The sequence below is a fragment of the Paramixta manurensis genome (assembly GCF_013285385.1).
Taxonomy (GTDB): Bacteria; Pseudomonadota; Gammaproteobacteria; order Enterobacterales; family Enterobacteriaceae; genus Paramixta; species Paramixta manurensis.
Map to the genome: position 1 here is coordinate 173,015 of NZ_CP054212.1, position 56,568 is coordinate 229,582.

Sequence of the window (56,568 nt, forward strand, 5' to 3'; positions counted from 1 at the left end):
CTTCTCCTGCAACTGGTCGAGGATCGTCGCTGCCCGATCCTGTAATCCCGGCACGCGCAAAATGGCCTCCTGCGCCAGATGAAAACGATCCAGTTCATTTAATACCGTCATATCGAACGGGGTGGTGGTGGTGCCCTCTTCAATAAAACCGCGAACGTGGAAGTTGCGATGATTATTGCGCTGGTAAGTTAGACGGTGGATCAAGCTGGGATAACCATGAAAGGCGAAAATCACCGGTCGATTTTGGGTAAATAGCGCATCAAATTGCTGCTCCTCCAGACCATGTGGATGCTGATCGTGAGTTTGCAGCGCCAGTAGATCGACCACATTGACGACCCGGATTTTAAGATTCGGCAAATAGTCGCGTAACAGATCGACTGCCGCCAGCGTTTCCATGGTGGGCACGTCACCGGCGCAGGCCATCACCACATCAGGTTCTTCGCCGGGTTGTTCATTGCCTGCCCACTGCCAGATCCCCATTCCGACTTCGCAATGATGAACCGCCTCATCGAAGGTTAACCATTGTGGCTCCGGCTGCTTCCCGGCGATGATCACATTGATCCGATCCCAGGTATGTAGACAGTGATCGGTGACATACAGCAAGGTATTCGCATCCGGCGGCAGGTAGATCCTGACAATATCCGCTTTCTTATTAGCGACATGATCGATGAACCCCGGATCCTGATGACTGTAACCATTGTGATCCTGACGCCAAACGTGGGAAGAGAGTAAATAATTGAGCGAAGCGATCGGTGCGCGCCATTTAAGTTTACGGCTTACTTTTAACCACTTGGCATGCTGGTTAAACATCGAATCGACGATATGGATAAAGGCTTCGTAGCAGTTAAACAACCCGTGTCGACCGGTTAACAGATAACCTTCCAGCCAGCCCTGACATTGATGCTCGCTTAAGATCTCCATCACCCGACCATCGGGCGCCAACTGTTCATCCCAAGGCTTGGTGGCCTCCATCCAGCTACGATTAGTCGCATCAAACACGCGGTTTAGGCGGTTGGAGGCGGTTTCATCGGGGCCAAAGAGACGGAAATTGGTCAGATTTTGGCGGAAAACATCGCTAAGGTAGGCTCCCAGCACTTCCGTTGATTGCGCCTGTGTTTTTCCCGCTTTCTCAATGTCAATGGCATAACGGCGTATGTCCGGGGTGATCAGCTCGCGTCGCAATCGACCCCCGTTAGCATATGGGGTCGCGCCCATGCGTTTTTCACCGTGTGGCGCCAGCGCACGGAGTTCTGCCTTGAGCTTGCCTTGCTCATCAAACAGGTCGTCTGGGTTATAACTGCGCATCCAGTTTTCCAAAATCTCGCGGTGCGCGGCGTCTTCCCGACAAGCGGCGACCGGCACCTGATGCGCGCGCCAGAAATCTTCGACCTTTTTACCATCGACCTGTTTCGGGCCGGTCCAGCCTTTGGGGCTACGTAAAATAATCATTGGCCAGCGCGGCAGCGTGACTTCATCTGTTTGTTGAGCGGCGCGGGCGCGTTGCTGGTAGTGGTGGATCTTGTCAAAGGCATTATCCAGCGCATCAGCCATTTGCCGATGCATATCGGCGGGCTCGTGGCCGCTAACAAACAGTGGCTCATAACCGAAACCGCTAAACAGGCGCCACAGATCTTCGTCGTTAGCGCGGCCTAACAGAGTGGGGTTGGCAATTTTATACCCGTTAAGATGCAGGATCGGGAGCACCGCGCCATCGCGCTGCGGATTGAGGAATTTATTGCCGTGCCAACTGGCCGCTAGCGGCCCGGTTTCCGCTTCGCCATCGCCGATCACGCAGGGCACAATCAGATCGGGATTGTCGAACACTGCCCCGAAAGCGTGCGACAGCGAGTAACCCAGTTCGCCCCCTTCATTGATGGAGCCGGGCGTTTCCGGCGCCGCGTGGCTGGGAATGCCGCCGGGAAACGAAAACTGTTTAAACAATTTGCGCATACCGTCGACATCCTCGCTGATTGCCGGATAGATTTCGCTATAACTGCCTTCCAGCCACGTATTCGCCACCATTCCCGGCCCGCCGTGACCCGGTCCGCAGAGGTAAACCAAATCAACCTCGCGCTGGCGAATAATGCGGTTTAAATGGGCATAAATAAAATTTAATCCCGGCGTGGTTCCCCAGTGCCCCAACAGGCGTGGTTTGATGTGCCGGGCTTCCAGCGGCTGGCGCAATAATGGATTATCCATCAGGTAGATTTGGCCGACAGAGAGATAATTGGCGGCGCGCCAGTAGCGATCGAGTAACGCCAGTTCGTCGCTGGCGGCCGGATGCGTTGAATGCGTCATACTGCTCCTCCTCTAATGAGATCTCTTTTAACCCTGGCAGAAGAACCCCGAAGCAGCCAAAAAGCCGGGCAGATTGAGCGTTATCCATGGAGAGGACAGGGCGCAGACCGCGCCCTGTGAAGGAAGAAAAGATTAAAAGGCGGTGAGCACGGCGTCGACAACCCGATAATCGTCGTCAACCAATGGGAGATAACGCCATTTATCGAAGGCGGTGCAAGGATGGGAGATGCCGCAGCCGACCCAATCGCCCGGCGCTAACGTCTCGGTTTCCGGCAGGCGTAGGTAAGCGTGTTGGTCGTTAACATCGCTAATCACCCACTGCTCGACGGCGCGTAAACCACTGCCATCGCGCAGGCGGGTGGCATGCGGGATCGGGAAGTCCTGATCGAAAGGTACGTCGCGGCGCCCGAAGTCTAACAGCGCCAGGCCCGGTTCCGGGCGCGACAATACACGTCCCCAAATTTCCAGCGCCGGGCGGAAGTGATACGGCGAGCCGGGTTGAGCGAAAGGCGCAATGCGCGCATAGAGCCCGTCATCATGTGCCATATAGGCGCCGGAACGAATCAGGATGGTGTAGGGGATGGAGAGCGTCGCCTGGCGGAAGCGTTCAGCGACAATATCAAACCACGCGCCGCCGCCAGCGCTGAGGATAATCTCTTCGCCGGCAAAGAGGTTTTGCTGCGCCAACTGCTCCGCGACAGTGACGATAAAATCACAATACCCACGGACAATCGCCAGTGAATGCGCGGTGCGCCCGGCGGCAACCGCGCCTTCGTAGCCTGCTACGCCGACTAACTGGAGTGAACGGCTGGCTGAAATGGCATCGGCAATGGTCAGCGCCTCTTCCAGGCTACGGCAACCGGTACGTCCTCCAGCCACCGAGACCTCCAGCAGCACCGAAATGACGCTTTCACCGAGAGAGTCTTCCAGCAGTTTTACGCCTGCCAGCGAATCCACATAACAGAGAAACGCCTGGTCTGGGTGCTGGCGTTGATAATCGGCAATCCAGCGGATACCCGCCGGATCAACCAGCTCATTAGCCAGAAACACATTACGAATGCCAAAGCTACGTAACGCCCGCACCTGCGCCGGGGTCGCGGCGCTTAGACCCCACGCGCCGCCTTCACTGACCGCCTGACGTAAAATGGCAGGCGACATCGAGGTCTTCCCATGTGCCGCCAGCATAACGCCATTTTCGCGACAAAAGGCCGCTAAGTTGTGCAAGTTATCTAACATTGCCGACTGCTTCATCACCATCACTGGCGAGAAAACCTCCGGTGACGATAATACCGGCGTGCCGTTAGCCAGCGGCTGTCGCCCGTCTCCGGCGACGGATTTGTAGTGCGGCGGCGTGCTGATTGGGTCCAGCTTGCCGTCGGCTTGTAGAGGAAAAGATAAAGACATGACCACCTCCGGATTAGTGCTCCAGCACGCGGGAAAGAAATTGCTGCGTGCGCGGATTTTGCGGATTAACGAAGATTTGTTCCGGGACGCCCTGCTCGGCAATCACCCCTTTATCCATAAACACCACCCGGTCGGCGGTTTTACGCGCAAAGCCCATTTCGTGGGTCACGACAACCATTGTCATCCCATCGCGTGCCAGGCCGCGCATCACCTCGGTCACTTCGCCGACCAGTTCCGGGTCGAGGGCCGAGGTTGCTTCATCAAAGAACATAATTTTGGGCTCTACCGCCAGCGCACGCGCAATGGCGACGCGCTGTTGCTGGCCGCCGGAAAGTTGTGAAGGGTAATGTTGTGCGCGTTCCGCCAGGCCCACCCGCTCCAGCGCAGCCATACCGCGCTTATTGGCTTCAGCGCTGGAAAGGTTTTGCGCTTTAATTAGCGCCAACGTCACGTTACCTAGCGCGGTTTTATGCGGGAACAAATTGAACTGCTGAAACACCATCCCGACATGGCCGCAAATCTCGCGGCTGCGACGCGTGTCGTGCAGGGGCACATCATTGACCCAGATTTCGCCGCCATCGGCGGTTTCCAGCCCGCTCATAATTCGCAAAACGGTACTTTTGCCAGAACCGGAAGCGCCAATTAGCACTAGCACTTCGCCAGGGGTCACTTGCAGACTAATGTCTTTCAGCACTTGGGTACTACCAAAGGATTTGGTGACATTGCTGAGCGCAATTGCGGGTTTACTCATGATAATTGGCTCCTGGTTTGGCTGGCGTGCTGAACCCAGCGTGAAAGAGGGAAGCAGATAACGAAATACAGCAGGGAAACCAGCCCATAGATAACTACCGGCTGACCAACGCGATCGACAATCGCTTGCCCTTGGTGCATCAGTTCTGACATACCGATCATGCTGACGATCGAGGTGTCCTTAATCAGGGAAAGATACTGCCCGACCAGCGGCGGCAGTACGATGCGCCGGGTTTGCGGCAACACCACATTAAAAAAGGTCTGACGTTTATTCAGGCCGAGGATCCAGGAGACTTCCCACTGCCCTTTCGGCACCGCTTCAATACCGGCGCGGAACACCTCGGCGATATAAGCGCCCTGATAGATGCTGAGCCCAAGGATACCGGCGGCGAACAGGTTAATTTCATAACCGAAATAGGCCACGCCGAAGTAGATAAACATCAGCGTAATCAGCACCGGCGTGCCGCGAAATAGCTCGGTATACACTTGCGCGATCTGCTTGCCGACCGGGAGCTGGCTGGTACGTAGCACGGCGGCCAGCAAACCCAGCAGCGTGCTGCCGACGATGGCGGCCAGCGAAAGAATAAGGGTGATCAGTAACCCTTGTAATAGCAGCGGCAGGCTGGAGAAAATTAAATCATTCATACTGGATTCCTCTGTTTCACCGGATTAACCGGGAAAGTTACGCGGCGAAACCAGACGGACTTTTTTACTTTGGTCACCAGCGGCGGATTGAACACCCGGCGTCCGATCAGATTGCCCAGCCAGGAAAACAGGTTACTCAGTACCAGGTAAACGCCTAAAACGACGCTAAAGGTCTGGATATAGAGCAGTGTCCGCGCATTGATGACTGTCGCGGTACCGGTGAGTTCCGGTAAAGCGATAGCCGAAAGTAGCGAGGTACCAAGCAGTAGCTGTATCAGGTTATTGATAATCGCCGGATAGACGGCGCGCGCTGCCTGCGGCATGACAACATGAATAAACATCTGACGTGGGCTGATACCTAAAATATAAGCCGCCTCGCGCTGCCCCTGAGGAACCGACTGAATACCGGCGCGAAAGGTTTCCGCCAGGTAAGCCCCCACATTGATACCCAATGCCAGCACGCCAGCGGTGAATGCACTCATGGTGATGCCCAATGACGGCAGCCCAAAGAAGATGATGAAAATTTGTAGCAAGACCGGAGTGTTGCGGATGAATTCGATATAACAGCCGCTAATCCACCGCACCAGGGTAATGCGTGACTCCTTCGCCAGCGCCGCCAGTAAGCCGAGCGCCATGGCAAGCACGAAAGCCAGCAGTGTGACCTGCAAGGTTAGCCAGGCCGCATCAACAAATGTCCCGGCATAGCGCCACAAGGTTAACCATTGGTAGCTCATGAGAGGGCTCCTGTTTGACCAGCAGTAAGAGAGGCTATCCGTGCGTGAACGGATAGCCTCCCCTCAGCGATTAATATTGCGGATTCAACGGGTAACGCGGCTTAGTACCGAACCATTTTTGGTACAGCGTCGCGTTTTCACCGGAGGCATTAACCTCAAACAAGAATTCGTTGAGATAATTTAGCCAGACTTGGTCACCCTGTTTCACGCCGAACGCGTTGTATTCCAGTGGCACCAGCGCTTCATTGGTTACAGCCAGGGTAGGATCCAGTTTTGCCTGGTAAGCGAGGAAGTTATTATCTTCAATCATCGCGTCAGCCTGACCTTGTTTCACTGCCAGGATGGCGGCTTGCGAAGAGTCATACTCCTGAATTTTGACCTGAATATTCATTGCGCGCACTTCATCGCCATTGGTCGAGCCTTTTACCGTGGCGATAGTTTTGCCCTGCATATCGTGCGCCGACTGAATGCCGCTATTTTTGCGTACCAGCATCGCTTCACTGGCCACCACGTAAGGTTGGGTAAAGCCAATCTCTTTCGCTCGCTCCAAATTACGGGTGAAGTTACAGAACACCACATCCACTTTGTTGGTTTGCAGGTTAGGGATACGGTTGGCGCTGGTGGTGTTCACCATTTCCAGCTTGACGCCCATCTCTTTGGCTAATGCCTTCGCCAGATCAACGTCATAGCCATCCGGGTTGCCCTGCTTATCGTAAAAACCAAACGGGGCAAAACTCAGGCAATCCCCAACCCGTAGCGTGCCGCGCTGCAATACGGTTTGCAGCGTGGAGGCAGGCGCGCCGCTTTTTTCATCCTTGTTTTCAGTTGGAGTACAGCCCATTAGTGAAAATAAACTTAGCGCCCCTAACAGGGCTGCTGCTGGTGTCGTATGCTTAATAAGATTCATTTTTTACTCTCTGATTTAATTGGAGACGTAATAAAAAACCGTTAATGCATGGCAAGGATGAAAGTAAAATTATTATTTTCTGTTGGCGTTAAAACATTTCATGTCAACTTCAACTTTGCAGTCAACCACCAAGTCTTGCACGCTACAAATACGTGCTGGCGGTGAATCTGAAAATATTTCGCTAAACACTTTATTAAATGAACTGAAATAACGCGCATCGGTTAGCACCGCCGTTACATGCACCACGTCTTCTGTCCGAAAACCGGCCTCATGCATAATCGCCAGACAATTTTCAAACGCTAACCGGGTTTGTTCGATAATTCCGCCCTCGACCACTTCGCCATTAACCATCGGCGTTTGGCCGGAGATATACAGCCATCCATCGGCTTCTACGGCACGTGCGAACGGGAGTTTTTGACCACCCGTCCCAATCCCACCTTCGATGCCATAGCGTTTTATTGACATGAAGAACTCTCCTGTGATGCGTCGGCACTGCATGAATGAGATGATAATTGTAATGATTGCTTGTCCGGTATAGCGGACTGATGTCTGCGATACCGGATGTTTTCAGATTTGCATAACTGTATTTATTTTGCAATATAGGGCGGGCGAATTAATTTTTAATCGCCCGGGATTAATCTCAGGCTTGTGATGAAAAAAATGAAATCGATTAAATAAAATGTGACCTGAATCGTTTTTTATATTTCAGTGGTGAGCATTAATCGCCAATATGGGGCCCCAAAGCAGGGCATAAAAAAGGGGAAAATAAAAAATGACGGGTTCCTTAATTCCTTACGGGAAAGCGCGGCGATTCTGTGTATGATAAGCGGTCGGTAATGAGTACCAGCAGCGAATAACGTTAAATAAGAGAGTCTCTGTATGCCTGATGAAAAGCCGTCCCGGGCGCGCGGTGTTGACCGTATTATCGATATTTTCCGTCAGTTGCATATCGCACAACAGCCGTTGGCGATGCGTGAGTTGATTGAGGCGACAGGCGCGCCGCGGTCGAGTATTTATGAGCTGGTTGGCATCCTCAGCGAGGCGGGCTGGCTGGAAACCAGCGCCGAAGGCGCGGTCTTCTTTGGTCGGGAGATGCACTATTACGGTGCGGATTATATGGCGCATAATGACCTGATTCGTCGGGCGCACCAATTGATGGTGGAAATTGTCGCCCGCCATGGTGAAACCGTTCAGCTTTGTATGCTGGAGGGGAATAAATACACCGTGGTGTTATCGGAAAGTAATGCTCATCCCTTCAAAATCACCTCAGATATTGGGGTAAGGGTGCCGATCCCATGGACGGCAACCGGGCGGTTATTGCTGAGTGATTGGTCAGATCAGGCGATTCTCGATCTGATTCCGGAACAGGATTATCGTTTAGCGACCGGAAAAGTGCTGGATAAGCAGGCGTTTCTTAAAGATATTCACCGGGCTGGCGAGCTGGGTTACAGCATGACGGAAGGGTTATCGGATAGTTTCACCTGCTGTATGGCGGCGCCAATCCGTTCGCGCGCAGGGCAGTCGGTAGCCGCCTTTTGTTTCATGGTAAGCCGTGATACGCCGCCAGAGCGCCGACAGATGCTGTTGCAGGAATTGATAGACTCGGCGCAGAAGCTGTCTGATTTCGCCTAAAGGTCGCCCCTCCTCATGCCGGGGAAGGGCGCAGGCAAATTATAGGCGACGTAGTTGTTTTACCTGAACCATACGGCTATTGCCATGCTTGATGAGCGTGCCATTGAGCGTGACCAGATCGTCGGGTTTCACTTCCTGGCCCTGCCAAACCTGGTCATCAATTTGGAGCAACACCGTGCCGGTCGTATCGCGTAATTGGTAATCATCCGAGTTGGTTTGCCTGATGATATTCCCCTTTAGTGACACCCAGGTGCCGGTTGACAAGCCAGGCAGCTTCGCCACCGTCATGGCATTTTGAACATCGGTCACACCGCGATAACCTTTCTGCTGTTCCTTCGCTGGCGGCGGCGTTCCTTGTTGCTTAAAACCGCCTTGATCGTCGGCCAACACCGGCAGAGCAAACAGGGCGAGCGCTAAGGCGAAACCGTGTTTTTTCATCATGTCTTCTCCTGTGTGGTTCAGCACGAATAAATGATGTGGTTACTGTTAGCCTGGCACATCAGGAGAAGGGCGCGCGATAAACTATCGGCTAGCGAGGATCGCTTTGGGCTCCAGGAACGCTTCCAGCCCCCAAACGCCCATTTCACGTCCCAGCCCGGAGTGTTTGAAGCCGCCGAAAGGCGCTTTAGGTTCGTGTGCCAAGGTGTTGACCAATACCCGACCAGATTCAATTTGCTCTGCGACGCGCGTAGCACGCTGCGCATCTCCACCAAGCACCAATGCGCTTAAACCGTAGTCGGTATCGTTGGCAATCGCGATAGCCTCGGCGTCATCGCGGTAGCTGATGATTGAAAGCACTGGCCCAAAAATTTCTTCACGGGCGATGGTCATATCGTTGCTGACATCGGTAAACAGCGTTGGTTTTACGCACCAACCGCGCGCCATATTTTCCGGTCGGCCTTCGCCGCCAGTCAGCAGACGCGCGCCTTCATCAATACCAATACGGATGTAGCGTTGTACTCGTTCCCACTGTTTTTGGCTGACCATCGGCCCAATGGTGGTCTCCGGATGACGGGGATCGCCCGAACGTGCTTCGGCAACCGCATTGGCCAGTACGCTTTCAAATTCCGCTTTGCGTGATTCAGGCACCAGAATTCGGGTTCCGGCAATACAAGCCTGCCCGCTATTCATAAAGCCCGCCGCGATGGCTAACGGTGCTACCTCTTCGATATTGGCATCGTCGAGAATAATGGTGGGAGATTTCCCGCCCAATTCCAGCGTGACGCGCTTGAGGGTTTCCGCCGCGCCGCGCAAAATCGCTTTCCCGGTGACGGTTGAGCCAGTGAATGAGATTTTTGCGATATCGCGGCTGCTGCTAATCTCAGCCCCGACGATTTCTCCGCGACCGGTCACAATGTTGAACACGCCAGCCGGGATAGATGCGGCATGTAACGCCTCGGTCACGATTTGCGTCTGCATGGCGCTCATTTCGCTGGGTTTAATCACTGCGGTACAGCCAGCGGCGATTGCCGTTGCCAGCTTGCCGCAAATAAAGCCCGCGTCGCTGTTCCACGGCGTAATTAAGCCGGCCACGCCGACCGGTGTCATCACCACCCGAGCGCTGCCTGCTTGTTGCTCAAACTCATAGCCCTGTAATTGTTCAATCACCTCGTCAATCACCATTACCGGATAACTGGCCATCCAGTCGGAACGGGAGGCGGGCGCGCCATACTCTTCGATCACGGCCTCCAGCAAATCGGCCTGCCGTGCGGCTACCGCATCACGCATCCGGGTCAGAATAGCGATGCGCTCGGCCTTGCTGGTGAGAGAGAAGGCGGGAAAAGCGGCTTTTGCCGCAGCGATGGCCTGCTGCGCATCCACTTGGTCGGCGAGTCTAACCTGGCCGATAACCTGTTCGGTTGCCGGATTATAGAGACAGAACCACTCTTCTCCATGTGGGGTGACAAATTCACCATTGAGATAGATTTTATCAATGCGTTGCATCACGAGACTCCATGACAGAAAGGAAAAAGGCAGTGTAGCTCTGCTGTATCGTCCCGATAAGTAGGTGTATCCTGCAATAGGAGAACCGATTTTCAGGATAATCAATGCATCGTTCCGGTCTGATTGAATTAGAAGTGGTGATGGCGGTGGTACGACGCGGTAGTTTTCGCGCCGCCGCCCAAGAGATGGGCATGTCGGCTACCGCCGTCAGTAGCGCCGTTGCCGGGTTAGAGACGCGTTTGCAGGCACGCTTATTTAACCGCACCACGCGTAGCGTAGCGTTGACCGAAGCCGGTCAACAGTTTGTGGCGCGGATTGGGCCGGCATTAATCGAGATTCGGCACGCCTCGGAAGAGATAAACAGTAATTCCGCCGAACCGGTTGGCACGCTACGTATTAATGCGCCGCCGGAGAGCGGGGCGCTATTTTTCGAGCGCATTATTGTCCCTTATATGCAGCGCTATCCGCAGATGAAGGTGGAGATCGCCAGCCAGGCGAAGCTGATTGATATTGTTGCTGAGGGGTTTGATGCCGGTATTCGCCTGGCGGAAAACATACCACAGGACATGATTGCGGTACCGCTGACCGGCGATCTGCGGCTGATCGTGGTCGGGTCGCCTGCTTATCTTGCTCGCCATGGCACGCCGAACGCGCCGGAAGATCTTCGGCATCATCAGGGCATTTGTATGCGTTTATCGAACGGGAGTCTCTATCGTTGGGAGCTAGAGCGAAAAGGGGAACTGTTTGAGGCAGACATTCCCCCACGTCTGGTGATCAGTGACGTGCGCGCCGGGCTGGCGGCGGCGCTGGCGGGCCTCGGATTGGCATTTATTACCGAAACCCACGCCCGCGCTGACATCGCCGCCGGGCGACTAGTCGCAGTATTAGATGAGTGGTGCCAACCCTTTGGCGGCCTGTGCCTGTATTATCCGGGCCATCGCCACGTACCGGCAGGCATCAAAGCGCTGGTCGCCATGATCCGTGAAGAGGCCAAATTAACCCTATGACCTCACCCTTTTTTACGCGTGCAAGAGGCTATCCGGTAACTTACGCAGGCTAATCGCCATACGGTTATAGGCGTTCATCAGGCCAATGGCGATATTAAGATCGACAATTTCTTTAGGTGAAAAATGCGCCGAAAGGGAAGCAAAAGCCGGGTCTGGCGCGCCACGTTCGGCAATTAAGGTTAAAGTTTCTGCCCATGCCAGCGCCGCCTTTTCTTTCTCGCTAAACAGTGTTTCTGTCTCAGGCCACACTTGCACCAGCACAATTTTCTCCCAGGCAAGCCCGGCTTTATGTAATGCTTTGGTATGCATATCAATACAATACGCACAGCCATTAATTTGTGAGACGCGCAGAAAAACCAACTCTAGCAGCGCGTTACTCAGATCGGTTTGTGACAGGTAACTGTAAACGCCACCTAACGCTTTCATTCCGGCCGGGGCGGCGTGATAAAAATCAATACGTTCACTCATAGGGATCTCCGCTTTCACTCTTGATAGTCTGGTTAGCATCGGGATAGACCCCATTCTCTTTGCTTCAATGGAACAGTAAAAGTGCCAAGAAATGACCAAAAAAATGGCCCATCAAACGCAGCGGTAAGGTTTGATCTGACGCTTAACCGCGACCGGCGGAGTGGGCTGGGCGAGCAAATCCGCACTGCGATTACACAGGCAATACGAGAAGGGCGGCTGGCGCCGGGCGCGCGGATGCCCTCCTGTCGCGATCTGGCGGCGCAGCTGGGCGTGGCACGCGGCACGGTGCGCAATGTCTATGACATGCTCGCCGATAGCCAATTGCTGGTGGCGAAAGGCGCGGCGGGAACCTTCGTGACCTCTCATCCTCCGACCGTACCGGCTGCTGCGCCGCGCGCCGCCGTCATGCCGCCGCTGTATGACATGGTGTATGACTTTGATACGCCTGCGCAAACCTTCCAGATGGGCGTGCCAGCCAGCGATGCGTTTCCGGAAAAAGTGTGGTCGCGCATTTTACAACGCCATGCGCGAGCGATGATCGGACGCACCGCCAGCTATGCCGATCCGCGTGGAAGCTTGGCGTTACGGCAAGAGCTGGTGGCTTATCTGGCCATGACACGCGGGATTAACTGCCAGCCAGGGCAGATTATCCTGACCAATGGCTATGCCGGCGCGCTGGGATTGATCTGCCTTACGATGGGCTGGCGGGGACAGCAAGCATGGCTGGAGGAGCCGGGCTATTTGTTGGCGCGTAAGGCGCTGGAGCTGATTGAGATAGAGACGGTACCCATTCGTGTCGATGAGCACGGAATGCGCGTTGCAGATGGCCTTATCGCCGCGCCGAACGCCTCGTTTGCGCTGGTGACCGCAGGGCAACAATCGCCGTTGGGCATGACGCTGTCTCTTGAGCGGCGTAGCGAACTACTTCAATGGGCCAGTGCGCAACAACGTTGGATCATTGAGGACGATTATCTTGGCGAACTACAACTTGCAGGGCGCGCAGCACCGGCTCTGGCTTCGCTCGATACCGAAGGGCGTGTGTTTCATATTGGCACCTTTAGTAAAACGCTGAGCCCAACGTTGCGGTTGGGATTTGTTGTGGTGCCATTAACGCTGGCGACGCGCTTCGGCGATATTGCCGCCACGCTGGCGCCCGCCTCTTCCTTTGTCCTGCATAACGCGGTGGCGGAGTTCATGCGTGAGGGGCATTTCCTGCGTCATCTACGCCGCATGAAGCGGGTCTATGCCGAACGGCTGGAGCAGATGATGCAGGCATTACGACCACATTTTCCGCACCTTCAGTTAGCCGGTCTGTGCGTGGTACTTACGTTGCCGGATGGGTTCCCGGACCGCAAGTTAGCGCGTGAAGCGTTAGCGTATGGGTTGGCGCCTTCACCGCTATCAGTATGGTATCAACGTGATGAAACGCGGCGCTATGGATTGTTATTAGGCGTCACTACCTTGCCGCGCGAAGGCTTCGAACGCTGTGCTCAGACGTTAAAGTGGCTGGTAGATAAGTACCGTTGAGCGGCGGTTAGACCTTGATAAAACGGCGATACAGAAAACGCAGCACCAAAAACTCTATCGCGCCTAATACCAAGAACCACAGGCAAAATACCAGCGTATAGAGCTGATTCAAATCCTGAAAATGAAAGGTTGCCATCAGCTTGCGCGACACCTCAAGGCCAAACGAAGGGGCGGGTAGAAGGAGCGCCGAGAAAAATCCCAGCATTAAAATCCCCATTAGGGAAATAAAGGCATCAAGTGAGCTTTTCATGTTGCAGGTCTATCGTGATAAACGTTGCCCGCATTGTCAGGGAATCCGCCTGGTGGTTCAACCATCAATCACCTGGCTTTTTTATGCACGCGGAACGGGAAGCATCTGCGGAAAATGCCTTTAGTTTCATAGTGAAAAGTTGTCGTGGCTCGCCGACGTTCTTCTCCAGACATAGCCAACGTTAAAATGTATAGCCAGAGCTATATTTAAATCCATGATTTTATTGTCTTTTTCTCTTCGCATTCGCATGTTAGTATCAGCGCACTTTTTTGGGGTTGTCCCGATTTTTTTGTCTTACACCGTTTGCGGTAAAAAATAATGAATCTTTACGCCACTCTTATTCTGGCTTTTGGAATGTCTATGGATGCCTTTGCCGCCGCCGTAGGTAAAGGCGCAACGCTGCATCGGCCAGGCCTTAAAGAAGCGTTGCGTACCGGGCTAATTTTTGGCGTGATTGAAGCGATTACGCCCCTGATTGGTTGGGGTATTGGGCTGGTTGCCAGTAAATACATCATGGCATGGGATCACTGGGTTGCCTTTACGCTGTTGCTGGTATTAGGTGGGCGGATGATTATCGAGGGGCTGAGCAAGTCCGGCGCTGAAACGCCGCCGCCCGCCCGCCGCCACGGTTTTTGGTTGCTGGCAACTACGGCGGTCGCCACCAGTCTTGATGCGTTGGCGGTGGGCGTTGGCCTGGCGTTTTTGCAGGTCGATATTGTAATGACGGCGCTGACGATTGGGATGGCGACCACTACTATGGCGGCAGCCGGTATTTTGCTCGGTCGCTTTATCGGGCCGGTGATGGGGCGCTGGGCTGAAATACTGGGTGGCGTGGTGCTGATTGGGATTGGCTGTAGTATTTTGGTTGAACACTTGGGTTTGCTGCACTAATTTCTCACTTCTTCGCCCGGCGCTGTTTTCATCCGGCGCTGGCAATAAACCCCCCAATAACCGCCGTTAGCGCGTGATTGGGGGCCATTGCTATTTCCACATTTTTCCTTCCTGCCCGGCTGAACCGTTTACGATTGGTTTAAAAAGTACTTAACCTAACTAAATATAATAATTATTATCATTAACAGTCTAATAATATCCTTCTGAAATATAAGGTTGTCATGCGTCTCCGCTGGCTGATGGCGTGGGGCGCACAGGCAAGATAAGCAAATAACTTTTTAACCAAGGCAGGAATAAGATTATGGCGTTAAAACAACGTATAGCGATGAGTGTGGCCGGTTTCGCTCTGCTGGCGGCTCCATTACTTGCCAGCGCGGTTAGCTGGCCGCTAACGGTGACCGATCGGGATAACCGCAGCGTAACGATTGAAAAAGAGCCGCAGCATATTATTTTGCAAGATGGCCGGGACATTCTTTCGCTGGCGTTGCTGGATCGCGATAACCCGTTTAAACGGGTGGTGGCATGGAATAACCTGCCGAAGAAACAGGACACGGAAACCTGGAAAGTATTAAAACGCGCCTGGCCTGATTCAGAAAACATTCTTGATATGGGTTTTTCCGACCAGGGTAACGTTAACCTCGAAGCGGTTATCGCTAAACATCCCGACCTGATGATTGCCCAGTTGCGTGCCAAACCGGCGCTGGTGCAAACCGGTGTCATGGCCTCGCTGGAAAAGCTGCACATACCGGTTATTTTTGTCGATTATGAATTGCACCCGGTGCAAAACACCGTGCCCAGTATCACGCTGTTAGGAAAGGTGTTAAATCAAGAAGCGCGCGCCAAAGCCTATACCGACTATTACCAGGCGCACCTGCAGGCCATTCAAGACAAAACCGCGGCGATCACGCCGAAACCGGTGGTATTTATTGAGCCGATTGCAGGTGTCGGAGGGTTAGATGATGCCTGCTGCTTTACCCATGCGCACAACGGTTGGGGAGGCTTAGTCGAAGCGGCTGGTGGGGTGAATATTGGTTCACAGCTATTAGCGGGCGCCACTGGCGATGTGTCGGTCGAGAAAATTATTTCCCTGCATCCTGATTACTATGTCATGACCGGTTCAAAGCGTGGCGGGAAAGATAATGCGGTGGTGCCCTTTGGTTACAACACCGATCCGGCGCAGATTAAAGCCAAATTTAACGCACTGCTGGCGCGTTCTGGTGTGGCGCAGATTCCGGCGGTGAAAGCCGGTCATGTGGCGGCGGTATATCACCATTTTTATAATAATCCGTACAATATTATCGGGTTAGAGGCGTTAAGTAAGACCTTCTATCCACAGACGTTTAGCCAACTGGATCCGACCGCTGATTATCATCAAATTATTCGTCGCTTTACCAAACTGCCAGACGATAGCTTTAATCTGTTTTATCAACCTTAATGTGACCGATAACCGAATGGCGAGGCGGGTCCCGCCATTACCGGATCAGACCCATGGCGTTGTGCACGCGCGGATAAACGCGCTGGGGCATAATACGCTACGCTGTGCGGTTTCCGCGCTCTGTGCCGGGAACCAGCGCTTCTGTTAACTATCGGGAACTATCATGCCCCCATCGGCTGCCGCCCGCGCGGATTCGTTATTACAACATCGTTCTTTTGTAGCGTTTTGGCTGGCGCGAACCGGCTCCAGCTTTGGCTTTCAGATGCTGTCGATTGTGGTCGGATGGCAAATTTACGCCGTTACCGGTCGGGCGTTTTATCTTGGCCTGATTGGGCTGGTCCAGTTTATTCCCTCTATTGCGCTAGCGATTCCGGCGGGGCATCTCGCCGATCAATACGACCGTCGTCGTATCGTACTACTTGGTCAGTTGATTGAGTGGCTGGCCATTCTGGCGCTGGCGCTATTGACGTTTTTACATCGGGCCGATGTGCTGATCATTCTGGCGCTGGTGTTTATTATTTCGGTGGCAAAAGTGATTGAAGGCCCGGCGCTGCAATCCATGCTACCGGCGTTAGTGCCGCCGCGTTTACTGGCGCGCGCAACGGCGGCCAGCGCGGTTTCCGGGCAGGCGGCAATGATCGCCGGGCCGGCGCTGGGCGGTTTCCTGTATACTACCGGGGCGGATATTGTCTATCTGGCAACCGGGCTACTGTATCTGGTTTCGGTCGCGATGGTCAGTAGTTTGCGTTATGAACAGGCGCCGCCGGTACGGGTGCCAGCAACGCTTTCCACTCTGTTTGCCGGGGTGCGCTTTATTCGTGAGCGACCGGATGTATTGGGCGTGATTTCGCTCGATCTGTTTGCCGTATTACTGGGTGGTGCAACCGCGTTATTACCCATCTTTGCGAGCGATATTCTGCATACCGGGCCGCTTGGATTGGGGTTGCTACGCGCCGCACCCGCGGTGGGCGCACTATTGGTCGGGTTCTGGCTGAGCCGTCACTCGCTTGAACGCCGCGTGGGGATGATTATGTTCGTCTCGGTTGCCTGTTTTGGTGTGGCAACGTTGGTGTTTGCGCTGTCGGCCTCGCTGTGGATCTCGCTGCTGGCGCTGTTCGCAACCGGCGCATTTGATATGGTGAGTATGGTGATTCGCGGCGCGCTGGTACAGCTTGATACGCCCGATGATATGCGCGGGCGTGTGAATGCGGTGAATTCTATTTTTGTAAATACTTCCAATCAGTTGGGCGAGTTTGAATCCGGGATGCTGGCGGCATGGTTAGGCGCGGTACCGGCAGCGGTGCTGGGCGGCATCGGCACTCTGGCGGTAGTAGGAATATGGATGTGGTTATTCCCCGGTTTGCGCCAACGTCAGCGGTTGGATAATGGCGATGTTGAGCAACAAGAAGCGGCAAAAGTGGCCTAAAGGGGACGCGTCCACAGAGCATTGTCAAATGCCCGGCTAAGCCGGGCACTTCTTTCATGCGCTTGCGAGTGCAGAGAACTGAAAACCTGTCGCATGAACGACGCTGCGCAGAGTTTTCAGGGTGGGGTTGCCTGTAGGGGATAGCGTGCGATACAGAGATTCACGCGACACCCCCGCTTTTTGGGCGATTGTAGCCATTCCACCTCGTGCTTCTACAACATGGCGTAAGGCAAGTAAAAAAGCTTCCTGACCTCCCTCTTCATCCATGTCAAGGAATGCCTGATGCAGATAGGCCTGAGCAAAAGCAGGGTCCTCTCTGAGAGCATCCACCATTACGTCATCATATGAACGTTCTTTAGGCATACATCACCTCTTTAAATAATCTTTGAGGCAATCAATAGCCTCATCTATGTCAGCATCCTGAGTTCGTTTATCACCAGCGAGTAGCAGTAAAACTATCTCCCCTGCAACCAGACTGTAGTAAACGCGGTACCCACCTCCCTGATCTATCCTAAGCTCCCAGACACCTTCCCGGCATGGCTTATGGTCCCCAAAATTTCCAGATGCCATCCGGTTAATGCGGGAGGCAATCTTTGCCTTAGCAATTGGGTCGCGTAAGTTTTTGAAAAAATTAGCATAAAGGTCACGACCGTCTGCGGTTATGTAGGTCTTTATCGTCTTCATGAATGCCATTGTAGCTTAAAAGATACTTTTATGGCGAGTTTTTTAGTTTAAAAGCGACATTTTTATGGCTCAGGGTAACTGTCTCTTTGGACATAAAAAGTTCCCCGGAAAATCGTATGGGGATGTTTTAGCATTGTTCAAAGCGGAGATGGCAGCTTGGTGTTCAAGCATCCGTAGAGCATTGTCTCGTCCAGCGCGCCAGGCTATCATGTAGCGCATAGGGTGATGGCGTTCCACCTTAACCAACCGCCAGTCCGCGTTCCGGACGGCTGATGACGCCTGACATAGATAATCCTCGTGTGGGAGTAAGGGCTATGTCAGGGCGTTTTCTTATCCAACCTGCATACCTTCCCTGCGCGGAGCCGTTTTAAACACTTAGGGAACAATAATTGATGGTCAAATCTTTGCTTGCGGTAATGATCGGTGGTGCAGTGGGCTGTATTCTGCGTTGGTTAATTGCGCTGCGTTTTAATGCGCTATTTCCTAATCTGCCGCCCGGCACCTTGATTGTTAACTTGGTGGGTGGTTTCGTTATTGGCGGCGCGTTAGCGTACTTCCTGAAAAATCCGCATCTTGATATCGCCTGGAAATTATTGATCACCACCGGCTTATGCGGCGGCCTGACTACCTTTTCGACCTTCTCAGCCGAAATTATGGTGCTGTTGCAAAGCGGCAAATATCTGTGGGCGATGGGCAGTGTGCTGGCGCATGTATTGGGTTCGTTATTGATGACGTTTGCCGGTTTTGCGCTAATAAATGCATTAGGTTAACCCGTCGTATTTGAGCCAATTTTGTGCGATCTAGCGCACATTAAGCAGAAGATAGCGTGATGTTGCACTAAACTCGGTCTCTTAATGGAAAGAGAGTGAGTTTGTGTATGCTATTCCGCCGTTTTGAGCAGTTCATCAACATCTTTCAGGATGCGCCTGCTGGCGCGCCGCCCGATCGAGTGTGGGCGTTTTATGTCTACTATCTGCGCCAAGTCTGGCGCAGTTTCGCCGCCTTACTGGCGGTTGGGCTGGTCGCTTCATTGATTGAGGTGGCGCTATTTAGCTACCTCAGCCGCATTATCGACTTAGCGAATGCCTCAACGCCTTCCTCTTTTTTTCAGGATAACTGGGGCATCCTGCTATGGATGGCTGCGGTCGCGCTGATCCTACGGCCTATCTTTATCGGGCTGCATGACCTACTGGTACATCAAAGCATTAACCCCGGTATGACCAGTATGATCCGCTGGCAAAATCATAATTACGTGCTGCGTCAGAGCCTGAACTTTTTTCAAAACGATTTCGCCGGACGTATTGCACAGCGCATTATGCAAACCGGTAATGCGTTACGTGATTCGGCGGTGCAGGTGGTGGATGCGTTGTGGCATGTGCTGATTTACGCGGTGACCGCTCTGGTGCTATTTGCTGAAGCTGACTGGCGTTTAATGGTACCGCTCATTCTGTGGATGCTGGGTTACAGCAGCGCGTTACGCTTTTTTGTACCGCGCGTGAAGGCCCGTTCCGTCGTCTCTTCTGAAGCGCGTTCAAAGCTGATGGGGTGCATTGTTGATGGTTACACCAATATCACCACGCTAAAACTGTTTGCCCATACCGATCTGGAGCAGCGTTATGCGAAAGAGGCGATTGCGGAACAAACCGCGAAAACTCAACTGGCAAGCCGCATGGTCACCAGTATGGATGTGACGCTCTCCACCCTGAACGGCTTGCTGATTGTTGCTACCAGCGGTTTAGCGCTATGGCTATGGACACAATCGCTGATTAGCGTTGGCGCCATTGCGCTGGCGACCGGGCTGGTTATTCGTATCGTCAACATGTCCGGTTGGATCATGTGGGTGGTCAATGGCATTTTTGAAAATATCGGAATGGTGCAGGATGGGTTAAAAACCATTGCCCAGCCGCTGACGGTGACCGATGAGCCGCAGGCAACCACGCTGAAAGTTGAGCGCGGCGGATTGCATTTTGATGATGTGAGTTTCGATTATGGCGGCAGCCGTCAGGTTATCCGGCATTTGAATTTAGACATTAAGCCCGGCGAAAAAATTGGGTTAATCGGCCCCTCCGGCGCCGGTAAATCAACGTTGGTCAACTTATTGTTGCGCCTGTACGACATTAATCATGGGCGGATTATGATTGACGGGCAAAATATCGCTCAGGTCAGCCAGGAGAGTTTGCGGGCGCAAATTGGCATGATTACGCAGGATACCTCGCTGCTGCATCGTTCTATTCGCGACAACTTGCTGTATGGGCGTCCCGATGCCAGCGAAGCGGAGTTGAACACTGCGATTCAACGCGCCCGTGCCGATGAGTTTATTCCGCTGCTTTCCGATCCAGAGGGGCGCACTGGCCTTGACGCACACGTCGGCGAACGTGGCGTAAAACTGTCGGGCGGCCAGCGCCAGCGGATCGCGATTGCGCGCGTGTTGCTAAAAGATGCCCCGATTCTGATTATGGATGAAGCGACCTCGGCGCTGGATTCTGAAGTGGAAGCGGCAATTCAGGAGAGCCTGGAAAGCCTGATGCAAGGGAAAACGGTGATTGCGATTGCCCACCGTTTATCCACCATTGCACGCCTTGACCGGCTGGTGGTGTTGGACCAAGGGCAGATTGCCGAAGTCGGCACCCATCAGGAGTTATTGGCGAAAGGCGGAATCTACGCGCGCTTGTGGCGGCATCAAACCGGTGGTTTTGTCGGCGCCGATTAATCTCCTCGCCGATACGGTAAGGCGTCGCGCGCATCTTCAGCCCAGGCGCGCACGCCAGCCCGCTCCTCACGCAGAAAGTCCTCAACCGCTGCGCGCAATCCCGGATGGCGTAAATAGTGCCAAGAGTGGGTTATCACCGGTTCAAAGCCGCGCAGTAACTTATGCTCGCCCTGGGCGCCAGCGTCAAAATGCGTCAGGCCCTGTTCAATGGCATATTCCATGCCCTGATAAAAACAGGTTTCAAAATGCAAACCATCAAATTCCGCCAGACAGCCCCAGTAGCGCCCATACAAGGTGGTGCCGCTCAGCAGGCTAAAGGCCATCGCCACGGGTTTGCTCTGCCAGCAAGCGATAGTCACGCGAATACTCTCCGGCATTCGCTCCGCCAGTAAACTAAAAAAGGCACGACTTAGATAGGGATGCCTGCCGCGTACCCGATAAGTATTGGCATAACAGGCATAGACAAAATCCCACTGGCTCTCGCTGAGTTGTGCACCGCTAAACCATTGGAACGCAATACCGTCCGCGGCAACCTGCTCGCGTTCTTTACGCAACTGCTTGCGTTTACGCGACATTAGCGTATCGAGAAAGTCCTGAAAATCGCGATATCCACGGTTATGCCAGTGATACTGGCAGCCCAGACGCGGTAACCAATTGGCCTGCCCACGCAACCGGGCATTCTCTTCAGGACGCGTAAAGTTGAGATGAGCGCCAGAAAGATGCTGGTCTTGCAGGTAATCCGGCAATGCCGTCAGCAATTGATCCACCGCCGATGTTTCACCCAGCAGGCGCGCACCGGTTACCGGGCTGAACGGAATGGCGCCGAGCCATTTTGGATAATAGCGGATACCGGCACGCTGACAGGCCTCCGCCCAACCCTGATCGAAGACATATTCTCCCCATGAATGGGTTTTACGATAGCCCGGTATCGCGGCGCGGATCTGACCGTCTTCGCGCCACACCAGATGTTCTGGCTGCCAGCCGTTCTCCACACTTACGCTGCCGCTCTGTTCAACGGCAGACAAAAACGCGTGGCAAAGGAAGGGATTGTCGTCAGGCAGCAACGCATCCCATTCGGCGGCGGAAAGTTCAGATAAGGAAGCGAGGCTGGATAATGACATGAATAGATTCCTGGACGAGGGTGCTTAATTTCAGCCGTCTGATACACAACATAACATATTCAGCTCACAGCGGTGGCGCGCGCGGGAAGGCGTAGCACAAAGCGCTTATCGTTATTCTGTGGAAGGCAAAAAATCGTTACCGTTGAGAAATATGCCAGGCTTAATGCTTCACGGGCTAAAATGCGGAAAAGGACGGTGTATGGATTTTCTCGGTTGGACGGCCTGTGTGGGCGGCCTGCTGCTGCTGATGTCACTGGCTTCAGGTTGGATCAATCGCGGGCCGGTGACCTCCTTTAGTTTGTTCCTGATTGCTGGCGTGCTATTCGGCCCTTGGGGGCTGGATATATTACGGATTAATATCCTTGGTCATGCAGCGGCCGCCGCGCACATTACTGAGATCACCATGGCGGCCTCGCTATTTATTACCGGGCTGAAGTTACGGCTGCCGTTACGGGCGCACAGTTGGCGCGTTGGCATTCTGCTGGCGTTTCCGGCCATGTTGCTGACGGTGACCGGGGTTACTGTCGCGGTGTATCTGCTGACCGGCTTTCCCTGGTCGCTATCGTTGGCGTTTGCCGCGATTGTGGCGCCGACCGATCCGGTACTCGCCAGTTTAATCTCAGTCAGCGATGCGCGAGATGATGATTCCTTACGCGTGGCGCTCTCAAGCGAGGCGGGGTTAAATGATGGTTCGGCGCTGCCGTTACTGATGTTGGCGATGATGCTGTTTACGCACCATGAAACCCTGTCAATGCCGCTGTTATTACATTGGTTCAGCATTGATGTGCTATGGGGAATGGGCGCAGGTATCGTGATTGGCTTCGCGATGGGGCGGTTGATCGGAATGCTGGCGACGCACTTGCGTAGCGCGCATCAGGATATCGCGCCGAATGATTTTCTGGCGCTGGCATTAATTGCGCTCAGCTACGCGGTTGCGCAGTATCTTGGCGCGTCGGGTTTTCTCGCCACCTTTGCGGCAGGCGTTGGGCTACGCCGTGCCGAGATGGGGGTGATCCGCCGGCATCCGCCTGAGCATCAACCGGAGGACGATCTCCATCCGCCCGCAGAGGTACTGGTCAACCCAAATCAGCGCCACGTCCACGGCGGTAAAGGGTTAGTCAAATCGGTCGGGTTGGTGGTGGGTGATGCCCTGTCTTTCGGCGATACGGTGGAGCGCCTGTTGGCAGCGGCGATGATGGTGGTATTAGGTATTACGCTGGCGCAACACTGGAGTGTGAATGGGCTGGTAATGGCGTTGCTTCTGTTTGTGGTTATCCGCCCGCTCTCGGTCTGGCTGGCGACAATCGGCAGCGGCGCGCCTGCACCACGCCGCATCTTGATCGGTTGGTTGGGTATCCGCGGCATCGGGAGTATTAACTACATCGCCTGGGCGTGGGTGCACGGTATGACGGGGCAGCAGGCGGCACTGATGGTGGATATGGCGCTGACGCTAGTGGTCAGCAGCATCGTGTTGCATGGCATCACGGTAACGCCGCTGCTTAACCGGCGCCAGGCACGGCAAGAGGCGCGTAACGCCAGCAAGTAAGTACCTCCGCGATGGGCGGCATCGCGGAGCCGTCTTATCAGGCAATACGTTGTTGCAGTAGTCGCCCGCTTTTTTCCAGATCGTCCGGCGGATTATGCCCAATCAGTACATATTGGTAGCCTTTTTGGTGCCACCAGACCAGGTTCAGTCCGCGCCGTACTTCATGATTGAGCGAGGAGGAAGCCTCCCCGGCGGCGCGTGATACACACAGTGCCATTGGGCCATAGTCCGGGTGAAGATAAGCAATTTGCGCAATGGAAGTGCTGTCATAACGCAGCATCCGCACGCTTTTCAGCTCGGTCCCCGGAACCTGAATGGTTTGATCGGCAAGGGACAGACCAAGGTCCTGGTGCATGCGATTCAATCCACGCTGGATTGCCGTTGGCGTTGCGTCGATATCAGCCAGCGTTTCAGTACTGTACAGCGACATATATTGTGCAATTAGCTCTCGCACTTTCGGCTCGCCGCGCACCTCTGCATTCTGCGGCAATAAAAAACGCCCGGTTAGAACACCAACAGCCAGAAACCCTAGCGAGGCGGCGATTAGGTTACGGCGGCTAATGCCTTTTGCCGCCACGGACGAGGCGGGCTGCGGCTGTAATAAAGTGTCCAGCTTGGCCTGCATACGCGCCTCTGGCGCGTCGTCCAATAACGGTTCGAATGCCTGCTGCCACGGCAGATTGCTGTGCATCAGCTCGGCGGTACGCGCCGCGAGCGCACTGTCGCTGTTCAGGTGCTGATCGAACGCTTCGCGCTCAACTTCGCTCATTTCACCGTCCAGCCAGGCAACAATTGCCTCATCGTTATAGGGGGCAGAGAAGGGTATTCGGCTCATTTCCGCTCCTCCTTCATGGCAGACGGCGTCAGTTGTTTTGCGAGCGTCGCCCGGGCGGCGGCCAGGCGGCTCATAATAGTGCCAATCGGTACGGACAAGGTCTCCGCAGCCTCCTGATAGGTGAAACCTTCAACGTAAACTAAAAACACGGCATTACGTTGCGCCTCGGGGAGTTGGCTCACGCGTTGTAACACGCTGTCATACTGGCGACGATCTTCAATGCTGACGGCATCTTCCGCCGCACTCAGCTCATCGCTATCAATGAACCCTTGCCCCTGACGTACGCGTTGCGCGCGAATTTCGTTAATCCAGATCGAGTACAGGATGGAAAATAGCCAGCGATCAATACGGGTGCCCGGCTGGAACTGGGTACTACGCTCCAGCGCGCGGACACAGGCAGACTGAACTAAATCTTCAGCCACCTCCCGATTGCGGGACAACACCATGCCATAGCGCCACAGGCGCGTCAGGTGCTGCCCCAACTGAGAACGGACTTCGCTTACGGTGATTTTCTTGTCCTCATTTACGCGCGGCGTTACATCATGACTCCGGATGTCCGTCAATGGCTGATTTCAGGTCGCGATACTCTTCGCAACCGGTACCGCACAGCGTTTTGATTGTAGCCAGTTCTGATTTCGCCAGGTCCGGACGCCCTTTAATCATCCAGGCTTCGCCAAGGTACTCGCGCACTTTCGCGTAGTGCGGATCGAGCGCGATAGAACGTTGATAATAGCCGATCCCTTCGTCAGTGCGACCTAATTTTCGCGTGGCGTAGCCGCGGTAATTCCAGGCTTCGCGTGTGTTGGGTTGTTTCAGGGTATCCAACAGATTGAGCGCTTCCTGATAACGGCCGCTTTTCGCCAGATGATAAGCGTACTGCGTTTTATCATCGTCGTTCAGCATGCTGCTTTTGTCCACGATGCAGGTTTTGGTTTTACTATCGTAAGCCTGACCTTTCGGGCAATCAGGGGTTTTTTCATCGTCTTCGCCCATCGCATTGGCCGTGGCGGTATACAGCAGCCCACTGGCGACCAGGCATAATAGTGGCAGTAGTTTTTTCGTTGAGTGCAGTGTGAATGCTTTCATAATGTTTCCTGTTGGTTAGCGTTGTTTTTCTTTCAGTCCGGGTAACATGCGGCGCAACGTGCCGTCGCGGAGTACATAGTGGTGAAGCAAGGCGGCGAATGCGTGCGCGCCGGCGAGAATAATCAGTGCCCACGCCACATTGTTATGCAGCATGGCGAAGGTCCGGCGCAGCATTGGGTCGATATCGAAGATGTCGGGGATTTCGAGCAAATTAAAAAACCAGAACGGTTCGCCCTGCGACCAGCGAAACAGAAAACCGAGCGAGACCTGCGCCAACAGCAGCAGGTAAAGCACGCCGTGCGTTAAATGAGCAAGGGCGCGAAAGGCGCCGGGCATGGCGATTGGCGTCAACTTACGTTCGGGGTTAAATGCCGCGCTAATCCGCCAGATCAGCCGAATAATCAGCACGGCGGCCAATAAAATACCGAAAGAGATATGCAGCGATTGAAGCCCTTTACGCAGCGGCGTACCACGCTCCAGGAACTGCCAGGTATGGGCGCTGGCAAACAGGAAAATTACGCAGGCGGCGGTGGTCCAGTGCAGAACAATACTTAGCGTGTCGTAGCGTTCGCGTTTTTTACTGGTGGAAAGCGTCAATTGGCTCATGGTGATTACGTCCTCAATGTCTGGTAAGGAGTAAACAACCGTGCGCGCGTTTTTATTCGTTGCTAAAGAAAACTTTTTTTCTTCATTAAACTGTCATAAAAAATAAGCCTGACATTCTGATGAATTTCCAGGCTATGATGCAGCGAATGTGACAGGTCGGTCCGGTCTGACACGTTTCTGCCTTTGTGTGATCGGGTTGTATTCGCTTTAGTAGAACAGAGTAAGAGAAAGAGAAGATGATTAGTCGTCGCCGGTTTTTATTGGGCGCGGGTGCAACGCTACTGTCAGTAAAGGCGGGCGATTTGTTTGCTAACGAAGATGTAATCCCTCTTTGGCCAGACGAGCCGCCGGGTGGCGGCGGTCCGTCCGGGAGTTTACATATTTCTGCCAATGGCTCGTGGTCAAATATCGTGAACCCGACCATTCAACGTTTTCGGCCCAAAAATCCTAATGGTGAAGGCGTGCTGGTTGCGGCGGGCGGCGGTTACCATTGGATTGGCATGGGCGGCGAGGCATGGCCGGTGGCGCGTTGGCTAAATCAGTTTGGTTATACGGCCTATGTTTTGAGTTACCGTTTGCCTGGTGAACATTGGCATAAAAAAAGTCTGGCACCGTTACAAGATGCGCAACGCGCGATTCGCTTAGTGCGTTCAATGGAAAAACGGGTGCACCTTCTGGGCTTTTCCGCTGGCGGTCATTTACTCGGGATGGCGGCGGGGCGCCCTCATCTAAACACCTATCCACAGCAGGATGAGCTGGATCGTGTTGTACCGACCGCTGACAGCGTTGGCTTAATTTACCCGGTTATCACGCTTGAACCGCCCTATACCCATACCGTTACACATTTGGAAATGGTGGGTCGCCATGCAACGCCGGAGGAGGAAGCCCAATGGTCGGTGCAGAATTTTGTGACTAAAAGCTATCCACCCCTCTTTATGGCGCAGGCTGAGGATGATCACACCTCCGATCCGCACAATACCCTGATTATGCGTGATGCCTGTCGCCGGGTCGGCGTGCCCGTCGATCTGGTGAAAATCAGCCAGGGCGGCCACGGCTTTGGGCTTGGGCGCGCCGGTACGCCTGCCGCGCTATGGGATAAAGCCTATGTTGCCTGGCTGCTACAGTTGCATCGCTAACGAAAAAACCTAAAAAAATGGACCGATTGAGGATTGGAAAGCACCGGGAGCTATGTCAGTCTTTATCTTTTGTTTAGCAAACGGACGTTGCATATGCACAGCAAACCCATCGCTCTTCTTAATGAAGGCAAAGTCATTTTACCTAACGGCTACGTGGATCGTACGGCCCACGTTTTTACACCAGTTGTTCCCGGTGCGGGCGCCATCAATATCACCCGTGATGTGCTTAATGTTGGCGATACGCCTGCCGCTTATATTGAACGGCAGTTGGCGTTGTTAACACAACATCTTAAGAGTTGGCAATTACAGCAGCGTGCGCCGGTATGGCTGGGCGATCGCCTAATTGAGGGTGAGCGCTTACAAGCCAGTTTTGAACGCGACGGCGTGCAGATTTATCAACAGCAGGCCATTTTTGGTTTGGGTGAAAATCGCCTGTTGGCCTTTAGCATGATGCAAAGCTCTGCGCCAGGCGAACAGGATATTGCCGCGTTTAACCAACTCCTGCAAAGCTTTACTTTCCATCAATAAGTCTACCGGTCAGGCGCGAAAGCGCCTGACCGGTATTATTAGCCAAGATACAGCGTCATTTCGATGTCTTCTGCCAGTGGGACCGACATATAACCATGTCCGGGCGTTCTCACATAGCTAACGTAATCAGGGCAGTAATCAGCATCATCGGCAATAATCAGGGTGCCAACGCGAAAGCGGCTTTCCAACTGTTTAAGCAGATCCAGATACAGCCCTTTGGCACCGTCAAGCAGCAGTAAGTCGATGGTTTCCGGCAGTTGGCTGCTCAGGGTTTGCAACGCATCGCCTTCGCGCACCTCAACCAGATCATCCAGTCCCGCTTCAGCAAGGTTTTGCCGTGCCCGTAATACTTTAGACGGTTCAAATTCGCTGGTAATCAGCTTTCCACCGCCATTATCGCGCAACGCTGAGGCAAGGTAAGTTGCCGATACGCCAAATGAGGTGCCGAACTCAACGATATTTTGCGCTCTTGCGTAGCGCGCCAGCATATACAGTAACTGCCCGGTACTGCGTGAGACCGCCAGCGGCGCCTCTTTCATGCGTGTATAAAATTCGTGGTAGTGCGTTTTATCGCCGATCAGGCGCTTTTGCTCCTCTTTGGAAAGCCCGGCCCAATAAATAGACGCGTCAGTATCGGGATTCCAGGCTGCCTCGGAATCTTCCAACAGGCGTTCCAATAGCGTAGCAACAGGGTGGGTTGTCAGCGTGGTCATCACAGTCTCCTGGTTATCGCTAACCAATGGTTATTGGGGGTTGGAAAATAATATGAGTAATTCATCGCATTGGATAATCGCATTCCGCCACGCATACCATTGATGTATTTATCTGATTGTTTTTGAAGTTAAAGGTGCAGATTTTGCGACGCTGTTTTAGGGAAATAAACCGACTCTCGCGGTCGCTATTCAGGTTTTGGCCGCTGATAATGGCAGTCGATGAGGAGAAGAAGAGGGATATTGGCTCTCGGGCAGAGGGTGCCCGGTTATTGAAGCCTAAAAACCAATGGAGTTTCTCTCGCCCGGCAGGTGAGCGAGTTAAGGGCCATTAGCGTGACCCTTAACCATCCACGCTGGCAGGCGTTGCGCGCGCCAGCGGTTTGCTCCCGATTAACGCATGGTGACAAACTCTTCGGCGCCGGTTGGGTGAATCGCCACCGTATTGTCGAAGTCTTGCTTGGTCGCGCCCATTTTCAACGCCACCGCAAAGCCTTGCAGCATCTCATCCATACCGTAACCAATGCCGTGGATGCCGACGATTTTTTCCTCTTTACCCACGCAAACCAACTTCATCCGACAGGGCTGGCGATGTTGCGTCACTGCGGTATACATGGCGGTAAAGGCTGATTTATACACCTTCACCTCTGCGTCGCCGTATTTCTCACGCGCTTCCGGCTCGCTCAGGCCAACGGTGCCGATTGGCGGATGGCTAAACACCACCGTTGGGATGTTGCTGTAATCCAGATGCTCTTCCGGCTTGTTGTTAAACAGACGTTCAGAGAGGCGACGCCCTGCCGCCACCGCCACCGGTGTTAACTCAACCGCGCCGGTGTTATCGCCCACCGCATAGATACCTGCAACATTGGTATTTTGATACTTATCGACTTTGATATAACCGCGCTGGTCCCGTTCTACGCCGGTTACCGCCAGGTTCAGATTATCGGTAGCCGGTTCGCGCCCAATCGCCCATACCAGACAATCCACGGTGTACTCTTCGCCATTCTCCAGTTGGAGTGTCAGGCTACCGTCAGCATTTTTCACCACCGCTTGCGGGATGGAATGTGTATGCAACGTCGGCCCTTCGGTATTCATGACCTCAACCAGCGTCTCTACAATCAGCGGGTCGAAACTGCGTAGCGGCGCGTGTTTACGCACAAACAGATGCGTCTCTGAACCTAACGCGTTAACAACGCCTGCCAGTTCGACGGCGATATAACCAGCGCCCACTACTGCGGTACGTTTCGGCAAGGCATCCAGTTCAAAGAAGCCATCGGAATCAATACCGTACTCTACGCCCGGAATTTGCGGATGACTTGGGCGACCGCCGGTTGCGATCAGGATATGGTCGGCGGTGATTTTCTCGCCGTTAACTTCAACCGTGTGCGCATCAATAAAACGTGCGAAGCCTTTAATCACCTCGACGTTATTTTTACCCAGCACGTTATCGTATGAGGTGTGGATGCGATCAATATAGGCGCTGCGGTTTTTTACCAGCGTGTTCCAGTTAAAGCTATTCACCGTGGTATCGAAACCGTAATCCGGGCCGTATTGATGAATAGCTTCGGCGATCTGCGCCGCATGCCACATGACCTTTTTCGGCACGCAACCGACATTAACACAGGTTCCGCCCAGCTCTTTTGCTTCAATCAGCGCACATTTTTGTCCATACATCGCTGCGCGATTAATCGAAGCGATACCGCCGCTGCCGCCGCCGATGGCGAGGTAATCATAATGTTTGGTCATTAAGCGTCTTCCATAAATTAAGTGATCTAAATTGGGTCAGAGTTTACCGCTACTCATCAGATTGCCGCAAAGGTTGCGCCTATGATTGTGATAGGGTGTAGTTAATCTGAATCCATTAGCCGTCTGCTTAGTTTGGAAGCATAGCATGCAACTCACATTTCTCGGCACCTGCGCCGGTACGCCTAGCCTGCAACGAAACGTTACCGCGATTGCGTTAACCTTATCCAACCGGGGTGATTGCTGGCTGTTTGACTGTGGCGAAGGTACTCAGCACCAATTTATGCGTAGCGCGTTAAAGCCCGGTAAACTGGAAAAAATATTTATTACCCATCTTCATGGCGATCATATCTTTGGTCTGCCGGGTCTGCTCACCAGCCGCTCAATGGGCGGCGTAGCGACGCCTTTAACGCTGTATGGGCCGAAAGGGCTGAAAGCGTTTGTTGAAACCACGCTGAGTTTGAGCGCTTCGTTCGTGACTTTCCCGCTGGAGATTGTGGAAATTGAAGCGGGAGAGGTGTACCGCGATGGCGGTATTACTGTCACGGCCTGGCCGTTGTCTCATGTGGTGGAGTGCTATGGCTATCGCATTGAGGAACAGGATAAACCGGGCGTATTAGATGCGGAAAAACTGCAAGCGGATGGCATACCGCGCGGGGCGTGGTTCCAGCGCCTTAAACAAGGTGAAACCGTGGTGTTGGAGGATGGACGGCGGGTGAATGGCGGCGATTATCTGGGGCCATCGATACCCGGCAAATCGTTAGCTATTTTTGGCGATACCGCGCCGACGCCAGTAGCATGTAAGCTGGCGGCTAATGTCGATGTAATGGTTCATGAAACGACGCTTGAGGCGGCAATGGCGGAAAAAGCCAATGGTCGTGGTCATTCCACCACGGTACAGGCCGCCACGGCGGCGAAGCAGGCTGGCGCAAAACGTTTGATCGCCACGCACTTCAGTTCACGCTATAGCTTTGCCGATTGCGAGCGGTTGCTGGCGGAGTGCCAGGCGGTTTTTCCCGCAACCGAGTTGGCACGGGATTTTGCAGTGTTTGAGGTTTAGGGCGAACCGAGACTCGCCCTGAACAGAGAGTCGCGGCGTTATTCCGGCACAATCCAGTCGATTTTAGTGTGGCCGGTGCCGCCAGGAACCAGTGTTTTATGCAGCCATGGCAGCAGTTCACGCATTTGCTGCTCCAGCTTCCATGGCGGATTAATCACCACCATACCTGAGGCGGTCATACCACGCTGATCGCTATCGGGCCGCACAGCCAGCTCGATTTGCAGGATGCGACGAATACCGGTCGCTTCCAGTTCGTTAAACATACGCTTAATCTGTTGGCGCAGTACCACTGGATACCATAGAGCGAAAACGCCGGTACTGAAGCGTTTATACCCTTCCTGGATGCCCTGAACCACGGCCTGATAATCGGTTTTCAACTCATAAGGCGGATCGATCAGGACCAGCCCGCGCCGTGAAGGCGGCGGCAATTTAGATTTTAACTGCTGATAGCCATCAGCACGCTCGGTGCGGGCGCGGCTATCTTTCAGAAACTCACCGCGCAGCAGCGGAAAATCACTCGGGTGTAGCTCGGTTAACTGGAGCTTATCCTCCGGGCGCAGCAAATGACGGGCAATCAGTGGCGAACCGGGATAGTAGCGCAGCGTGCCGCTCGGGTTTAATGCCTTAACCGCCTCAATATAGGGCGCTAACGCTGTCGGCAGATCGGCATGCTGCCAAACCCGCGCAATCCCCTCCAAATATTCCCCGGTGCGCTCGGCGTGCTCACCGCTGAGTTGATAACGACCGGCGCCCGCGTGCGTATCGAGATATAAAAAAGGTTTTTCTTTCTCTTTCAACGACGTAATGATCAAGCTTTGGACGGTGTGTTTGAGAACATCGGCATGGTTGCCGGCGTGAAAACTGTGGCGATAACTGAGCATTTTTATTTATCCAGTTGAATTTATAAGGTTTTAATTTGTATTGAATCGAAATTTTACAATTATTACCCCACGAATTACCCCACAGAACGGCGCACAGCAACGGATGCAGGAAAAAGCATGAGAACCTTTTGAAGCAGGGGATTATATCAGGGATGGTTGCCGGATGGGGTGCAAGTGTGAGAACAAATCGCTGCGTTTTATACCCTGGCCTTCAAGACAAGGAAACCAAACGAGCAGTGGCAGCTTATGTATGAGTGTCACCGTGCAAGATACATATGAAAAATATAAAGCCCTCGGTTACAGGCCGCAGGATGCACGAGTAAACATGAGTACGAATAACTTACAAAATCGTTTATTCCGCTGCTCAGTCATAGAGCCAGCGGCCCGCTTTGGCTGATTCCACCAACATCCAGACATATAATGGCTTTAGCGGCTGTTCAGGCTCAGGTGAGCCTAAAAAATCAGGGGCGAAATAATGAGTTATCTCAAACTTGTTAAGCTCAACATTCCAGTTTCTGAAATAATAACTGAGTGTATCCTCAGCATCTTCCCAGATTATATCAAGCCCACCTCTCGTTAACTCCGTTTGCGGGGTGACCTCAGGGCGAGGGCCAAAGAATCCATATTTTTTATGGCTATGGTTTTCGTATATGTAGTGGATTATTTCCTGTTCGATACTCATCAGAAATACGTCCACTGGATGCGATCTTGCGGTGCAACAATACGGTTAAATGTCACTGCTGTGTCTCTTAAAGTGGAATGTGCAACCCACATTGCCTGCCCCCATCCAATCCACGGAATATAACGCCCAATAATCGCACCAACCTTGTTGGTTTTCGCCATTCGTATATCCTGGCCGGTATGCGCAGCCAGGACAATGAAGGTTTTATCGCTGTAATACCGGATAGGTAAACAGCAGCAGGTGGGTGAGGTTAAATGCAAAATGAACCCACGTGGCAACCCACAGTTTGCCGCTCCACTGCCACGCTAAACCGTAGATCAAGCCCGCCAGTGTGGCAAAAAGAACCAGCAATGAACCGCCCGCGATATGCGCCATGCCAAACAGGAGTGAGGTTAATAGCAATGCTGGCAGGCTACCGACCCAGCCGGTCAGACGCTGTTGCAGATAACCGCGAAACAGCGCCTCTTCGGCCAGTGAAACAAAAAACAGATTAGCCAGCGCGAAAGGCCACAACCAACGCGGAAAATGTGGCTCAATGGCTAATCCGCCTGCTAGTGTTGCGATCAATAACAAGACTGGGATAGCAAGCAGCAATAACAACCACCAAACCTTATAGCGCGGCGGCTGCGCATCAGTGCGAAATAATGTCGGTAGGCAGGCCAATAAAACAAACGGGATTAGCGCCTTATCCAAGTTGTAATAGAAGGTGAACGGCGCGCTATGCGGCCCGGCCTGTACGGCGGTAACTATCCGCGTATTGTTAAAGCCCGGCATCAAGTGGAGCATCAGCGCGATAGCGCCAAGCACCAATATCCCTTCGGTTATCGCCGCCAGCCAGCGCGTTGCATGGCATTGCCGACGGATCGCTATTACTGCCGCTAAAACCGCCAGACCAGCGATAGCCGGTGGCTGTAGAACCTGTTGGGTTATTGCGATTGCGAGTGTAATGACCAGTAAGCCAATGGCAGCGGGGCGATGGAAGGCCAAGATTAGCAGCGAGACGGCAAGCAGATACCACATAATCAATTTCCCTGGCAGATAGAGTAGAGCCGAAGCGCAGAAGACGAAAATGCGGAGGTTTGTTCGTCTACCGACAAGCTAATTGATTTTAAAACAGATGGCTTGTGCTTTATAGGGTTATCTGCAAATGACGCCACCGCTAACGCGATTAAGAATTAGCCTCTCAGGGCAAATTGTCTTCCTCGCAGAGGGACTTTGGTTATGGCTACGGTGGTTTTCAGCGCTTTTCGCCATTGAATTTCACTACACTTAGCCGCATGTTAATACGATTGCACACGGCGTTTACGCCCACACCTAACATAAAGGACTGCGCGATGACCAATCCGTTACTTGATTCTTTTACGCTTCCCCCCTTTTCCAAAATTAAACCAGAACATGTCGTGCCCGCTGTACAGGTTGCGCTGGAGGAGTGCCGGGCTGCGGTAGAAAAAACCGTTGCGCAAGGTGCGCCCTGGCGTTGGGAAACGCTGTGCCAACCGCTGGCGGAGGTCGACGATCGCCTGAGCCGTCTGTTCTCGCCGGTTAGCCACCTCAACTCGGTTAAAAATAGCCCGGAGTTACGCCAGGCTTATGAGCAAACGCTGCCGCTGCTCTCTGAATACAGCACTTGGGTCGGTCAGCATGAGGGGCTGTACCAGGCCTATCGTAACCTGAAAGAGGGCGAGCACTACGCCGCGCTCAGCCTGGCGCAGAAAAAAGCGGTGGATAATGCACTGCGTGATTTTGAATTATCCGGTATCGGTTTATCGAAAGAGAAACAGCAACGTTACGGTGAAATCGCCGCGCGTTTATCTGAACTGGGCTCCACCTACAGCAATAACGTACTTGATGCGACAATGGGCTGGAGCAAGCTGATTACCGATGTCAGTGAACTTTCTGGTTTACCGGAAAGCGCATTGGCGGCGGCGCAGGCTCAGGCAGAAGCCAAACAGCAGGAAGGTTGGTTGTTAACGCTGGATATTCCAAGCTATCTGCCGGTGATGACTTACTGCGATAACGCGGCATTGCGTGAAGAGATGTACCGCGCTTACTCTACGCGCGCCTCTGATCAAGGGCCAAATGCCGGAAAATGGGATAACAGCGCAGTAATGGCTGAAGAGCTGGCGTTACGTCATGAACTGGCGCAATTGCTGGGCTTTGATTCCTATGCCGATAAATCGCTGGCGACGAAAATGGCGGAAAGTCCGGCACAGGTGATTGAGTTTCTGGGCGATCTTGCTAAGCGCGCCCGTCCTCAGGCGGAAAAAGAGCTGGCGCAATTGCGTGCTTTTGCCAAACAGCAGCACGGGGTAGAGGAGCTGCAGCCGTGGGATCTGACTTACTATGGCGAAAAACAGAAACAGCACCTGTACACCATTAGCGATGAGCAACTTCGCCCCTATTTCCCGGAAGAACGCGCGGTAAACGGGTTGTTTGAAGTGGTTAAACGCATCTATGGCATCAGCGCGAAAGAGCGTAAAGATGTCGACGTTTGGCATCCGGACGTTCGCTTTTTTGACCTGTTCGACGAAGAGGGTGAATTGCGCGGCAGTTTCTATCTTGACCTGTATGCGCGCGAACACAAACGCGGCGGAGCGTGGATGGATGATTGCGTCGGTATGATGCGCAAAGCCGATGGCTCGCTGCAAAAACCGGTCGCCTACTTAACCTGTAACTTTAACCGCCCGGTAAACGGCAAACCTGCGCTGTTTACCCATGATGAAGTTACCACCTTGTTCCATGAGTTTGGCCACGGTTTGCATCATATGCTAACGCGCGTGGAAACTCCGGGCGTATCCGGGATTAGCGGCGTACCGTGGGATGCGGTAGAGCTGCCGAGCCAGTTTATGGAGAACTGGTGCTGGGAGCCGGAGGCTTTGGCATTTATCTCTGGTCATTACGAAACCGGCGAACCGCTGCCGCAGGCGTTGTTGGACAAAATGCTGGCGGCGAAAAATTACCAGGCGGCGTTATTTATCCTGCGTCAACTGGAGTTCGGGCTGTTTGATTTCCGTTTACACGCCGAGTTTGAACCGGCGAAAGGCGCACAGATTTTGGCAACATTAGCCGAAATTAAAAAACAGGTCGCCGTGGTGCCAAGCCCTTCGTGGGGGCGTTTCCCGCACGCGTTTAGCCATATCTTCGCCGGGGGTTACGCTGCCGGGTACTATAGCTATCTGTGGGCCGATGTATTGGCGGCAGATGCCTATTCTCGCTTCGAAGAAGAGGGCATTTTCAACCGCCAGACGGGGCAATCGTTCCTGGATAATATCCTGACGCGCGGCGGCTCCGAAGAGCCGATGGAGTTGTTTAAGCGCTTCCGGGGCCGCGAGCCACAACTGGACGCGATGCTGGAACACTACGGCATCAAAGGATAACGCTCCGCGTGGACATTTGTTTACTGGATGAATCAGGCGCCGGAGACGGCGCCTTATCTGTTTTAGCGCAGCGCTGGCAATTACGGCATGATCAACAGGTACCGATGGCGTTGGTGATGACGCCAACCCATCTGGAACTGCGTAAGCGCGATGAGCCGAAACTGGGCGGTATTTACGTTGATTTCGTCGGTGGCGCCATGGCACACCGGCGCCGTTTCGGCGGTGGGCGTGGTGAAGCGGTAGCAAAAGCGGTAGGCATTAAAAGCGGTTATTTACCGGATGTGGTCGACGCTACAGCCGGTTTGGGACGTGACGCATTTGTGTTAGCCGCCATCGGCTGCCATGTGCGTATGCTGGAGCGTAACCCGGTAGTTGCCGCTTTACTGGATGATGGCTTACAGCGCGGATACCAGGATGCGGAAATTGGCGGCTGGCTGCGTGAACGGTTAACGCTATTACACGCCTCAAGCCTGACGGCGCTGGCAGCGATCGAACCGAAACCCGACGTGGTCTATCTCGATCCGATGTATCCCCACCGGCAAAAAAGTGCATTGGTGAAGAAGGAAATGCGGGTATTTCAGTCACTGGTAGGCGCAGATGAGGATGCGGATGCTTTACTGGCGCCGGCGCGCCAATTGGCGAAAAAACGGGTGGTGGTCAAACGCCCCGATTACGCGCCGCCGCTGGCGGGCTTAGTGACGCAATCAGCGGTAACCACCAAAAGCCACCGCTTTGATATTTACCCGCCGGTAGGTTGATGCCCGAAAGACGCGGTCGACCGATGTGTCGACCGCATAAAGCAGGGTGACCCGCCGGCTTACGCCTCTTCTTCCTCATCACGCAGCGGAACAATCAACATATCAATATGAACCGTGTTGATCAGTTGACGCGCTGAAGACATCAGCTTGCTCCAGAAATCTTGATGGTGGCCACATACCACCAGATCCACCTGATATTTTTTAATTGCATCCACCAATACCTGTGCCAGATCGCCGCTACCGCTCAGCGTTTCGCTAATCGGATAACCCGCGCCTTGCGACAGCTCGGTCAATGCATGATGCGTCTCTTCTGAAATGCGTTTTTGCATATCGCCCAGGTTAACGTCAATCAACCCGGTGTAGAGATCGGAATAATTCACGTCGACATGAATCAATGACACTTTGGCATCATATGGACGCGCCAGAGAAACCGCTTTTTCAACCAGTAGCTTACTCTCGGGAGAAAGGTCTACTGCAATCAGGATATGTTTGTAAGCCATGATAAAACTCCTTCCATTAGCTGCGCGACTTGGTTGGCAGACAATTTTCCGCCATATCACAACTTGCTGAAATCCATGCGAAAAGCAGGCGATGATCGCCACAGATTTCATCTGGTAACCGTGCGTGGCGGCCATCTTACCGCTGCCTCGCTTTATTATTCTAATTAACAGTATAGCGCCAATTGTTAACAGATGTTTAGGCAAGCCGCACGCTTTGCGAGGCAGATCAAGGCGTTTTTGGGCGATTAATGGCGTCGATTAAAAATCAATGCTGGAAAAATTTTAAGCAGATCTCCTAAACTAATCGTGACGGTGACAAAATCAACCGATAACCGCAGTCGTTCTTAGCATGCAGTCATAACAATTTAGTCCGGTTCAATAGTGGTTGGCGATTAATCGTGGGGCGTGTTCAGCGTTACCCCCGCTGTAGCTGTCCTTGCGGTCTAAGCCGGGAGGGAAATATGAGCACCATCGCGCTTTTCTGGGCTTTATGTGTGGTTTGTTTGGTGAATATGGCGCGTTATTTCTCTTCTCTACGCGCCCTACTGGTGGTGTTGCGCGGGTGTGATCCCTTGCTTTATCAATACGTTGATGGCGCTGGTTTTTTTACCGCGCATGGTCAACCCAGTAAACAGGTACGTTTAGTGCGCTATATTTGGGCACAACGCTATCGTGACCATCACGATGAGGAGTTTATTCGCCGTTGTGAGCGTGTACGTGGGCAGTTTTTACTGACCAGCGCGCTATGTGGATTAGTGATCATTAGCCTAATTGGCTTGGCTATTTGGCATTAAAAAGTGGTGAAGCGGCGAGGCACGCCTCGCCTGGAAGCCATGCCCCGCCCGAAGGTGACATTACACTAGCTTTAGCGCGACCCAGTAGAGCGCGCCGGAGAGCAGAATGGAGACCGGTAAGGTCAACACCCATGCCAGCACAATGTTCTTAATGGTACGCCCTTGTACGCCGCCGCCGTCAACTAACATGGTGCCGGCAACGGAAGAAGAGAGGATATGCGTGGTTGACACCGGCATGCCGGTATAGCTGGCAATTCCGATCGAGAGTGCAGCGGTAACCTGCGCCGACATACCCTGCGCATAGGTCATGCCCTTCTTACCAATTTTCTCACCGATAGTGGTTGCGACACGACGCCAGCCCACCATAGTGCCGAGTGATAAGGCAAGCGCGACCGCCACGATAATCCATATTGGCGCGTATTCCACGCTATTCAGTAAATCGCTCTGTAGCTTACCGAGAAAACGCTTATCATCAGCGTTGGTTTCGGGCATTTTCGCCGCTTTATCTGCGGTATCTGAAATGCACATCAGTAAGCGACGCATTTGACCACGCTGATCAACGTTCAACTGATCATAGCTTTGTAAGTTATTCAGCAAACTTTGCGCGCGCTGAATCGCCATGACGGCATGCGCGTTGTTACAGTGAAATTCCTGCGGCGTGCTGGCGACTTCTTCCGGCGTCGGCAATGCGGGCGGCGCCATCTGTACAATATGCGTTAACGTCGCGCTGTGCTGCTGGTAATACTGTGCGAGGTGATTCACGGCGTCGCGCGTGCGGGTAATGTCATAACCCGATGCGTTCATATTCACCACAAAACCGGCCGGCGCCACGCCGATCAGCACCAGCATAATGAGGCCGATCCCTTTCTGACCATCATTCGCGCCATGCGAGTAACTCACCCCGATAGCTGACACAATGAGCGCAATACGTGTCCAGAACGGCGGCTTTTTCTTGCCATCGATCTTTTCCCGGTCGGCCGGCGTCATATGGATGCGGCGACGTTTTTTGGTGCCACTCCAGTAACGGCGCAACAGAAAAATCAGCGCCCCGGCAATGATCAGACCGACAATCGGTGACAGAATCAACGACAGGAAGATATTGATCATTTTGGGAATGTTTAGCGCATCGACCACCGAAGACCCGGTCAGTAAAGCGTTGGTAAGACCGATACCGATAATTGCGCCGATTAGTGTATGGGAGCTGGAAGCGGGGAGCCCAAAATACCATGTCCCTAAGTTCCAGATAATCGCTGCGAGTAGCATGGAGAACACCATCGCTAACCCATGCGCGGAACCCACGTTGAGTAGCAGGTCAGTAGGCAGCAGATGAACGATGGCATATGCCACGCTAAGCCCGCCTAATAACACACCAAAAAAATTGAACACCCCAGCCATAACAACCGCCAACTGGGAGCGCATTGCTCGGGTATAGATCACCGTTGCTACTGCGTTGGCCGTATCATGAAAGCCGTTGATGGCTTCGTAGAATAAGACGAACAGCAGGGCAAGCACTAATAACAGGCCGGTATGAAAATCAAGGCCAGCAAACAGATGTAGCATAAGCGTTACGCCATTTTAGAGGTCATGAACGCGGCGCATTATCCGCGACAAACCGCGCCTGGGGAAAGAAAAATATAGACTTTTTTCATCGCGGTGAGAAAACCAGCGCCGAAGAATCGACAAAAAAGACCATAAATTAAAGAGTTATATTCCGTTACTTTTGCCGCTCTCGTGTTGCGCTGGTATCAATGGGGGCAACTCTTTACAATCAGCGCTTTGCGAGTCGCCGGGAGTGTGGTGTGGAAAATTATGACGTTATCATCGTAGGCGCGGGGGCTGCGGGGTTATTCTGCGCAGCGCAGGCCGGTCAACGTGGTCGCCGCGTATTAGTGATTGATAACGGCAAAAAGGTAGGGCGCAAAATTCTGATGTCCGGCGGCGGGCGCTGTAATTTTACCAACTTATATACCGAACCGGCGGCTTACCTTTCACACAATCCGCACTTCTGTAAATCGGCGCTGGCTCGCTATACCCAGTGGGATTTTATCGATCTGGTGACACGTCACGGTATTGCCTGGCATGAAAAAACGCTCGGCCAGTTGTTTTGCGATGATTCCGCGCAGCAAATTGTCGACCTGTTGCTGGATGAATGTCAGCGCGGCGGCGTGACGCTGCGTTTGCGCAGCGAGATACTCAGCGTAGAGCGTGAGGAGAGTGGTCATTATTTACTACAGCTCAATGGTGCCGGGGTCAGAGCGGAAAAGCTGGTGATTGCCAGTGGCGGGCTGTCGATGCCGGGTTTAGGCGCCACGCCGTTCGGGTACAAAATAGCTGAGCAGTTTGGATTACGCGTCTATCCAACGCGCGCCGCGCTGGTGCCTTTTACGCTACATAAACCGTTACTTGAGCAATTGCAAACCCTCTCTGGCGTTGCGCTTCCTACCACTATTGCCGCGCAAGATGGCACGGTATTTAAAGAGGCGATGCTGTTCACCCATCGTGGTTTATCCGGACCGGCGGTGTTACAGATTTCCAGTTACTGGCAGGCGGGGGAGTTTGTCACTATCAACCTTTCGCCTGAACAGGAGCTGGCGACGTTTATTGATCAGCAACGGCAGGAACATCCGAACCAGAGCCTAAAGAATACCCTGGCGAAGCCGCTGCCTAAGCGTTTGGTGGATGTTCTACAAACCTTGGGTGTGGTGCCGGAAGTCACCTTAAAACAGCTTAATAGCCGACAGCAGAGTGAGCTGGTCACCACGTTACATCAGTGGCGCGTGCAGCCAAATGGCACCGAAGGCTATCGCACCGCAGAAGTGACGCTGGGCGGTGTGGATACCACCCAGCTCTCCTCGAAAACTATGGAGGCGCGTGAGGTGCCAGGTCTGTACTTTATTGGCGAGGTGGTGGATGTTACCGGCTGGCTGGGTGGGTATAACTTCCAGTGGGCCTGGAGTTCCGCCTGGGCGTGTGGGCAGGCCGTGTAGCTGATGTGAACCGACAATAAAGCTTTCAGTAGCGCTGAAAAGGAATACGATGAACGTAACGGAAAGCGAGTAAGGCCGACCAGAGGAGGGACTAACGTTACTCCGCTATTTAACCCAGTCTTCCAGCGTTAGACCCGGCACCCGCTCAAACTCTCTCACATTATTGGTGACCAGCACGGCACCGGCGGCGATAGCATGCCCGGCAATTGCTGTGTCGTTCTGGCCGATCGGCGTGCCGGCCATTCGCAGCGCGACCCTGATATCCGTGGTGGCGTCCACCGCGGCGCGATCCCAGGGCAGGACGGCATCAAGACGGGCGCAGAACGCGTCAACCAGCGGGATGTGTCGTGGCGAAGCCTTTGAACCGGTGGCGCCGAAGCGCATCTCGGAGTAGGTAATGGCCGAGATCACGATGCGCCGGTTGCGCAGTACCGCCTGCTCCAGGCGCTTAAGTACGGTTTCCGGTTGCTCGCGCATGATGAACGAACAGATACAGGTGTCGAGCATGTAAATTTTGTTCACAGGTCAAATCGTCCTTCATCGCTAACAACGTCCTCACGCTCCGTCATAAAGTCTGAATCGGCCTTTTCCAGCTGCACGAACGAGCCCCAGGTCGGCCGCACGGGGCGCAGGATAATGCTGTCCCCTTCCCGGACAATTTCCAGCTCGCTCACCCCCTCAAAATCCATGTCGCGGGGTAGACGGATGGCGCGGTTATTGCCGTTTTTAAAAATAGAAACTGTTCGCATGGATTTTCCTCATATGCTGAGCGTGCCAGGGAGTATTCCCGCATAGGTGAAGTATAGGCTTATGAAATTAGCTTGTATATGCTAGGTATATGCAGATGTCATGCATATGGCCAGGTCATGCCTATCCATCACTCTCTCTTTTTCATTGCAGATCTGAAAAAAGGTCGTTCCGGAGCTTCCTAACTTAGCGTCAGAATTACGATTCGGGGAGGGAGATAGGTCTGACAATCCATTGTTTGCCTCACGGGTAAGTACTTAATGCAACTACAAACTTTTTTGCTGAAAAATAACCCTAAGCTACAAACTTTATTGTCGATCCACAAAAGTTTCATAACCATAAACCGGCCAGATGTGTAGGGCCACGCTCGAATTTGCGCTTTCCTCTCCTGTAACTATCCTTAAGTTTCGCGCCTAAGTTTACCCCCTCTGAAACCGGCTTATGGGATAAGATGCTATGAACTGGCTCCACGAAATTTTCCGGCTATCACCAGAACTTGCCCTTTTTCTCTCCCTTGCCATCGGTACGTGGGTTGGTCAATTCAGACTCGGCGCTTTCCAGTTAGGTGGAGTCGCAGGCGCTCTGTTGATCGCGGTATTGATTAGCCAGGTTGGCGTAACTATTGATAGCGGGATCAAAAATGTTTTGTTCGCCCTGTTTATCTATGCGGTAGGTTTTGACAGCGGGCCTAAATTCTTCTCCTCCCTGGGTCGCAAGACATTGCGCGAAGTCGCGCTGGCGCTGGTACTGGTCTGCAGCTCACTGCTGACTTTGGTTATCATGGCGAAAGCCTTTTCGCTGGATAAAGGAATCACGGCGGGCATCGCCGCCGGTGCGCTGACCCAATCGGCCATTATTGGCACCGCCAGCGCGGCAATCAGCAAACTCAATCTCGACCCGGCGCAGATCCAGCAAATGCAGGGCAACGTGGCGGTGGGCTATGCCGTGACTTATATCTTCGGCTCGCTGGGGGCGATCATTATTTGTGTGAACATTCTGCCGAAAATAATGGGGCGTTCAATCCGTGATGATGCCTTAAAGGCAGAACTGGAGTTGTTGCAAGGCGCGCCGTTACTCGCGGCAGGACAAGCGCCAGCGCTGCCCGGTATTGTCGGACGCGTATTTCTCGCCGGTCCGGCCGAAGGCCAGCGTGTTGAGGAACTGGAGGCGTTAGCCGACCCGGCTTCTCCCGTCACGCTGGAACGTTTGAAGCGCGGCGATGAAGTGATTACCGTCACGCCAGATTTGCAATTGATGAAAGAGGATGTCTTGCTGCTGGTGGGACGACGCAGTGGGATCATCGTCCTCGCGGCGCATCTCGGTAAGGAACTGGCCGCAGAACAGGGGCCTGATCTGGTGATGCAAACCAGCGATGCGCTGTTAGCGAATCCGGCTTTTATCGGTAAACGGATCGCAGAGCTACGCACCCAACTCTCCCCGGATGTTCGCCACGGCATTTATGTCATCTCGCTTAAGCGAGGTGAAACGACCTTGCCGATTAAAGATGACACCGTTATTGAACACAACGATGTCGTCTCGTTATTTGGGAGCGAGCAGGATATTCAACGTGCGGTAGCGCTGGCCGGACCGCCGCTAGTGAAAAGTATTAAAAGCGATCTGTTATTCCATGGATTGGGTATTTCCGTGGGGCTATTAATTGGTCTGATTGTCGTTCGCTTGGGCGCCGTACCTCTCACGCTGGGCAGCGGCGGTGGCGCACTGTTATCCGGTCTACTTTTTGGTTGGTATCAGGCGCGAAAACCACTGAAAGGTAACCTGCCTTCCGCCGCCTCGGCGCTGCTGCGTGATCTCGGGCTGGCGGGGTTTGTCGCGGTTGTCGGCCTGCAATCGGGACTGCAAGCGGTGGAAACCGTCCGCACGAATGGCCTTTCGGTATTTTTGATTGGCGTGGTAGTGACGGTGGTACCGTTAATGGTCACGTTATTCATTGGTCGTTATCTTCTTCGTTATGACAATACGGCGATTTTTGCCGGTGCGTTATCCGGTACGCGCAGCGCCAACCCGGCCTTCGGTGAGATTTTGGATAAAGCGGGTAATGCCATCCCAACTGCGTCTTTTGCCGTCACTTACGGTCTTGCCAATGTTTTTCTCACGCTATTAGGGCCTTTGATTGTTGCTCTGGTCTAAACCCGCCATCCTATTACCATGGAGCGAACTCCTATGCCAAATCCTTACGAAAAGTACGCCGCTCTCAGCCCTTTTGAACTGAAAGATGCGTTAATTGAGTTGGCTTCAAGTAAAGCCGATCGCTTAATGCTGAATGCAGGACGCGGTAACCCAAACTTCCTTGCCACTCTACCGCGCCGTGCATTTTGGCGCTTAGGGTTATTCTCGGTCGCGGAAGCCGAGCTCTCATACTCCTATCTACCGCACGGGATTGGAGGATTACCACGTATTGAAGGCATTGAAGCGCGTTTCGATACGTTTCTTTCCGACAATCATGACCAGCCAGGCGTGGCATTTCTTTCCCGTGCCGTGAGTTACGTTCGCGATCAATTAGGCTTATCCGCTTCGGCGTTTTTGCATGAGATGGTGGAGGGCATATTAGGTGTAAATTATCCTGAACCGCCGCGCATGTTAAAGGTCAGTGAGAAGATCACGCGGGAATATATTGTTAAGGAGATGATTGGCGGGCTGATCTCCGCCGAAGATGTGGATCTCTTTGCCGTGGAGGGTGGTACGGCGGCAATGACCTATCTATTTAATACCTTGCGTACTAATAGCTTGGTAAAAGCGGGTGACAAAGTCGCGATGGGCTCGCCAATTTTTACACCCTATATCGAAATTCCGCAGCTTGAAGATTATCAGCTTGAAACCGTAATGGTGCATGCATCACCAGATGAAAATTGGCAGTATCCCGATAGCGAACTGGATAAGTTACTCGATCCGGCGGTGAAGGTTTTCTTCTGTGTTAACCCCAGTAATCCGGCCTCGGTGAAAATGGACCAACGTAGTTTAGATAAAATGGCCGCTATTATTCAGCAGCGCCCTGATTTGATTATTTTAACCGATGATGTCTACGGCACCTTTGCCAATGACTTTCAGTCACTATTTGCTACCTGCCCGCAAAATACCATCCTGGTTTATTCGTTCTCAAAATATTTTGGCGCCACAGGCTGGCGGCTGGGCGTTATTGCCACTCACCGGAACAATATTATTGACGGTAAAATTGCGCAACTCAGCAGCGCAGAGAAAAAGCGGCTCAATGCGCGTTATTTCTCGCTAACCCCAGACGTGCCTGCTTTGCGCTTCCTTGATCGGGTGGTTGCCGACAGTCGCAGTGTGGCGCTGAACCACACCGCAGGCTTATCAACGCCGCAACAGGTGCAGATGGTGCTGTTTAGCCTGTTTGCGCTGATGGATGGTGATAATGGCTACAAGTCGGCGGTGAAACAACTTATCCGTCGTCGCCAGGCGGTGCTTTATCGGGAACTGGGGATTGTTCATTCAGATAATGAAGAGTCGGTCGATTACTATACGTTGCTGGATATGGAAACCATTTCGCGACAAATCTATGGCGATAAGTTTGCTGCCTGGGTGAAAAAAAACATAGTTCCCACCGAGTTATTGTTCAAAATTGCCGAAGAAACCGGCATTGTCATGTTACCTGGCACCGGATTTGGTACCCAAAAACCAGCGGGGCGGATTTCGTTAGCCAATCTCAATGAATACGAATATGCCGCGATCGGCAAAGCGTTGCGCGGGATGCTGGAACAGTATTTTGACATTTATTCACAAGGGGTTAAAACCAAAGGGACGCGAAAACCTAAAGCGAAATGATAGGGGATAAAGGTGGTAACTTCCCGCCACCGCAACCGTTCGATTCCGGCGGCGGGAAAAGTATTAGCAACCGAGTCGAGGCGTCACTTGCATCGCTATGAACCACAATACAGGATAGGCATAGTACCGCGCTGCACAATATAACCTCCATCGCTTTGCCTGATAAAATCATACGTTGATGAAGCGCCCACTGTGATGCTAAAAGCCGAGAGTAGCCGTTTGGTGGTCTCATCTGGCGTATTATCTTCCATTTTCTTTTCTATTTTAGTGCTGGTCATAAACACGGTGCTATTCGAGCGTTGCAGATTTACCCTAACCCAGCGGTTAATGGTACTCACCGGCTTATCATCCTCGAAAACTTTTCCATTAATTAAAATACTACCATTGCGATCATGCAGGGTATTAATAAGGACTCCTTTTAGTGTTAAATTACCATTGATGACCTCCACGTTACCGTAACACTCGATAGGCACATTGCTATGTTTATGGCGAACATAGAAGTAGCTGGCGATCGACACCAGTAGTAGAAGTGTGGATGATATGATGAGAGATTTAGTCTTCATTTTTAGAGTAATATTTTGATGTGCAATATTTTTTAGATGATAAACTGCCGCTAAAACGGCACTGGATGACACTCAATTGCGTTGAATAAAGATAACTGGTAATGAAAACGTTATTCAGGCGAGAGCAATCAAACTGCGTTTTTTGCGCATACTTTTTTTGCTTATCAAAAACGACAGCATTGGCGTTGTAATAAAAATTACAGCCATCTTTATCTAATGCCATCTTTTGGTAACCAAAAGCAAAATTATGTGACTGATAATTTTCCCATGTTTGAGAGAAAATCATAACGGCAGAAATAACCATGCCCATAAAATAGATGACTGGCCAGGTTTTTTGCGCGTAATAGCGTAACGTTTTCTCTTTTCGTTCACGTTGTTGGGGGTTATTTTGTGGTTCCTGAATAACCGGTAAAGGTTCTGTTTCTGTATTACTGATGACTTCCACTATTGATGGCGGTGGAATAGCCTTCTCAAAATGAGAATGCGACTCTCTATCTTTACGATCGTCTTGCGGCCTCTCAATCACCAGCGACGGTTGCTGAATATCCTCTGTGGGCGCCTCTCCTTCCAGTGTGATAGTCACATGCTCCGGGATCTTTAGTCCACGCCGTGGAATAGTACGAATGATATCGTTTTCCAAACCGGCATCTTTAAGAACCCGACGCAGTGTTAAAATACATTGATAGAAGGCATTGGTTGAGACATGGGCGTGCCGATCTCCCCAGCCTTGTTTAATCAGTTCGCTCTGCGAGACGATTTCAGGCTGGTTAATGATAAGTTCGAACAAGCAGCAACTCGCAGGATGAAATAGACTGAACTCCTGCTGGGTATGCCGGGCGATTACTTTGTTTCGGGCGAGCCAAAATTCGACCTTACCATTTATAAGGTAATACTGCCATTCTTTGTGTTTATTCAAAAACACCCCCAACCATAGTCAGATAATTCTTAGGCTAACAATAGCACCTATAAGTAAATAAGCAATACCACTAATAGAGTTATTTTTAATTTTAAAATTAAGTTAATCTTTTGTTTTTTTGTATATTTTTTAATTTCATGGTGTTTTTTTAGTGCAATAAACTCTTTTTTCCTTTGTAAATAAAAAGGCCAGATGAAAGCATCTGGCCTTTACTCACTTTTAATATAGGAGTAAATGGAACCTGAGAAAACGAGATAACCATGAGCAATAGGGTTTAACTTAGTGTGCTGAGTTGTTCGATATCGTTGATGGAGAAATAATTTTCTGATGAAAAATCAGAATGTAAATGTCCCATACTCAATGCCTTATTAAGTTATTATTTATAGGTTAGCTCTACTTTTAGGCTGCCTTTTACCGTTCCCGCATTGACCGGGTAATCGATTGAAAGATATTTGACGCTGTAGTTAAGCGTCGCTTTTCCTGCGTTAAGATCGGGAACGGCGGCGACCGCAGTCGTACCGTTGAACCTTACCACGCCTGCGGTATCGTAAATGGCTAACGCGGCTTCTCTGGCGCTCCCGCCAATATTGGGAACCTCAAACACGGAGGCGCTTGTCGGGGTATTCCGCGTCAATGTGAGCGTTAATGCGCCGGGCGATACATCGGTGCAATTGGTGATATTAATCGTAAACGGGGCGTTTTCTCTCACTTGATTGGTGCTACTAAAGCTGCTGGCCAGAGTAGCAGGTAAGGTTACTGTCGCATCTGAAACGCCATTAATATCTATCGCACAGGTGGCAGAAATAACTTTGCCATTAATATTGAGAGCAGCGCTAGTGGCGCTGTAGCTCTGCTGTGAGACCAGGCTACCGATAACCATCATCGGCGCCAAAACATAATGAAGCTTATTCATGTTTTTTCCATTTAATCTGGTTAATTTTATCATCACGTTGACTATTTCCCGACGGGTGTACAGACCGCGCTTAATATTGGCATTGCCGCTTTTTGATTACCCGGCACTTGGTAGGGCAGCAGACAGCGTTTTGACTCTTGGTCGCCCCATGTTACCGAGAGGGTACCGCTGACATTTTCTACGCGCACAAAGGCCTGCCCGCCTTGACCAACATAACCGACGTTACTACCGTTACTGTCGCTAATTGCCGCGCCAAACGGCAGCGGTTTGTTCAGGTAGCTGGCATTAATCAGTAACGCGTTCCCGCTTCTGGCGTTATAGGTCAGTTTGACCACTGCACCCGAATAAGGGGCGACTTTCTGGGAGGTATTATCCAGTTCAACGCCCTGCGCGGTTCCTTTCGGATCGATGGTAATTTCATTCATTTCATACGGATTCAGGTAAGGCACAATCGCATAGCCATTGCTGTCAACCTGAATGCCCGGATAACCCGAAACGTGAGCGCCTTCCGCGCCTTTAGCTTCAACCAGCGCTGCGGTGTCAGCATAATACGGGCTGAAGGTGACGCCGCCGCCATGTATCATCGCCATACCGCTGGCCCCTGCCGACACGCTACGGTAGTCTTTACCACCACTCCAGCCACCATTTACTGTGGTTACGGCAGTACGGTATTGGGCATTAGCCGAACCGCTGGTTCCCGCACGCTGGTTGGCGTGAGAAGCGCTGACGCCGTAACTGAATTGGCTGGTGCTGCCCGCAGTGCCATTCAGGCTGGTCATTTCACTCATGCGGCCATCAGAATCATGGCTAAGATCGACACGCATCTGAGGCGCGTTACGTACCACAGAGCTACCCAGCGGTAGGCTAAAGCTCAACAGATAGCTGGTTTGCTGGCGGCCATAGTTGGACCAGGTTTTGGTCGCATTCAGGCTATAGCTAAGGTTGCCGATATAGTTGCTGTACCCTAACTGATACTGTTTGTCGGTTCCGTCTTTTTGCCAGTAGTTCTGTACCGAGCCGGTAACGTAAAACTGACCAAAATTTCCCGGTAATCCCTGACTTGCGGTCAATGTCAGACGATTTTTAGGCCGCCAAATCCTGACGTTACGATTATCCTGTGTATTCAATTCACGTAGCTGGAGTGCCGGAATTAAATCCAGATATCCTTCGGTTGAGAAACGATAAGCCGCCAGCGAGATATTGCTATTGGTTTGATTAATGAGTTTGTTAAAACCTACTTTATAGCTTTCGCCACTGGTCGAATTACCGCCATGCGCGTTGGTATTAATATGCGCACGCGCTTTGGTGACATCGAAGGAAACCGCGCCCACCGGTGTATCCACCGCGAGCCCAACTTGCGCGGCATAGTAGTTATCGGTTAATTGCATACCGGTATAGCCGGTTAGCGTATTACTAATACCGTACTGTACGGTGCCTTCGGTCAAAATAGGCGGATCGCGCAGTTCATTGCCGCGTAACCGACCGGAGGTGACGGAGTATTGCCAGGTACCAGGACGCAAAAGTTGCGTCACGGAAGAGAAGGGGACCGAGAAGGATTGTTCGCTGCCATCGGCTTCTTTAACCGTCACCACTAAATCGCCGCCATAGCCGCTGGGATACAGATCGTTAATCAGGAACTCGCCGGGCGTAACGGTGGTTTCATAAATGACCTGATTGTTCTGTTTTACCGTCACGCGGGCATTGGTACGTGCGATACCATGGATCTCTGGCGCATAGCCGCGACGAGACTGCGGCAACATGCGCTCATCGCTGGCGATCTGCACACCGCTAAAGGGCACTGAATCGAACAGTTGTCCCCGTGTGTTGGACTGCCCAACCAGCAAGCGCCCCTGAATAGAAGGGATGTCACGCTGCAGGTAGGTATTAATTGAGGTGTACTTTTTAAGTCCGTTCTCTGACCAGTTGTAATTCCCGTTATGGCGGAAGTACCAGGCACCCACATTCAGCCCGGTATTAAACCCGGCATAGAATGAGTTTTCGCTACCGCTTTTGGTATGTTGGTTATAGGCATTCAGGTTGTAGCCTAACATCAGTGCCGGAACACCACGATCCCACAGCGCCGGACTAACGCTGCCTTGCGCACTGCGGTGAATAAAGATTTGTGGGATCACAATGTCAAGCCGTTGCTCGCTACTGTCATAAGCCACGGTCGCGTTCGGGATCAATTTTTCTAAGCGATAGCAGCTCTGATCGTCTTGAGATAACGCATCACGCGCGGTCGCCGGGAGTTTTTCAAAATCTAAATTAATGGCGGCAATAATCTGGCGGGTTAAACAGGGATAGGTGGTTTTATCCTCTGCTGAGACAATCTCAATTTGCTCAGTAGTGATCAGATTATTGTTAACGTAAATATCGGAGCGATATTTGCCGGGCAACGCGTTGGCGCCGCTGTTAAAACGGCTCAGATCAACGTCATTGCCGGGTGCAATGCTCAGAAATGCCGGGTCGAACTCTACCAGAGAAGCGTTGTTCTCTTCGGCAATGGCGACCTGGCTGCTCAGTGCGCAAGAGATTGCCACGCAAAGTAGCGAAATCCGGAAAAAGCTATTTCGGTCTCCCTTATTTAAGGGACGCTTGTTTCTGCTGAAAATTGGCATTCTCTTGAAACCCTGATGATTAATAGTGTTGAGAAAAAGCCGACATCGTGGTGACTGCCGGAAATAACACAAGAACTACACCGGAAATTTATTTGGTTTAAATGCGTCGCATATTATTTTGCGACAGCATCGTGATTGATATAAGCGCCATAATCATTGACGAAGATATATTGTATTTTCTGCCCAGCTGTGACATTCAACGCAATGGACTGGCTACTTTTGGGCGCGATCATCGGCGCATCGACTTTATGACCGTTAACCGAGGCGCTGACCAATGAAACGAAATAAGGCGAGTTATTCACCGCGGTGACTTTGCCGCCCTCGGCACGCCAGACTAATGATTTAGCGGCTTCACTGGCATCGCTAGCCAAACCGGCAGGGCGCCAGAACACCTTGATGCGTGAACGGAAAGCAACCTGTAAAATATTTTTGTCCGCAACGCTGGCATTTTTGGCTGGGATTTCCAGTACATTCAGCCAGAACACCGACTCTTTATCAGCGGGTAAAGGCGCGCCAGTGAAACTCATACGCAGCGTTTGTCCTTTCTGTGGATCAACCCGATTAATCGGTGGCGTTAGGATGAAAGGAACTTTAATGTTTTCTGGTTTGGTGTTGGTATCGCCATTATCCATCCAGCTTTGAATCAGTACCGGATTTTGACCTTTATTAGTCACCTTGACCGTGACTTCTTTTTCGCCCGCCGGATAAATTACGCGGGTGCCGCCAATAATAATACTGGCATAAGCAGAAGATACCTGAGAAAGTAATAATGCTAAGCTTATAATTTTTGTAATATGACTAATGAATTTTTTCATGATGTTATCCGGTGAAAAGGGGCATGGTCATTGCCATGCCCATTTAAAAATTAGCGATTATTTATAAATGATGGAGTAATCAACCATGCTCACGACTTTACCAGCGCTGGTTGCGCCTTCAGCATAATATTGAACAGCGTAAGGCAGGGTTGCTTTACCGTCGGTTACGGTAACGCTTGCCGTTGCGGTATTTTGAACCTGGTCACCGGCTTTAATCGCGGTGTAGCCATTTGAACCATCTAACAACTGAAGGCTAACCAGTTTAGCGCCATCGGTCAGGTTATTATTCAGGCGGCCATTGATATTGACATCTTTGCCTGCTTCAAAAAATGCAGCCACGCCAGTTGCAGTATCGGAACAGTCGCTCAATTCCATGCTGAAATTGGTTTTACCGGCAGACTCACCGCTGGTTTTTAACTGATTAATACTGATTGTTGGCAGAACCACTGTTTCAGATGGGCCTTGACCATTCACTTTTACTACACACGTATTTGCAGTAAGTTCACCGTTAAAGGTAATTGTGCCGGTAGGAGCTGCATGAGCAACGTTTGCAGCACCGAACAGAGCCATAATAGAAGCAGCGATAATTGAGTTTTTCATTTATATATTCCGTATAGATTGAAGTTAAGATTTAACGTTTAATGAGAGCCATGCCGTGAATCAATTGCCCTTAATCAGACCTGACGCGGAGTTTTGCCGCACTCTAATTGATTTCTTCATGTTTCCCTGAGTATTTTTGCTGCCATTTGTCTGACGCCGTTACTATAAGTTAATGTCTGACAGGGCTGCATGACACGTTGATTCTTTAGATGTCTCTCGGTGTCGACAGGAATAATCTTAAGGGGATTGAGACGATAAATAAACTCACTAATTATTAGATGAATTTAAAAGAGCTTAGATAAGGTTTTTAAAAGGATGAAAAGAGGGTGACAAGGTTTTTTGAAAGTAAAAAAGTTGCATAAATAACGTTGGTTTCTTTGGTTTTTTTTATATTTATAGGGTTTGTCTTTAATCTTTTGTTAAATTAATGTGGCTTTGGACGCGCGATATAACAACAAAAATAGAGGAAAGGAGTGCTTTATTTGATGTAGATCAATAATTGCAGAAAGGCGGGTTTCAGAGAGCAGAAAAGCCGTTGTTGCTCGATCAATTTAAGCTGCTTATTGAGCTAAGTAAACATAAGATTTTAGGCTAATTTAATGAATTTAAACTATTTTTCGTTTTTTTCTTAGCGTTTTCCTTATGTGGCTTCCTTTTTTATTAGCTAATCTTAGATGAGTAGAGTCATGAGATTTTTCCTGCTAGGATACCTGCATATTTTATTGGTTATCTCATTACTACGGTCGCAAGATTTATCCATATTGCGTCTGACTCTATATCGTATGCCTGCGTGATGCAGGATAAACAGAGACTCTACTTATGTCTGCTAAATTAAATCTCACTGCCATACTGAGTGTGCTGATGCTGGGGTATACTTTGCCCGCCGCAGCGGCAGTTACCTGTGATATTAACGGTGAATCGGGTGGCGCTAATCCGACAGTCAGTATTCAAGGGGCACCAAATATTTCCGCGACCGAAGATTTGCCCAATGGCACGGTATTATTTCAGGGGCGCCTCGCGGCAAATACCGATATACAAAGAACTCCGGTTGTTTCGTGTTATATTCCTGATACGTCTGCAACCGCCTCGGAAACCGTGACCGTCGAAACGCGAGGGAAAGTGGCGGGCGGTGCCTTAGTGGGTACGGATAATTATACTTTTAAAACCAATGTGCCCGGAATTGGCGTACGTTTCTGGATCTTAGGCCATTACTTAACTAATAGCGATGCGCCACTGGATAATTCTTTGGCGCATTATCAGGCGCAAATAACCGTAAAACCTGGTGGCAAAGATGTCACCACTACAGGATTGTATTACGAACATTTTCGCAATTTAACTTTTCAGCTAGTTAAAATTGGTAGCGTTACGCCGGGCATGGTTAATGGGATCTCTTTTCCAACCGTCGAATATCGAGCATATCCTGCGGATGGGCAATCTATTGGGAAATTGCCTGCACGTTATTTGATCGCTAATTTTTCCGGCAGCGCTAATATCAGTACGCCAACCTGCACTACACCCTCAACGGTGAATGTTGATTTAGGCACCTTTACTACCACACAAATAGAAAGCGCAACGACGACACCGTGGAAAGATGCCTCAATTAAGCTGACTAATTGTCAAAAATTTACCGGTTACCAGAACCGGGATTCAATGTTCGTACAGGATCAAATTTCCGGCGCTTACGATGTCGGGATGACTACACCTGCGCCAACCGTGAATAACGTGCTGGGCATCAAGCTGAATAGCAATCAACAAAATATTGATGTTAACCAAGGCATCGTCGGGATTAAAACTGGCGGCGGGGAAGCGCAGGGTGTGGCAGTACAAATTGCGAAAGGAAATACGGCAAGTAATACCCCGGCTCCGTTAGGCGTTGAATTTAACCAGACGCTGGCCCTGGATGGCTCACCCACTATCAATATTCCACTGGTGGTACGCATGATCAAACAAGGAACGGTGAAAGCTGGCCGGGTCAATGCGCAAATCACTTATACGATTAGCTACAAATAAGCGACGCGCCTGACTCAGGACTTTAATGAGGCAGAGGCTTAAAAGGAAACCCTATGTTCAATAAACTATTTTCAGGCGCGGTCGCCTTCTCTATTCTGTTGGCGACAATGTCGACAGAAACCATGGCCGCGCAGAACGGTACCATCAATGTTACCGGGCTGATTACATCGCCGACCTGCCAAATTGATGTGAACGGATCGACAAATGCCACTCTGGTGCTGCCGACTATACGTACCGATGATTTGCCGGCTAAAGGCAAGTGGGCAGGGAAAAATGCGTTTACGGTTAATGTGACAAACTGTAGTGATGTGTCGCCCGATGCGTTGAATATCGCCATTATTCGGCCTGCGGGAGAGAGTGACGTTTCGAATATACCGGTCAGCGGTACGGCGAAAAATGTGGCATTTCGTCTCGCTAATTCTGGCGCGGGTTTTTTAAGTTTTGACGCCAACACGGTGATTAAACCAATTACATTGACCAATGGGAAAGGGGCTTTGCCGCTGGATGTGTGGTACTACGCAAAAGAGATGCCGATTAGCGCAGGGACGTTAAGTGCGATTATCACCTTTGAATTACGCTATAAATAAGACTTGCCCGGTGAGGGAACCGGGCAAGTGGGTCTTAATGCAGTGGCAACTGAGGGTTATTCAGTGACTTTTTTCTTCAGGCTGCTGGCGCCTTCTTTAGTCGAATCCCAGGCTTTTTTGCTCCCCTCTTTGGTGGAGTCCCAAGCCTTTTCGGAACCCTCTTTGGTACGATTCCACCCTTTTTGACTGCTTTCTTTCACTTTATCGCTAGTCGAAGCACCGCCATCTTTCATCTTATGCTGCGCATGAGACTTCTGCTCAGAAATGCGGTTTTCAGTTTTGTGTAATTTTTCTTTTGCCGTGTCAGCGCCACTCTGCGCGCCTTCTACCGTTTTATTGGTCGCGTGTGGAATCACATCGTCGGCCAGCGCGCCGGAAGCAACAAACATTAGGGACAACGCAATAACTGTCTTTTTCATGATCAAGTTCCTTTTTATGTTGGCTCTACCCTAATGTAGTAAACGCTAGCGCGGATAAATTCAAGTAAAGCCGCACAAAATTCTGTAATTCGCGTATTTATGGCGGCAGTTTCGGAGGAATCCGCAAGATCCGGCACCTCTATCAGGGCATCACCGATACCGTCGGCCAACGTTCGGTAGAGAATAGCGATAGACGGATATTGAACAAATAAAACAGTGGCGAATAGAGCCGGTTATCCTGCTCGCATAGCCGATCGAGATGAATAAGCAAATAGTCCATTTCCGCCAATAAAGCAGCATGCGGCATCGCCTGCAACGATTTCAGACGCGAACGCAGAAATTTGTTGATCTCATAAAACAGCCCGTCAGTTATAACCGCATGCTCGGACAATAACGTCTGATGTTTGACATAAAAGTCGTAAAAATTGACTCCAATCCAGACTTCGGTTATCAGGTTTCCGCCGGAAACCAGGTCGGGAACCGGATCGATCCTTTTGCGTGGCAGGATAACATTCACTTTATCTAGCGTACGGGCGACAAAGCGTTGCCGCGACTGGAGTGATGAGCGGTTAAGCCGAATTTCAGAGAGGAACTGGATCAGTTCGTTAATGCCTTTACGGAAGGCGCGGCGAGCAGTCCAGGAGGGGCGCTTATTGCGGATCAGCGCCGTGATGATGACCGCGAACATGATACCGACAATGCTAGAAATCGCACCGTTAACGATCAACTGTAAATCGGGTTTGAAGTGATGGCTCAAACCAATTAAGCCGGGGATTTGGGTAGCAATAATTAACCCCATCAGGTTAGTGGCGGGGTTGGCGATCACCAGACCGAGTGCAAATAGCCCTGGCGCCAGGCCGATAATCAATGATTCAAACGTCACGGTTTGCGGAATAATCAGCGCCGAATATAGAATACTGATCACAATCGCTACCACTACGCCTTTGAGAAACAACTTCATTGGGGCAATCGGGCTATCCATACCGGCGAAGAAGGAGCAAAGAACTGCCGCCATTAAGGGCGCGGTTGAACCATCACTCCAGCCGGAGCCAATCCAAAACAGGCAACAGGCAAATGTCGCCAGGAAGGCCGTAAACGAGGAGAGCAGCAATAACCCTTTATCAATATGCCAGTGCGCCTGGGCGCGCTTTGCCGGATTACCGCGTTCTTTTAGGCTGCCGACTTTTTCCCCCACCGTCGACCAGGCCTCGGTAATTTTCACGAAGTTTGCCAATCGTTCGAGTAATCCGCTGAGTAACAGGCTCTTTTCCGCGCTGAGGGTTTTATCTTGATAACAACGTTTGATATTGGCCTGAGTGAGCGCAATGTCCTGCAGTATCGCCTGCGTTTCGCGATTCTTATCGCCGCTATTTAGCCATGTCAGGAAGCGTCTAAACGTTGTATCGACAAAATCAGGGAAATCAATCTGTTGTTCCGCTAAGAGTTTGAGCCGAATCTCAATCGCGGTAAGCGTCGGGATCAGATAAGAGAGGTGCTGATACTGTACCGTCACCAAG

Annotated in this window: 56 protein-coding genes and 1 riboswitch (2 of these 57 only partly in view); of the genes, 20 read left to right on the forward strand and 36 right to left on the reverse strand. The window is 51.9% G+C overall.

All coding sequences use genetic code 11. The annotated features are described in order from the left end of the window. From PMPD1_RS00800 to PMPD1_RS00830, 7 genes are all read right to left on the reverse strand, one after another. On the reverse strand, positions 1-2,298 hold the 5' portion of the coding sequence (locus PMPD1_RS00800) for a phosphoketolase family protein (protein ID WP_173632264.1). 78 nt of this gene lie to the left of the window's left edge; 2,298 of the gene's 2,376 nt are visible here — the first part of the coding sequence; it begins with the start codon at positions 2,296-2,298; its stop codon lies off the left edge, out of view. 132 nt (positions 2,299-2,430) lie between these two features. Next, positions 2,431-3,702 (reverse strand): amino acid deaminase, encoded by a 1,272-nt coding sequence (locus tag PMPD1_RS00805; RefSeq protein ID WP_173632265.1) that lies wholly within the window; start codon positions 3,700-3,702, stop codon positions 2,431-2,433. A 13-nt stretch (positions 3,703-3,715) separates the two neighbouring features. Further along, positions 3,716-4,453: an amino acid ABC transporter ATP-binding protein gene (locus PMPD1_RS00810; protein WP_173632266.1), complete on the reverse strand. Its 738-nt coding sequence runs from the start codon at positions 4,451-4,453 to the stop codon at positions 3,716-3,718. Then, the gene (locus PMPD1_RS00815) at positions 4,450-5,097 is read right to left on the reverse strand and encodes an amino acid ABC transporter permease (RefSeq protein WP_173632267.1); all 648 of its coding nucleotides are present in this window, start codon (positions 5,095-5,097) and stop codon (positions 4,450-4,452) included. Before PMPD1_RS00815 ends, PMPD1_RS00810 begins: the two co-directional genes overlap by 4 nt. Next, positions 5,094-5,831 (reverse strand): amino acid ABC transporter permease, encoded by a 738-nt coding sequence (locus tag PMPD1_RS00820; RefSeq protein WP_173632268.1) that lies wholly within the window; start codon positions 5,829-5,831, stop codon positions 5,094-5,096. Before PMPD1_RS00820 ends, PMPD1_RS00815 begins: the two co-directional genes overlap by 4 nt. A gap of 70 nt (positions 5,832-5,901) precedes the next feature. Beyond that, positions 5,902-6,672, reverse strand: coding sequence for an ABC transporter substrate-binding protein (locus tag PMPD1_RS00825; RefSeq protein ID WP_435529727.1), 771 nt, complete (start codon positions 6,670-6,672; stop codon positions 5,902-5,904). A gap of 138 nt (positions 6,673-6,810) precedes the next feature. Beyond that, positions 6,811-7,203, reverse strand: coding sequence for a RidA family protein (locus PMPD1_RS00830; protein ID WP_173632270.1), 393 nt, complete (start codon positions 7,201-7,203; stop codon positions 6,811-6,813). A 414-nt stretch (positions 7,204-7,617) separates the two neighbouring features. Here PMPD1_RS00830 and PMPD1_RS00835 point away from each other — a divergent pair, with 414 nt between their 5' ends. After that, positions 7,618-8,370, forward strand: coding sequence for an IclR family transcriptional regulator (locus tag PMPD1_RS00835; protein WP_173632271.1), 753 nt, complete (start codon positions 7,618-7,620; stop codon positions 8,368-8,370). 39 nt (positions 8,371-8,409) lie between these two features. Here PMPD1_RS00835 and PMPD1_RS00840 read toward each other — a convergent pair whose 3' ends face one another. Together PMPD1_RS00840 and PMPD1_RS00845 are read right to left on the reverse strand one after the other, a co-directional pair. Continuing rightward, entirely contained in the window at positions 8,410-8,811 is a 402-nt protein-coding gene (locus PMPD1_RS00840) for a YgiW/YdeI family stress tolerance OB fold protein (RefSeq protein ID WP_173632272.1), read from the reverse strand. Between the two features lie 81 nt (positions 8,812-8,892). Then, positions 8,893-10,314, reverse strand: a complete 1,422-nt coding sequence (locus PMPD1_RS00845) for an aldehyde dehydrogenase family protein (protein WP_173632273.1) — start codon at positions 10,312-10,314, stop codon at positions 8,893-8,895. A gap of 104 nt (positions 10,315-10,418) precedes the next feature. Between PMPD1_RS00845 and PMPD1_RS00850 the strand changes: the two genes are divergently transcribed. Next, positions 10,419-11,321: a LysR family transcriptional regulator gene (locus tag PMPD1_RS00850; RefSeq protein ID WP_173632274.1), complete on the forward strand. Its 903-nt coding sequence runs from the start codon at positions 10,419-10,421 to the stop codon at positions 11,319-11,321. Between the two features lie 12 nt (positions 11,322-11,333). On the opposite strand, the gene PMPD1_RS00855 is transcribed toward PMPD1_RS00850, so the two are convergent. After that, positions 11,334-11,789: a carboxymuconolactone decarboxylase family protein gene (locus tag PMPD1_RS00855; RefSeq protein ID WP_173632275.1), complete on the reverse strand. Its 456-nt coding sequence runs from the start codon at positions 11,787-11,789 to the stop codon at positions 11,334-11,336. Positions 11,790-11,870: 81 nt separating this feature from the next. On the opposite strand from PMPD1_RS00855, the gene pdxR reads away from it, so the two are divergent. Next, complete coding sequence (pdxR, locus tag PMPD1_RS00860) at positions 11,871-13,316, forward strand: MocR-like pyridoxine biosynthesis transcription factor PdxR (protein ID WP_173632276.1); 1,446 nt, start codon at positions 11,871-11,873, stop codon at positions 13,314-13,316. Positions 13,317-13,323: 7 nt separating this feature from the next. On the opposite strand, the gene PMPD1_RS00865 is transcribed toward pdxR, so the two are convergent. After that, positions 13,324-13,566: a DUF1158 domain-containing protein gene (locus PMPD1_RS00865; protein ID WP_173632277.1), complete on the reverse strand. Its 243-nt coding sequence runs from the start codon at positions 13,564-13,566 to the stop codon at positions 13,324-13,326. Positions 13,567-13,884: 318 nt separating this feature from the next. Between PMPD1_RS00865 and mntP the strand changes: the two genes are divergently transcribed. The 3 genes from mntP (at position 13,885) to PMPD1_RS00880 (ending at position 17,318) form a co-directional block, all read left to right on the forward strand. Continuing rightward, positions 13,885-14,457 carry a manganese efflux pump MntP gene (mntP, locus tag PMPD1_RS00870; protein WP_173632278.1) on the forward strand — a complete coding sequence of 191 codons (573 nt, stop codon included), beginning with the start codon at positions 13,885-13,887 and terminating at the stop codon, positions 14,455-14,457. A gap of 301 nt (positions 14,458-14,758) precedes the next feature. Next, positions 14,759-15,892, forward strand: coding sequence for an ABC transporter substrate-binding protein (locus PMPD1_RS00875; RefSeq protein WP_173632279.1), 1,134 nt, complete (start codon positions 14,759-14,761; stop codon positions 15,890-15,892). A 163-nt stretch (positions 15,893-16,055) separates the two neighbouring features. Further along, complete coding sequence (locus PMPD1_RS00880) at positions 16,056-17,318, forward strand: MFS transporter (protein WP_173632280.1); 1,263 nt, start codon at positions 16,056-16,058, stop codon at positions 17,316-17,318. 54 nt (positions 17,319-17,372) lie between these two features. Here the strand turns inward: PMPD1_RS00880 and PMPD1_RS00885 are convergent, their stop codons facing one another. After that, positions 17,373-17,681 carry an addiction module antidote protein gene (locus PMPD1_RS00885; RefSeq protein ID WP_173632281.1) on the reverse strand — a complete coding sequence of 103 codons (309 nt, stop codon included), beginning with the start codon at positions 17,679-17,681 and terminating at the stop codon, positions 17,373-17,375. 3 nt (positions 17,682-17,684) lie between these two features. Further along, positions 17,685-18,002, reverse strand: coding sequence for a type II toxin-antitoxin system RelE/ParE family toxin (locus tag PMPD1_RS00890; RefSeq protein ID WP_173632282.1), 318 nt, complete (start codon positions 18,000-18,002; stop codon positions 17,685-17,687). A gap of 212 nt (positions 18,003-18,214) precedes the next feature. Further along, positions 18,215-18,291, forward strand: a riboswitch (Fluoride riboswitch). Between the two features lie 103 nt (positions 18,292-18,394). On the opposite strand from PMPD1_RS00890, the gene crcB reads away from it, so the two are divergent. Together crcB and PMPD1_RS00900 are read left to right on the forward strand one after the other, a co-directional pair. Next, positions 18,395-18,772: a fluoride efflux transporter CrcB gene (gene crcB / locus PMPD1_RS00895; protein WP_173632283.1), complete on the forward strand. Its 378-nt coding sequence runs from the start codon at positions 18,395-18,397 to the stop codon at positions 18,770-18,772. A gap of 107 nt (positions 18,773-18,879) precedes the next feature. Continuing rightward, positions 18,880-20,712, forward strand: coding sequence for an ABC transporter ATP-binding protein (locus PMPD1_RS00900; protein WP_173632284.1), 1,833 nt, complete (start codon positions 18,880-18,882; stop codon positions 20,710-20,712). Here the strand turns inward: PMPD1_RS00900 and PMPD1_RS00905 are convergent. Then, complete coding sequence (locus PMPD1_RS00905) at positions 20,709-21,833, reverse strand: GNAT family N-acetyltransferase (RefSeq protein WP_173632285.1); 1,125 nt, start codon at positions 21,831-21,833, stop codon at positions 20,709-20,711. The genes PMPD1_RS00900 and PMPD1_RS00905 overlap by 4 nt on opposite strands. A gap of 199 nt (positions 21,834-22,032) precedes the next feature. Between PMPD1_RS00905 and PMPD1_RS00910 the strand changes: the two genes are divergently transcribed. Continuing rightward, complete coding sequence (locus tag PMPD1_RS00910; protein ID WP_173632286.1) at positions 22,033-23,379, forward strand: cation:proton antiporter; 1,347 nt, start codon at positions 22,033-22,035, stop codon at positions 23,377-23,379. A 37-nt stretch (positions 23,380-23,416) separates the two neighbouring features. On the opposite strand, the gene PMPD1_RS00915 is transcribed toward PMPD1_RS00910, so the two are convergent. From PMPD1_RS00915 to PMPD1_RS00930, 4 genes are read right to left on the reverse strand one after another with little or no spacing between them, the layout of a single operon-like run. Beyond that, a complete protein-coding gene (locus PMPD1_RS00915; protein WP_173632287.1) occupies positions 23,417-24,214 on the reverse strand; it encodes an anti-sigma factor family protein in 798 nt (265 codons plus the stop codon). Beyond that, on the reverse strand, positions 24,211-24,777 hold the full coding sequence (locus PMPD1_RS00920; protein WP_173632288.1) for an RNA polymerase sigma factor: 567 nt from the start codon (positions 24,775-24,777) through the stop codon (positions 24,211-24,213). Before PMPD1_RS00920 ends, PMPD1_RS00915 begins: the two co-directional genes overlap by 4 nt. Next, positions 24,755-25,300, reverse strand: a complete 546-nt coding sequence (locus PMPD1_RS00925; RefSeq protein ID WP_173632289.1) for a tetratricopeptide repeat protein — start codon at positions 25,298-25,300, stop codon at positions 24,755-24,757. Before PMPD1_RS00925 ends, PMPD1_RS00920 begins: the two co-directional genes overlap by 23 nt. Positions 25,301-25,315: 15 nt before the next feature. After that, a complete protein-coding gene (locus PMPD1_RS00930) occupies positions 25,316-25,906 on the reverse strand; it encodes a cytochrome b (RefSeq protein ID WP_173632290.1) in 591 nt (196 codons plus the stop codon). Between the two features lie 236 nt (positions 25,907-26,142). Between PMPD1_RS00930 and PMPD1_RS00935 the strand changes: the two genes are divergently transcribed. Next, positions 26,143-27,042, forward strand: a complete 900-nt coding sequence (locus PMPD1_RS00935; protein ID WP_173632291.1) for an alpha/beta hydrolase — start codon at positions 26,143-26,145, stop codon at positions 27,040-27,042. Between the two features lie 93 nt (positions 27,043-27,135). Next, the gene (locus PMPD1_RS00940) at positions 27,136-27,570 is read left to right on the forward strand and encodes a DcrB-related protein (protein ID WP_173632292.1); all 435 of its coding nucleotides are present in this window, start codon (positions 27,136-27,138) and stop codon (positions 27,568-27,570) included. Between the two features lie 38 nt (positions 27,571-27,608). On the opposite strand, the gene PMPD1_RS00945 is transcribed toward PMPD1_RS00940, so the two are convergent. Beyond that, positions 27,609-28,283: an O-methyltransferase gene (locus PMPD1_RS00945; RefSeq protein ID WP_173632293.1), complete on the reverse strand. Its 675-nt coding sequence runs from the start codon at positions 28,281-28,283 to the stop codon at positions 27,609-27,611. Positions 28,284-28,673: 390 nt separating this feature from the next. Next, positions 28,674-30,026, reverse strand: coding sequence for a glutathione-disulfide reductase (gene gorA / locus PMPD1_RS00950; protein WP_173632294.1), 1,353 nt, complete (start codon positions 30,024-30,026; stop codon positions 28,674-28,676). Positions 30,027-30,171: 145 nt separating this feature from the next. On the opposite strand from gorA, the gene rnz reads away from it, so the two are divergent. Beyond that, complete coding sequence (gene rnz, locus PMPD1_RS00955) at positions 30,172-31,083, forward strand: ribonuclease Z (protein WP_173632295.1); 912 nt, start codon at positions 30,172-30,174, stop codon at positions 31,081-31,083. A gap of 38 nt (positions 31,084-31,121) precedes the next feature. Here rnz and PMPD1_RS00960 read toward each other — a convergent pair whose 3' ends face one another. From PMPD1_RS00960 to PMPD1_RS00975, 4 genes are all read right to left on the reverse strand, one after another. Further along, the gene (locus PMPD1_RS00960) at positions 31,122-31,964 is read right to left on the reverse strand and encodes a 23S rRNA (adenine(2030)-N(6))-methyltransferase RlmJ (protein ID WP_173632296.1); all 843 of its coding nucleotides are present in this window, start codon (positions 31,962-31,964) and stop codon (positions 31,122-31,124) included. A gap of 364 nt (positions 31,965-32,328) precedes the next feature. Beyond that, positions 32,329-32,646, reverse strand: coding sequence for a DUF1493 family protein (locus PMPD1_RS00965; protein WP_173632297.1), 318 nt, complete (start codon positions 32,644-32,646; stop codon positions 32,329-32,331). Further along, a complete protein-coding gene (locus PMPD1_RS00970; RefSeq protein ID WP_173632298.1) occupies positions 32,646-32,807 on the reverse strand; it encodes an STM2901 family protein in 162 nt (53 codons plus the stop codon). The genes PMPD1_RS00965 and PMPD1_RS00970 overlap by 1 nt, the downstream gene beginning before the upstream one ends. A gap of 43 nt (positions 32,808-32,850) precedes the next feature. Further along, positions 32,851-33,666 (reverse strand): CPBP family intramembrane glutamic endopeptidase, encoded by an 816-nt coding sequence (locus PMPD1_RS00975; protein WP_173632299.1) that lies wholly within the window; start codon positions 33,664-33,666, stop codon positions 32,851-32,853. 314 nt (positions 33,667-33,980) lie between these two features. Here PMPD1_RS00975 and prlC point away from each other — a divergent pair, with 314 nt between their 5' ends. Then, positions 33,981-36,023 (forward strand): oligopeptidase A, encoded by a 2,043-nt coding sequence (gene prlC, locus PMPD1_RS00980; protein ID WP_173632300.1) that lies wholly within the window; start codon positions 33,981-33,983, stop codon positions 36,021-36,023. A gap of 8 nt (positions 36,024-36,031) precedes the next feature. Continuing rightward, entirely contained in the window at positions 36,032-36,781 is a 750-nt protein-coding gene (gene rsmJ, locus PMPD1_RS00985; RefSeq protein ID WP_173632301.1) for a 16S rRNA (guanine(1516)-N(2))-methyltransferase RsmJ, read from the forward strand. A 59-nt stretch (positions 36,782-36,840) separates the two neighbouring features. Here the strand turns inward: rsmJ and uspA are convergent, their stop codons facing one another. Beyond that, positions 36,841-37,281 (reverse strand): universal stress protein UspA, encoded by a 441-nt coding sequence (uspA, locus tag PMPD1_RS00990; protein WP_173632302.1) that lies wholly within the window; start codon positions 37,279-37,281, stop codon positions 36,841-36,843. A 461-nt stretch (positions 37,282-37,742) separates the two neighbouring features. Here uspA and uspB point away from each other — a divergent pair, with 461 nt between their 5' ends. Then, on the forward strand, positions 37,743-38,075 hold the full coding sequence (gene uspB / locus PMPD1_RS00995; protein ID WP_173632303.1) for a universal stress protein UspB: 333 nt from the start codon (positions 37,743-37,745) through the stop codon (positions 38,073-38,075). A gap of 60 nt (positions 38,076-38,135) precedes the next feature. On the opposite strand, the gene pitA is transcribed toward uspB, so the two are convergent. Then, a complete protein-coding gene (gene pitA, locus PMPD1_RS01000) occupies positions 38,136-39,635 on the reverse strand; it encodes an inorganic phosphate transporter PitA (RefSeq protein ID WP_173632304.1) in 1,500 nt (499 codons plus the stop codon). Positions 39,636-39,874: 239 nt separating this feature from the next. On the opposite strand from pitA, the gene PMPD1_RS01005 reads away from it, so the two are divergent. Continuing rightward, positions 39,875-41,062, forward strand: a complete 1,188-nt coding sequence (locus PMPD1_RS01005; RefSeq protein WP_173632305.1) for a BaiN/RdsA family NAD(P)/FAD-dependent oxidoreductase — start codon at positions 39,875-39,877, stop codon at positions 41,060-41,062. Positions 41,063-41,167: 105 nt separating this feature from the next. On the opposite strand, the gene PMPD1_RS01010 is transcribed toward PMPD1_RS01005, so the two are convergent. Continuing rightward, positions 41,168-41,584 carry a type II toxin-antitoxin system VapC family toxin gene (locus PMPD1_RS01010; RefSeq protein WP_173632306.1) on the reverse strand — a complete coding sequence of 139 codons (417 nt, stop codon included), beginning with the start codon at positions 41,582-41,584 and terminating at the stop codon, positions 41,168-41,170. Beyond that, the gene (gene vapB / locus PMPD1_RS01015) at positions 41,581-41,811 is read right to left on the reverse strand and encodes a type II toxin-antitoxin system VapB family antitoxin (RefSeq protein ID WP_173632307.1); all 231 of its coding nucleotides are present in this window, start codon (positions 41,809-41,811) and stop codon (positions 41,581-41,583) included. Before vapB ends, PMPD1_RS01010 begins: the two co-directional genes overlap by 4 nt. A 454-nt stretch (positions 41,812-42,265) precedes the next feature. Between vapB and aspT the strand changes: the two genes are divergently transcribed. Continuing rightward, positions 42,266-43,957: an aspartate-alanine antiporter gene (aspT, locus tag PMPD1_RS01020; protein WP_173632308.1), complete on the forward strand. Its 1,692-nt coding sequence runs from the start codon at positions 42,266-42,268 to the stop codon at positions 43,955-43,957. A 33-nt stretch (positions 43,958-43,990) separates the two neighbouring features. Beyond that, positions 43,991-45,610 (forward strand): bifunctional aspartate transaminase/aspartate 4-decarboxylase, encoded by a 1,620-nt coding sequence (locus PMPD1_RS01025; protein WP_173632309.1) that lies wholly within the window; start codon positions 43,991-43,993, stop codon positions 45,608-45,610. Positions 45,611-45,705: 95 nt separating this feature from the next. Here PMPD1_RS01025 and PMPD1_RS01030 read toward each other — a convergent pair whose 3' ends face one another. The 6 genes from PMPD1_RS01030 to PMPD1_RS01055 form a co-directional block, all read right to left on the reverse strand. Then, positions 45,706-46,173 (reverse strand): YqeJ family protein, encoded by a 468-nt coding sequence (locus PMPD1_RS01030; protein WP_173632310.1) that lies wholly within the window; start codon positions 46,171-46,173, stop codon positions 45,706-45,708. Next, positions 46,163-47,089, reverse strand: a complete 927-nt coding sequence (locus PMPD1_RS01035; RefSeq protein ID WP_173632311.1) for a transcriptional regulator — start codon at positions 47,087-47,089, stop codon at positions 46,163-46,165. The genes PMPD1_RS01030 and PMPD1_RS01035 overlap by 11 nt, the downstream gene beginning before the upstream one ends. 376 nt (positions 47,090-47,465) lie before the next feature. Beyond that, positions 47,466-48,002: a fimbrial protein gene (locus PMPD1_RS01040; RefSeq protein WP_173632312.1), complete on the reverse strand. Its 537-nt coding sequence runs from the start codon at positions 48,000-48,002 to the stop codon at positions 47,466-47,468. Positions 48,003-48,043: 41 nt separating this feature from the next. After that, positions 48,044-50,542, reverse strand: a complete 2,499-nt coding sequence (locus PMPD1_RS01045) for a fimbria/pilus outer membrane usher protein (RefSeq protein ID WP_354292735.1) — start codon at positions 50,540-50,542, stop codon at positions 48,044-48,046. Positions 50,543-50,733: 191 nt separating this feature from the next. Next, entirely contained in the window at positions 50,734-51,435 is a 702-nt protein-coding gene (locus tag PMPD1_RS01050; RefSeq protein ID WP_173632314.1) for a fimbrial biogenesis chaperone, read from the reverse strand. A gap of 57 nt (positions 51,436-51,492) precedes the next feature. Further along, positions 51,493-52,035, reverse strand: a complete 543-nt coding sequence (locus PMPD1_RS01055) for a fimbrial protein (RefSeq protein WP_173632315.1) — start codon at positions 52,033-52,035, stop codon at positions 51,493-51,495. Between the two features lie 819 nt (positions 52,036-52,854). On the opposite strand from PMPD1_RS01055, the gene PMPD1_RS01060 reads away from it, so the two are divergent. Together PMPD1_RS01060 and PMPD1_RS01065 are read left to right on the forward strand one after the other, a co-directional pair. Further along, positions 52,855-54,045 carry a fimbrial protein gene (locus PMPD1_RS01060; protein WP_173632316.1) on the forward strand — a complete coding sequence of 397 codons (1,191 nt, stop codon included), beginning with the start codon at positions 52,855-52,857 and terminating at the stop codon, positions 54,043-54,045. 53 nt (positions 54,046-54,098) lie between these two features. After that, on the forward strand, positions 54,099-54,632 hold the full coding sequence (locus PMPD1_RS01065) for a fimbrial protein (protein ID WP_173632317.1): 534 nt from the start codon (positions 54,099-54,101) through the stop codon (positions 54,630-54,632). A 56-nt stretch (positions 54,633-54,688) separates the two neighbouring features. Here PMPD1_RS01065 and PMPD1_RS01070 read toward each other — a convergent pair whose 3' ends face one another. Further along, a complete protein-coding gene (locus PMPD1_RS01070) occupies positions 54,689-55,051 on the reverse strand; it encodes a hypothetical protein (RefSeq protein ID WP_173632318.1) in 363 nt (120 codons plus the stop codon). Between the two features lie 142 nt (positions 55,052-55,193). Then, positions 55,194-56,568, reverse strand: partial view of an FUSC family protein gene (locus PMPD1_RS01075; protein WP_173632319.1) — the 3' portion only. Its footprint extends 683 nt past the window's final position; 1,375 of the gene's 2,058 nt are visible here — the last part of the coding sequence; the start codon falls outside the window, past its right edge — the gene reads right to left on this strand; its stop codon occupies positions 55,194-55,196.

What these genes read in the sequence shown, in the direction of transcription:
- PMPD1_RS00805 (WP_173632265.1), bottom strand. Translation starts at nt 3,702, where the DNA reads ATGTCTTTATCTTTTCCTCTACAAGCCGACGGCAAGCTGGACCCAATC.
- PMPD1_RS00810 (WP_173632266.1), bottom strand. Translation starts at nt 4,453, where the DNA reads ATGAGTAAACCCGCAATTGCGCTCAGCAATGTCACCAAATCCTTTGGT.
- PMPD1_RS00815 (WP_173632267.1), bottom strand. Translation starts at nt 5,097, where the DNA reads ATGAATGATTTAATTTTCTCCAGCCTGCCGCTGCTATTACAAGGGTTA.
- PMPD1_RS00820 (WP_173632268.1), bottom strand. Translation starts at nt 5,831, where the DNA reads ATGAGCTACCAATGGTTAACCTTGTGGCGCTATGCCGGGACATTTGTT.
- PMPD1_RS00825 (WP_435529727.1), bottom strand. Translation starts at nt 6,672, where the DNA reads ATGGGCTGTACTCCAACTGAAAACAAGGATGAAAAAAGCGGCGCGCCT.
- PMPD1_RS00830 (WP_173632270.1), bottom strand. Translation starts at nt 7,203, where the DNA reads ATGTCAATAAAACGCTATGGCATCGAAGGTGGGATTGGGACGGGTGGT.
- PMPD1_RS00835 (WP_173632271.1), top strand. Translation starts at nt 7,618, where the DNA reads ATGCCTGATGAAAAGCCGTCCCGGGCGCGCGGTGTTGACCGTATTATC.
- PMPD1_RS00840 (WP_173632272.1), bottom strand. Translation starts at nt 8,811, where the DNA reads ATGATGAAAAAACACGGTTTCGCCTTAGCGCTCGCCCTGTTTGCTCTG.
- PMPD1_RS00845 (WP_173632273.1), bottom strand. Translation starts at nt 10,314, where the DNA reads ATGCAACGCATTGATAAAATCTATCTCAATGGTGAATTTGTCACCCCA.
- PMPD1_RS00850 (WP_173632274.1), top strand. Translation starts at nt 10,419, where the DNA reads ATGCATCGTTCCGGTCTGATTGAATTAGAAGTGGTGATGGCGGTGGTA.
- PMPD1_RS00855 (WP_173632275.1), bottom strand. Translation starts at nt 11,789, where the DNA reads ATGAGTGAACGTATTGATTTTTATCACGCCGCCCCGGCCGGAATGAAA.
- PMPD1_RS00865 (WP_173632277.1), bottom strand. Translation starts at nt 13,566, where the DNA reads ATGAAAAGCTCACTTGATGCCTTTATTTCCCTAATGGGGATTTTAATG.
- mntP (WP_173632278.1), top strand. Translation starts at nt 13,885, where the DNA reads ATGAATCTTTACGCCACTCTTATTCTGGCTTTTGGAATGTCTATGGAT.
- PMPD1_RS00875 (WP_173632279.1), top strand. Translation starts at nt 14,759, where the DNA reads ATGGCGTTAAAACAACGTATAGCGATGAGTGTGGCCGGTTTCGCTCTG.
- PMPD1_RS00880 (WP_173632280.1), top strand. Translation starts at nt 16,056, where the DNA reads ATGCCCCCATCGGCTGCCGCCCGCGCGGATTCGTTATTACAACATCGT.
- PMPD1_RS00885 (WP_173632281.1), bottom strand. Translation starts at nt 17,681, where the DNA reads ATGCCTAAAGAACGTTCATATGATGACGTAATGGTGGATGCTCTCAGA.
- PMPD1_RS00890 (WP_173632282.1), bottom strand. Translation starts at nt 18,002, where the DNA reads ATGAAGACGATAAAGACCTACATAACCGCAGACGGTCGTGACCTTTAT.
- crcB (WP_173632283.1), top strand. Translation starts at nt 18,395, where the DNA reads ATGGTCAAATCTTTGCTTGCGGTAATGATCGGTGGTGCAGTGGGCTGT.
- PMPD1_RS00900 (WP_173632284.1), top strand. Translation starts at nt 18,880, where the DNA reads ATGCTATTCCGCCGTTTTGAGCAGTTCATCAACATCTTTCAGGATGCG.
- PMPD1_RS00905 (WP_173632285.1), bottom strand. Translation starts at nt 21,833, where the DNA reads ATGTCATTATCCAGCCTCGCTTCCTTATCTGAACTTTCCGCCGCCGAA.
- PMPD1_RS00910 (WP_173632286.1), top strand. Translation starts at nt 22,033, where the DNA reads ATGGATTTTCTCGGTTGGACGGCCTGTGTGGGCGGCCTGCTGCTGCTG.
- PMPD1_RS00915 (WP_173632287.1), bottom strand. Translation starts at nt 24,214, where the DNA reads ATGAGCCGAATACCCTTCTCTGCCCCCTATAACGATGAGGCAATTGTT.
- PMPD1_RS00925 (WP_173632289.1), bottom strand. Translation starts at nt 25,300, where the DNA reads ATGAAAGCATTCACACTGCACTCAACGAAAAAACTACTGCCACTATTA.
- PMPD1_RS00930 (WP_173632290.1), bottom strand. Translation starts at nt 25,906, where the DNA reads ATGAGCCAATTGACGCTTTCCACCAGTAAAAAACGCGAACGCTACGAC.
- PMPD1_RS00935 (WP_173632291.1), top strand. Translation starts at nt 26,143, where the DNA reads ATGATTAGTCGTCGCCGGTTTTTATTGGGCGCGGGTGCAACGCTACTG.
- PMPD1_RS00940 (WP_173632292.1), top strand. Translation starts at nt 27,136, where the DNA reads ATGCACAGCAAACCCATCGCTCTTCTTAATGAAGGCAAAGTCATTTTA.
- PMPD1_RS00945 (WP_173632293.1), bottom strand. Translation starts at nt 28,283, where the DNA reads ATGACCACGCTGACAACCCACCCTGTTGCTACGCTATTGGAACGCCTG.
- gorA (WP_173632294.1), bottom strand. Translation starts at nt 30,026, where the DNA reads ATGACCAAACATTATGATTACCTCGCCATCGGCGGCGGCAGCGGCGGT.
- rnz (WP_173632295.1), top strand. Translation starts at nt 30,172, where the DNA reads ATGCAACTCACATTTCTCGGCACCTGCGCCGGTACGCCTAGCCTGCAA.
- PMPD1_RS00960 (WP_173632296.1), bottom strand. Translation starts at nt 31,964, where the DNA reads ATGCTCAGTTATCGCCACAGTTTTCACGCCGGCAACCATGCCGATGTT.
- PMPD1_RS00965 (WP_173632297.1), bottom strand. Translation starts at nt 32,646, where the DNA reads ATGAGTATCGAACAGGAAATAATCCACTACATATACGAAAACCATAGC.
- PMPD1_RS00970 (WP_173632298.1), bottom strand. Translation starts at nt 32,807, where the DNA reads ATGGCGAAAACCAACAAGGTTGGTGCGATTATTGGGCGTTATATTCCG.
- PMPD1_RS00975 (WP_173632299.1), bottom strand. Translation starts at nt 33,666, where the DNA reads ATGTGGTATCTGCTTGCCGTCTCGCTGCTAATCTTGGCCTTCCATCGC.
- prlC (WP_173632300.1), top strand. Translation starts at nt 33,981, where the DNA reads ATGACCAATCCGTTACTTGATTCTTTTACGCTTCCCCCCTTTTCCAAA.
- uspA (WP_173632302.1), bottom strand. Translation starts at nt 37,281, where the DNA reads ATGGCTTACAAACATATCCTGATTGCAGTAGACCTTTCTCCCGAGAGT.
- uspB (WP_173632303.1), top strand. Translation starts at nt 37,743, where the DNA reads ATGAGCACCATCGCGCTTTTCTGGGCTTTATGTGTGGTTTGTTTGGTG.
- pitA (WP_173632304.1), bottom strand. Translation starts at nt 39,635, where the DNA reads ATGCTACATCTGTTTGCTGGCCTTGATTTTCATACCGGCCTGTTATTA.
- vapB (WP_173632307.1), bottom strand. Translation starts at nt 41,811, where the DNA reads ATGCGAACAGTTTCTATTTTTAAAAACGGCAATAACCGCGCCATCCGT.
- aspT (WP_173632308.1), top strand. Translation starts at nt 42,266, where the DNA reads ATGAACTGGCTCCACGAAATTTTCCGGCTATCACCAGAACTTGCCCTT.
- PMPD1_RS01025 (WP_173632309.1), top strand. Translation starts at nt 43,991, where the DNA reads ATGCCAAATCCTTACGAAAAGTACGCCGCTCTCAGCCCTTTTGAACTG.
- PMPD1_RS01030 (WP_173632310.1), bottom strand. Translation starts at nt 46,173, where the DNA reads ATGAAGACTAAATCTCTCATCATATCATCCACACTTCTACTACTGGTG.
- PMPD1_RS01040 (WP_173632312.1), bottom strand. Translation starts at nt 48,002, where the DNA reads ATGAATAAGCTTCATTATGTTTTGGCGCCGATGATGGTTATCGGTAGC.
- PMPD1_RS01050 (WP_173632314.1), bottom strand. Translation starts at nt 51,435, where the DNA reads ATGAAAAAATTCATTAGTCATATTACAAAAATTATAAGCTTAGCATTA.
- PMPD1_RS01055 (WP_173632315.1), bottom strand. Translation starts at nt 52,035, where the DNA reads ATGAAAAACTCAATTATCGCTGCTTCTATTATGGCTCTGTTCGGTGCT.
- PMPD1_RS01060 (WP_173632316.1), top strand. Translation starts at nt 52,855, where the DNA reads ATGTCTGCTAAATTAAATCTCACTGCCATACTGAGTGTGCTGATGCTG.
- PMPD1_RS01065 (WP_173632317.1), top strand. Translation starts at nt 54,099, where the DNA reads ATGTTCAATAAACTATTTTCAGGCGCGGTCGCCTTCTCTATTCTGTTG.
- PMPD1_RS01070 (WP_173632318.1), bottom strand. Translation starts at nt 55,051, where the DNA reads ATGAAAAAGACAGTTATTGCGTTGTCCCTAATGTTTGTTGCTTCCGGC.